This is a genomic window from Paraburkholderia sp. SIMBA_053 (assembly GCF_046534895.1).
GTDB classification, from domain to species: Bacteria; Pseudomonadota; Gammaproteobacteria; order Burkholderiales; family Burkholderiaceae; genus Paraburkholderia; species Paraburkholderia caledonica.
Genome location: NZ_JAWRXU010000001.1, coordinates 57672 through 113947, shown reverse-complemented (window position 1 = coordinate 113947; position 56276 = coordinate 57672). Strand labels below are relative to the sequence as shown.

The window sequence follows — 56276 nt, the reverse complement described above, 5'->3', positions numbered from 1 at the left end:
CGCTGTTCGTTGCCGGCTGCTGTGGCTTCGCGTTAGCCAAGCATGCGCCTGCGCGCTTGCAACCAGTAACCGGCGCCTGAGCGCTATCGACGGAGTTACAGCAAATGCGCTCTACGATGATGGACCAACCGCTCCTTATCTCTTCGATTATTCGTCATGCGGCAGCCTGTCATGGATCTACGGAAATTGTCTCGCGGGTAAGCGACGGGTCGCTGCATCGGACGAACTATACCGAGGTCTACGAACGCAGTAGCAAGCTTGCCGATGCACTCGCCTCCTGGAGATTGCAACGCGGAGACCGCGTTGGAACGCTCGGTTGGAATGACCATAGGCATCTGGAGATTTATTACGGAGTTTCGGGTGCGGGTTTCGTCTGCCACACCATCAATCCGCGCCTGTTCCCGGATCAGATCGTCTATATCGTCAACCACGCCAGCGACCGTTTGTTGTTCGTGGACCCCAGCTTCGTTGGACTGGTAGCGGGTGTGCGGCAGCGCCTTCAGTCCGTAGAGCGAGTCATCGTTATGTGTTCGGCGAGCGCCATGCCGCCGGAGGCCATCGCCGAGGGTTTCGAGTGTTACGAGGAAGTCATCGCGGCGCATAAGAGCGGGTTCGACTGGCCGCGGCTGGATGAGAACGACGCGGCCGGCCTCTGCTACACGTCCGGCACCACTGGCGATCCTAAGGGCGTGCTCTATAGCCACCGCTCGACTGCGCTTCATGCGTTGGCGGTCTGTGCACCAGATGTCTTCAACCTGGGCGAGCGCACGACTGTCATGCCGGTTGTGCCTATGTTTCACGTCAATGGCTGGGGGTTGCCGCATGCCGCTCCAATGGTCGGTGCGCGGCTCGTTCTCCCTGGGCAAAGACTCGATCCGGCTAGCTTATATCGGCTCATTACAACCGAGAAAGTGACGTTCACTGCAGGTGTGCCGACCGTCTGGGGCTCGTTGCTGGACTGGATTGACGACAACAAGGGTGAAATCGCCCCGTTGGAACGCGTCGCGATCGGAGGCGCTGCATGTCCTCAGATCATGGCCGAGCGTTTCCACAAACAGGGGGTTGACGTCGTCCATGCATGGGGGATGACGGAAACCAGCCCGGTAGGCCTGGCCAATCGGTGCCCGGTGCCCGCATCGCTGGCGCCGGAGGGAATCATGTCTTCCAATCGACGGCTGAAGCAAGGCAAGCCATTGTTTGGAATCGAGACGCGGCTCCTCAACGATGACGGCCGCGTATTGCCGCACGATGGCACTACCTCCGGGCGTCTGCAGGTCCGAGGCCCATGGGTTGCATCTTCCTATTTCAACCTCCCGCTCGAAAGCGCAAATAGAGCCAATGACGGATGGTTTGAAACCGGCGATATTGCGACGATCGAAGCAGCCGGAGCAGTTGAAATTGTCGATCGTGCCAAGGACGTCATCAAGTCGGGCGGTGAATGGATCAGTTCCGTTACGCTCGAAAATGCGGCGATGTCCCATCCCGACGTCTACGAAGCGGCCGCTGTCGCCCGCGATGACGAGCGATGGGGCGAACGTCCGGTGCTTTTCGTGGTACTTCGCCCCGGAACAGCACCTTCGAAAGAAGGTCTGCTGTCTCATCTCGGCACGCGTGTCGCTCGTTGGTGGGTCCCGGATGACATCCACTTTGTCGACGATTTGCCCCATACCGCCACAGGCAAGGTCGTCAAGGCCACGCTTCGAAGGCGCCTCAGACAGTGACGGGCTTCGACCCGGCCCTACGATCCATGCAGAGCGCGCAGCGGTCAGTCGGAAATGTCGGCGAAGCGATCTGGGACGGCCACACTTGCTAGGCGCCTGACTTCACAGATCCGCCATCGGGCGCGTCGTGCGGAAGGGACCAGCCGAAATAGACCTCTGCCTCGACGATCTTGCCACCGCGGACGGTTAGCCTCTCCGTATTGCGGAATCGTCGATTGCGAACACTCGTTCCTTCGTACACGACGAAGACCTGTTCGCCATGAACAACGACATCGACGAACTGAAAGTCGGTGATCGTCTCGCTGTTGGGCCAACAACGCGTGAAGTAGGTGTTGCGATCCAGCCGGTTATCCAGAGGGCTGGTGAAATGGAAATCTTCGCCGATCAGAGCCTCGATCGCGGCGCGGTCCTTACGTACATAGGCGAGATAACTCGCACGGGCGATGTCGGCAGGATCTTGCTGCATATACGTCGTCTCCATTGAATGTTTCAAGAAGCGCCTCAACAGCCTGTTCCTACAGGTGGTCCTGCAGGAAATTCAGGTGAATCGCAAGCTTCTGGCCATTGTCGACCGGCGCCACCTTCTTTGACTCCTCATGCGTCCACGATCACTTCAAACCCGCCGTAGATCAGCCGCTTGCCGTCGAAAGGCATCGGATTCGTGTCAGGCTGCAGCCGTGGGTCAGCCATCACCGCTTTCATTCCGTCGTCTCGTGCCTGTCGCGAGGGCCAAACAACCCAGGAGAACACCACCGCCTCGTCATGCTGCCGTTTGACCGCCATCGGAAAAGACGTCACCTTCCCTTCCGGGACATCGTCTCCCCAGCACTCGACCACCTTTAATGCGCCGTGCTCCTTGAAGACGGCCGCTGCCGATTCGGCATGCTTCCTGTACGTTTCGCGATTGGCCGTGGGCACCGCGGCGACAAATCCATCTACGTAAGTCATGAACGATCTCCGTTCGCGTTGATAACAAATAGGGGCGCAAAACCGGCGTGGGGACAGCATTGCCGCAATCTTGCCGCCTTATATGCACGACGAACGACGCTTGAGGAAATCGACAAAGCTCACGAGATATTTCGATGTCGTTTGAAACCTACGCTTGCGGGGGAGCGGCGTGCGGACTTCCCAATCTCTCAAAAGTGCGCAACGCAGTCAGAACAAATATATGTAGATCAACGTCAGCGAATGGTCAGGCTACAGAGTGCCCCCGCGCTGCTTCAAGAACGTAGAACCATTCCTCGCGCGTGAGCGCGATGCCGGCGCCACGCGTCGCGTCGCGGATCCCGTCGACGCGGCTCGTTCCAGTCAGCACAACGGGACGGCTCGGCAACCGGAAGACCCACGCGTAGGCGAGCGGTATCCAGTCCGGCAGCCCGCGGTCCCGCTGTATCTGTTGCAACGCTTCACGCACACGCGAGCCGGTCTCATTGGACTCGTCGAAAAGCCGCCCGCCACCGAGCGGTGACCAGATCATCGGCACGACATCCGTCGCATTCATCGCCGTCAACGTGCCGTCGTCGAGCGGCGCCGTGTGGAATGGCGAAAACTCGATCTGATTGCTCGCTAGCGGCACACGCGCTCCGAGCCAGTCGAACTCACACGCGGAAAAATTCGACACCCCGAATGCGCCGATCTTGCCTTGCGCGACCAGCTGATGGGCCAGCTCCGCCAGTTCGTCCCGGTTGAGAAGCGGATCGGGGCGATGCAGTAGAAACAGGTCGATCCGCTCACGGCCCAGCACCGACAACGCATCGTCCACGCTTCGTCGCAGGTGCGCCGCGCTGCTGTCGTAGTGCTTGACGCGCGCGCCGCCGCCGTTGGACGAAGGCAGCCGAATGCCGGCTTTGGTGATGATCTGGATGTCATCGTTGTTGCCGCCGCGCGCAGCCAGCGCTTCGCCAAAAAACGCTTGCGCGGCGCCCCCGCCATAAATATCGGCAAGGTCGAAACTCGTCACGCCCAGCGCCACGCATTCGTCGATAAAGCGCGCCAGCCCCTCGCGCGACAAGTCCCAGCGCATCACGCGCCACATGCCCGCGACGACCTTCGAGACCGCGACGTCTCGCGCAAGCGCGACAGCGGGCACGCGTTCGATCACGCGTGTGCGCCCCGCCCGGCATACCACTGCGCCACACGTTTCGAGCGATAGCGCCGCCCGCGCGCGGCGATTTCATCGCGAATACGAAGCGGTTGCGGATCGAAGAGACGCGCATCCATCGTTTTCAGATCCCCGGCGACGCGGGGGCGAAACGCCATCTGCCCGATCACGTCGCGCTCAAGATCGACGCCCGGCGCAATTTCGATCAATTCGAGGCCTTCGTCGCCGAGCCGGAACACGGCGCGCTCGGTCAGATACAACGCGGTCTGCCCACGCTCGCGCGCGAACGCTGCGCTATAGCAGACCTGCTCGATCGATTCGACAAATTTACGATGCCGCCCTTCGCTGCGGATCACGGTCTGGCCGCCTTCCCAGCCGACATCCAACCCGCCCGCCGTCAGCGTGCCGCTGAATATCACGCACTTCGCGTTCTGGCTGATGTTGATGAAACCGCCAACCCCGATGATCTTGTCGCCGAAACGGCTGATGTTGACGTTGCCTTGCGGATCGACTTCCGCGAACGACAGAAACGCGAGATCGAGGCCGCCGCCGTCGTAGAAATCGAATTGCGACGGCTGCTCGATCATCGCGGCGAAGTTCTGGCCGCCACCCGAATCGCGTCCGGTGAGCGGAGCGCCGCCGATGATGCCTTGCTCATTCGTGAGTACGACCGCGTCGAGCAGACCTTCTTCAGCAGCGATCGTCGACAGACCCGTCGAAACGCCCGCGCCAAGATTGCACACCGCGCCGGGATAGAGTTCGAGCGCCGCGCGCCGCACGATCACCTTGCGCGGTCCGAACGGCAACGGCTTGATCTCCGACAACGGTACGCGCAGTTCGCCCGCGTAGCTCGGATCGTATGATGTCGCGTACGTCTGCGGCTGATCCGGCACGACCACGACGAAGTCGACCAGAATGCCGGGCACCTTCACCTGTTTGGGCGGCAAGGTCTCGCGCCGCGCCACCCGTTTAACCTGCACTATCACGACACCGCCCGCGCGGCGCGTTGCCTGCGCCATCGCCAGCATCTCGCCAAGCACGGCTTCTTCTTCCATCGTCACGTTGCCGTCTTCGTCGGCGGTCGTGCCGCGAATGAAGGTCACGTTCAGCGGCAACGGCTTGAACCGCAAGTATTCCTCGCCGTCGAGTTCGATTACTTCAACGAAATCTGCGGGCGTGCGCAGACTTTGCCGCGCGCCCTGCTGCCGCGGATCGACAAAGGTATGCAGCCCTGTTCTGGTAATCAGGCCAGGGCGCCCCGCGGCCATCTCGCGCATCAGTTGCGACATCACGCCCTGCGGCAGCGTGTATGCCTCGATCTTGTCCTCCGCCGCGAGCGTGACGAGACCGGGCGAATCGACCAGTGCACTTGTGATTGCGCGACGTAGCAAGCCTTCTTGTGCGAGATGGCTCGCGCCCAGGGCCGCGCGATCGCCAACGCCGACGATGCTCATCGAGGTGATACCGCGCGGCGCACCTTCGCGTTTGAACCGTTCGCCGACCGCCGCCACCAGCGCGTCGGGCACCGCGTGCCCGCCGCCCGATCCGCTGATGAGCACCGTGTCGCCGTCTCTTACGAGCGAGGCCGCTTCTTCTGCTGTAATGATCTGCATGATGTTGTCCGATGATCCGCTGCAATACGCCGTTATGCGCCTTCTGCCTGCTCACTCGCCCTTCAGTTTCTTCGCCCAGCGCATGACGTGTTCGCCGACCGCGACAAGCTCGCCGCGCTGGTTGAACACTTCGTTCTTCGCAATGCTGCGGCCTTTTTCCTTGTCGATCCTGATCACCTCATACACCACGGTGATCGTATCGCCGAGCGCAACCGGTTTCAGGAAACGCAGCTTGTCGTAGCCCGACGAGACGGGGAAATCGCTGAGATTCTCTTTGTGAATCACGTGTTCGATCGACAGCGTCGAAGCGGTCGACATATAGCCCACCATCAGTGCGCCATGCGCGATGCGTCCGCCGAGATTCGACTTTTCGCGCGCGTACTGTTCGTTGACGTGCGTCGGGCTGAAATCGCCCGTTATGCCGGCGAACAGCATCACATCGGTTTCCGACACGGTCTTGCCGAAGGTATAGCGTTGACCGACTTCCACGAAATCGAGACCTGACTGCTCCATGCTTTAACTCCTTTACACCACAGTTCGGTAACGTGCGACACAGGTGTCCAGCACGTCGTCGCCGTCGCGCTTCCACCAGTTGTCGCTCGAGAAAATTTCCACTTCGATGAAACCGTCGAAGCCCGCCCGCTCGACCTGGCTGCGCAGCCGCGCGATGTCGATGACGCCGTCGCCCATCATGCCCCGATCGTTGAGCATGTCGCGGGTCGGCACGAGCCAGTCGCAAACATGAAAGCCAAGCAGCCGTTGCTTGCCGGCACGTGCGATCTGGGCATCGACTTTCGGGTCCCACCACACGTGATAACAATCCACCGCGACGCCGAGATCGCCTTGCATCGACGGGTCGAGTGCGTCGCACAGATCGAGCGCATGTTCGAGCGTATTCACACATGCGCGATCGGCGGCGTACATGGGATGCAACGGCTCGATCGCGAGCGGCATGCGAAGCGACTTCGCGTAGTCGAGGATGCGTGCAATGCCGTCCTTCACCTGCTCTCGCGCGCCGGCCAGATCGCGGCTTTGCGGTTCGCCCTCCATCGCCCCCGGCAAGCCGCCTACGACGAGGACCACGCAAGGCGCATCGAGTTCGCGCGCGGCGTCGAGTACACGCCGGTTACGCTCGAAAACCGCATCGCGTTCGCTGGCCTGCGCGACCGGGAACAGACCGCCGCGGCAATAACCGGCCAACCCGATCTGCGCCTCGCGCAGCAGGCGTTTTGTCTGTGCCACACCAGCGCGCTCGACGTCGGCATGCCACGGTGCTATCGCGCGAATACCGCGACGCGCGCAGCCCTCGATGATGCGCTCCAGCGGCCATTGCCTGAGCGTCGCGGTGTTGAGGGCGAAGTGCTGGAGATGCTGTGAAAGATCGCGCATGACGAGTGCTTCCCTCACGCGAGCGTAGTCGGCATCATCATCAGCGTTTCGCCTTCCTGCACGACTTCGCCGCGCTGATTCAGCACCTTCAGGCGCAACGTCGCGATCCCGCGATCGGGCCGCTTGGTCGGACGTTTGCCAATGACTTCGATATCGACATGAATGCGATCGCCGATCATCAATGGCGCGCGAAACGACCAGTTCCAGCCGAGTGTCGCGAGCCCTTTGAGCAGCACCGGGCAACGCGTCTTCAGTCCGTCGGCGAGCGACAAACCGAGCAGGCCGTGCGCGATGCGCCCAGGAAAGCCGGCCTCCTGCGCGGCCACGTCATCAACGTGGATGTCGTAGTAGTCGCCCGAGACGCCCGCGAAATTGACGACGTGTGTTTCGGTCACGGTGACGCCAGCGGTGAGGTAGTAGTCGCCGGCCTCGATGTCGTTCAATCCGTAAAGGCCTGGCTTCAGCAGACGCCGCGTGTCATTGGCGGCAGAGTCGCTCATTGCTGGATCTCCTTCCCGTTAGAGGGCATTGAGGGCATTGGGGGCATTGAGTGCGTTCACCCGTGCAGATGCGCCGGCGGCATGGCAAACGTGGGGGCATTGACTTCCGACAGTGCCGCCGTTGCGCGCATCAGCAGCGGCGCGAGTTCCTGCATGCGCTTCGCGGTCAAGCGGAACATCGGCCCCGCAATCGTCAGCACGCCAATCGGCTCGTCGTCCTTGCCGCGAATCAACGCGGCCATCGCCGAAGTGGCCGCCTCTACACTATTGGTCACCGTTGCGTAGCCGTTCGCGCGTGCACGGCGCAGTTGCTTGAGAAATTCCTCCGGGGTACGCGGTGCGTTCGGGCCGTAATCCTCGTCCCGGCCGAAACCGGTCTTCATCACCCGCGCGAGCGCTTCTTCGTCGCTCATCGTGGCGAGCCAGACCAGCCCGGACGCCGAGCAGAACAACGGGGCTTCCGCGCCGCTGTCCGGGTCGTAGCGCAGACCTACCCGCGTGCCTAGCGACTTGGACACCCACACCAGCCGCTCGCCGTCGATCAGGCCGAGCCGCGACAGCTCGCCCGAAACGCTCGCGAGTTCGTCCATCAGCGGCCGCGCGAGGTCGATCAGATTGTTCTTCGATACGAAACGGATGCCGAGCGACACGGACTTCAGCGACAGACAGTACTGCCCCATCTCCCGTGTCTGGTGCACGTAACCCATTTCGATCAGACTGGTCAGCAAGCGATGCATTGCGCTTACCGGAATATCGAGAGCCTCCGAAAGCCGGCTCAACTGCATGCCGTTGCGATCGGTCGACAGCAACTCGAGGATGGCCATGCCACGTTCCAAAGCGACGCTCATACGTTACCTACTCATTGCATGTGAATTGAATGGTTCGCACCGGACCGCGTTTATACACGATGCCCAAAAAATCCGGCCAGCGCGCGAGCCTGCCCTTCAATCATGCGCTTGCCGCCAATCGTCGTCACGCCTTGCGATTGCGCGGCGCGCATCAGCGCGGTCACGTCGGGTTTCGGCACGATGTCGAAAAGCACATGCTGCGCGTTCATACCCGCGATGTCGACGGGTAATGCGTCGTCAGGCTTCATTCCGAGCGGCGTCGCGTTGACAACGAGGTCGTGGCCGTCGAAGGTCGGTTCGGACGCTCGACATACGCACGACGGTGCGGCGTTTGCCACCGCCTCAACGACCTGCCGGACGCGTTCGCCGTCGATATCGCTCAACGCTATCTCGCGCACGCCGCTTTGCGCGAGTGCGATTGCGATCGCGCGTCCGGCACCGCCCGCACCGACCAGCAGCACGCGCTTGCCGGCTGGCGGATGACCGGCATCATCGAGCGCGCGCACAAGCCCGGCGCCGTCGAACATGTCGCCTTCCCATCGATTATCGGGCAGGCGGCGCATCGCGTTCAATGCGCCCGCCGCTTGCGCGCCAGGCAACACATGGCTGACGAGCGACATCGCATCGACCTTGAACGGCACGGTGATGACGATACCGCGCAGATTACCGATCGCCATCAGCGAGCGCATCGTCTCACCAAAGCGGTCGCGCGAAACGTGCATCGGTACCAGCAGTGCGTCGATCTGCGCCTGCGCGAACAGCGCATTGACTACCTGCGGCGAACGCACCTGCGAAACCGGATCGCCGACGATCGCGTACAGCGCCGTCGCGCCGGTCACCGGGATGAAGGAGGCCGTGTTCATACGACGCGCTGGGTCTGCGTGCCCAGCCCTTCGACGCTCAGGCGAACCGTGTCGCCACACTTCAGATAGCGCTCCGGTTTCATGCCGAGGCCAACGCCGGGCGGCGTGCCCGTCGTAATGAGATCGCCCGGCATCAACACGACGAACTGGCTCACGTACGACACGATGGTACGGATCGAAAAGATCATGTCGCTCGTGTCGCTGTTCTGCACGCGCTCACCGTTCACCTCGAGCCAGAGCGGCAGTTTCTGCGGATCGGGGATTTCTTCGGCAGTGACGAGATACGGACCGATCGGACCGAACGACGGTGCGCATTTTCCCTTCACCCACTGGCCGCCGCGTTCGAGCTGGAATGCGCGCTCCGAAACGTCGTTACACACGCAATAACCGAACACGTACGATAGCGCGTCGGCCTCGCTGACGTAATGCGCACGTTTGCCGATCACAAACGCGAGTTCGACTTCCCAATCGGTTTTTTCCGAGCCACGCGGCAAGACGATGTCGTCGTCCGGACCGACGATACAGCTTGGCGCCTTATTGAAGAGAATCGGTTCCTCCGGCAGCGGCGCATTGGTCTCTTTCGCATGCTCGACGTAGTTAAGACCGATCGCGAGAAAGTTGCCTGGCTGCGCAATGCACGGACCGAAACGTGTGCCCTTCGGTACTTCAGGCAGCGAGGTCAGATCGAGGTTGGCGAGCCTGCTTTCGAGGCCGGTCGCGATCGTTGCGGGATCGATGTCGGCGATCACGGCAGACAGATCACGATGCGTTCCGTTCCTGTCGACGACACCGGGTTTTTCCGCACCTACGGGACCAAAGCGAAACAGTTTCATGCGATTTCCTTGTGTTGAACATCAGCGCGAGGCGCTGAGGCTGTATTGCAGTTGATAGTTGCCGCGCGCAATCGCGCCGACGCCGGCTTGACGCAATGAATCGTCGGCCAGTTCACGTTCGGCGAGTGAATCGAGTGTCGCTTCGTCAGCGGCTTCGATCAGCAGTACACCGTCGATCTGTGCATCGGGTGTGCCGCGCAATTCGAGCTCGCGCGTCGGCTTCGTTTCGCGCTGCACGCCGTCGAGCAGATGCGCGCCGACCAGGGCGGTACGTGCCGGCAAGTCGTCGAGTATTCGAATCAGCGTGCTGATCGCCTTATCACGCGCGACAGACGGAAACGCAAAGCGGATTGTCTGCATCCACGCGCCCTCGCCGATACCTCGTGTGTGCGCGACGCGGCACATTGTTCGCGACGTGTCGACGAAAGTGGCGACTACCTTGGCGGTCCACGGCGTCGGATGATCGAGCCGGTCCCGATAGACCGGCGATTCGAGCACCCCGAGCGACTCGGTTTCGTAGAAGTTGAAATAACGAGGCGAGCCGCGACTCGCGACGTAGCGGCGGCCGCGCAGAAAACCCGGCAGACCGACACGCTCGGGGATATGTTCCGACACATGCCATGCGAGAAATTCCGCGTCGCCACCCGGTGCGATACCGTTCCAGAATGCGAGCGCTGCGTTACCAAGCATCACGACGAATGCCCTCCTGTTGTGATTGCGCGGACTCGTCGTCTTGCGCGCCCGCATGTTCGATCGGGATGCCGCGTGTTTCACGGGTTGCCAGATAGATAATCAGTACGCCGAGCACATCGCCGAGCAGCGTGTAGAAGAACATCCCTTTCGGCAACGCAACCTTGAAATAGTCGAGCGAGGCCAGCACGATGAACGGCGCAATGCCCCCGCCGATCACGCCGATGTTGTACATCAGCCCCACGCCGGTTGCGCGCACGTTCGACGGCAGATTCTCGGCGAGGATCGTCGGATAAATGCCGGATGCGCCGACAATCCAGAAGCCCGACAGGAACGCGAACGTGCAGCCGAGCGCTATCGAGACCGGCGCGAGATTCACGAGCGCGAACACGCAACAGCAGCCGATCGCGAGCATCATCGCAATTGCATTCTTGCGACCGACGCGTTCGGCGATAAAGCCCGAACAGAAGAACCCGCAGATCTGTCCGACCGCACCCGCGCTGGTGATCATGCTCACCGACGCCGGCGGCATATGCAGTTCGCGCAGATACGTCGCGAGCAGACCCTGCAGCGGCCACGAGCCGAATTGCAGCAGGAATTGCACGAGGCTCAGCACGAGCACGAGCTTGAGATGCTCGCGAAACAGCGTTGCAGCGGGCGATTTGCGCTTCGACACGAGACCTTTCTCGCGCGCCTTCAGCCACACCGGCGATTCCGGCACGAAACGCCAGATATACAATCCCACGAGCAGGCCGGAATAATTCCCGCAAAAAACAGCGGACGCCAGCCGAAGTGCGGATAGATCAAACCGTAAAGCGTCGCCGCGAGCACGCTGCCAAAACCCCAGCCGGTATCGAGAATGCCGATACCGATCGCGCGGTATTTCTCCGGCCAGACCTCGGCGATCATCGTCGAACCGAGCGTAAGGATCGGTGCCATGCCGAAACCGAGTAACAGCCGGAACGCGAACACCGCCGTGAAACTCCAGGCGAGGCCGGTGAACGCTGCGCCCGCCGTGAACCACACGAGCGCGATCAGCATGGGAATCTTGCGGCCGATACGATCGCTCAGATTTCCGAACAGCATACCGCCGAGCCAGCGCACGCCAAAGGTCGCGAGAATCAGCAGCGACGCAGTGTGCAACGTGACATCGAAGGTTTTCGCGATGTCGATCAGCACGAAAGTGATCAGCAGAAAGTCGACGGCGTCGAGCGCCCAAAGGCACCACGCGCCCGCGAGCGTCAGCCATTGCGCGCGATTGATTTCCTGATACCAGCGCCGCTTTGCGGGCGCCGTTGCCGGTTGGTTCACGTTTGTCTCCTTGATTTATCTATTAGTGGTTCAGCAACGCTTTGACTTTCGGGTGCATCGGCAACGGCTCGTTTTGGAGCCGCGCCTGCAAACCGAGCGAGCGATTGGAAAAGACTTCGGCGGGCATCGTTTTCAGATCGGGCGACACGTCGATCTCGAACGGAATGCGGTCGAGCACATCTTTTTGCAGGTCGATACCCGGTGCGATTTCAATCAGCGTCAAGCCATCGCTCGAGAGCGAAAAGACGGCCCGTTCGGTGACGTAGAGCACAGTCTGCCCACCCTCGCGCGCGTTCTTCGAACTGAACGATATCTGCGCGAGCGACTCGACGAACTTCGAATGACGCCCTTCCGCGACGATTCTCAATTCGCCGTTCTCGACCGCAACCTTCAGACCGCCCGCGGTAAACGAGCCGCCGAACACCATCTTCTTCGCGTTCTGGCTAATGTTGATGAAGCCGCCGACACCGACCAGGCGATCGGCGAAACGCGTGATATTGACGTTACCGGTATGGTCGATTTCGACGCAGGACAGGAATGCGATGTCGATGCCACCGCCGTCATAGAAGTCGAATTGATACGGTTGATCGACGATTGCCGCATAGTTGCGTGCCGCGCCCGCGTCGAGTCCGTTAGCAGGCGCACCACCCGTCAGGCCTTGTTCATTGGTCAGGGTGACGAGATCCAGAACGTCTTCGCGCGCGGCAACCAGACCGATCCCCGTACACACGCCCGAGCCGATATTGCAGACGGCGCCGCGCCGCAATTCCAGTGCGGCGCGCCGCGCAATTACGCCGCGTTCGTCAAGCGGTAGGTCAGGGAACGTTGTGAGCGGCGTCTTCAGTTCGCCGGCGAAAGAGGGGTCGTAAAAAGTCTGGTATGTCTGCATCTGGTTCGGTTCAACGACGACGAAATCCACCAGATTGCCGGGAATCTTCACGCTTTTCGCGGGCAGCATGCCGCGCTTCGCAAGCCGCTTGACCTGCACGATCACCACGCCGCCGCAGCGCCGCACCGCTTGCGCCATCGACAGCATTTCGCCAAAGATTGCCTCGTGTTCGTGCGAAATGTTGCCGTCCTCGTCGGCAGTCGTACCGCGCAGCAACGCTACATCCGGTCTGAACGACTTGTAGAACAGCCACTCGCGTCCATCGCGTTCGACCAGCTCGACCAGGTCTTCAGTTGCAATCGAACTTTGTTTGCCGCCCTGATGACGCGGATCGACGAATGTATTCAACCCGACATGGGTTGTCAGACCCGGCCGCCCACCCGCGATTTCGCGGATCAGTTGCGAGAGCACGCCCTGCGGCAACGTGTACGCCTCGATGCGATTGGCCATGGCCAGTTTCGCGATCGGCGGCGCGTCAACGATAGTCCCGCACACCACGCGCTTGAGCAGCCCCTCATGCGCGAAGTGACTCGCACCCAGCTCATCGCCGCGATTCCCGAGACCCACCGGGTGAATCGCCGTGATCTTGCGCGGTGCCCCCTCTTCCTTGAAGCGTCGCTCGATTGCTGCGAGCAGTGCCTCGGGAACCGCCATGCCCGAGCCGGAGCCCGTGATCAATACCGTGTCGCCATCGCCAATCAATCGTGCGGCCTGATCCGCCGTACCCAGCTGCATGCTCGTCTCCGCTCTAATGTTGGAAATGTTTTCCAGAAAGTTTTTTCAGGTTACGACAGGGAATGGGATTCGTCAACGTTTCGGCGCGTTTAGACCGGGGCAACACGATCCGGACAAACCCTGGCAAAAATCCGCTTGCTTTCCGGTCCGTAGACCGCCCTATAATTCCTGGAAATTTTTTCTGGAATAGTTTTCCATTTTTTTCCGACGCTAACCCACATCTGCGTTTTGAGCCGAACACCTCACCTCGCGACAACCACAGTCAGGAGTTGGAGAGACATGAAAAAGCACGCGATGACCGCTGCCTTGACGTTGTTGTGCGCGTCTTACGCACATGCGCAAAGCTCGGTGACGCTGTATGGGGTGATCGACGAAGGACTGCAGTTCGTCAACAACAACAAGAACGTGGTGAATGGCCACAACGTCGGTGGACGGCAATGGACGCTCGACTCGACGAATGGCATCAACGGCAGCCGCTGGGGCTTAAGAGGAGCGGAAGATCTCGGTGGGGGACTGGCCGCTATCTTTACGCTGGAGTCGGGTGTGAACCTGAACAATGGCGCGCTCGGACAAGGCGGTGCGGAGTTTGGCCGGCAAGCTTTCGTTGGGATTTCCAGTGCGACGCTCGGCGCTATAACGCTCGGCCGTCAATACGACTCGATCTTCTGGTACGTGCAGCCCGTGACAACGCTTGGCTACCTCGGCAGCGCCGCCTTCGCTCATCCCGGCGACCTCGACAATACCAACAACTCCCTGCGTCTGAACAATACGATCCGCTATGCGAGCGCCAACTATCGCGGCCTGACCTTCGGTGGCGAATTGAGCCTTGGGGGACAGGCGGGCAACATCACTGCGGGCAGCGGATACAACGCGGGTGTCGCGTACACGAACGGCCCGCTCGCGCTCGGCGCAGCCTACGAGTACTTCAAGAATCCGACCGGCGCAACAGGCAGTACCGGCTTCTTCACCGGAAATCCGAATGGCGCGACTCAGTTGAGCGGTGTGCTGAACAGCGGATATGTGAGCGCGACGTCGTACCAGGTCATCGCCGCAGGCGCGACATACAGGATCGGCAACGCGATCATGAATATCGGCTACTCGAATGTCGAGTACGGGAACATTACGGCACTCCGGGGCAACAGCGCGAAGTTCAACACTGCTGAAGCTGGCATCAAATATCAGTTCACCCCCGCTTTCTCCGCTGGACTTGGCTACACGTACACAAAGGGCAACGCGGTCGACAACGGTGCGGGCGGCACCGTCGGCAACCAGCACTTCAATCAGTTGGCGGCGCTTGCGGACTATTTCGTGTCCAGACGGACCGATTTCTACGCGGAAGCGTCTGTTCAGAAGGCGTCCGGCGTATCGTCGACCGGGGGCGCTGCGGTCGCGAACATCGGCAACCTGGGCGACTCATCGACGCCGCACCAGGTCGCGGTCAGGCTTGCGATGCGGCATCGATTCTGATCATCGTCGCATCAGTACGCCGTCGCGCCGTCGCTGGTCGCCGCCGCGGAAAACCGCGATGATGATTCGGCTCACATCAAAGCAAACGATGCAGTGGCTCAGCGAGTTCGAGGTGCTCCTGAGTTCCAGTCGTACATCGATTCCAACATGTTTATCTCCCATTGAATGATGATGCAAACAATCGACCATGCAGGACAACGCAATCAAAGAGTTGGTCTTCGGTGGGGCATACTCGGTGCAGCCACGATTGCGGATTCGGTGATCATGCCCTCGATCCAGCGGATTGGCAGTCGCATCACCATTGTCGCTAGCAGAGACATTGAAAAAGCCACGCTTCTTGCTCGTAAGCATGCGGTCAATCACGTGACCGCGAAGTATGAAGACGTCCTTTCGCATCCTGAGGTGGACGCAGTGTATGTCCCGGTTCCAAACGCGTTGCATTTCCCGTGGACCGTTGCAGCACTTCAGGCTGGAAAACATGTTCTTTGCGAAAAGCCGATCTGCATGAATGCCTCAGAGGTACGGCGGCTGATCGAAGAACGTGATCGCAGCGGCCTGGTCTGCGCGGAGGCAATCATGATCGTCCATCACCCGCAGTGGGAGAGCGTTCGTCAGGCGATCTGCTCTGGTGAGATCGGTGATATTCGGCAAGTTGGGGGTGCCTTCACATACTTTCGCGCGGACCCTGCGTCGATTCGCAATAACCTGTCTCTTGGCGGTGGAAGCCTCCGCGATGTCGGCATGTACCCAATCGTGGGGACAGCATTCGCAACCGATCGGGATCCAGTCGGAGCACAAGGCGATTTGAGCTTCAGTGCGACGTCAGGAACCGATATCGCTTCGGACTGTGTTATTGATTTCGGCGACTTCAAGCTTCGGTCGTTCTGTAGCACGCTAATGGGCCGGAGGCAGTCGATGCTCTTCCATGGAGAGAAAGGCTGGATCGAAATGACAGCACCATTCACCACAAATAACTACCACGACGCGAGCGTGATAAAGCATATCGATGGAGCCGATCAGCTACACATCGAACATTTCGGTAGAACGCAAGAACAGTATGAACGGATGTTGCTTGATTTTGAAAAGTCCGTTGAGACTGGCACACCGGTGGCGTATCCGCTGGAACGCTCGCTTATTGTTCAAGGTCAGCTTGACGCTTTATTACAGTAAAAAATCACACGAGCGCGAGCAGATCATGCTGGAGGCGAGGCACGCTGTCGAGGCATTGGAAGTGCCTTTCGCAAAGTACTGGCAACTTGAGATCGTCACGCGGACGGTAGGATAATCGTCGGAGAACCGGAGGGGATTTTCAGTTCCTGCGACATCGGTCACTTTGGATTTTGTTAAATTAACAACGGAATTTTCAACAATCTTGGGTCTTGTGTCGAATGCCCTGAACTAGCCGACTATCGTCGGATGGGACGGCAATCGTCGGACGTAGCAACCGACGCTCTGACGGTCAGATGCTTTGTCATTGGCACGCAAGCCAGTTCCAGTCCACGCGAGCTACGGTAGGTCGATATCGAATCTCCCGCCCAACCACAACGGCGATAGAACGCTGCCGCGTTCGGCGTTGCATCGAGACGCATTGCGGCAAGGCCATGAACGCCGGCCAACCCCTCGAGAAATTGCAGCATCTTGCGCCCGATGCCGAGTCCCATATGAGACGGCCTCACAAAGATTGCGTCGATTTGCCCGTTTCCGACCGTAAGCATTCCTGTGCCCACGACTAGTTCTTCATCGATGGCAACGTAAAAGTCGTTTTCGACAACGCTAGCCCATTTATCGGTGGGCGTGCCATCGACCCATTCAGAAAGGGTCGCCTCGGGGTAATACTCGGCGCACGCGGCATGCACCGAGGTTTTGCGGATATCCCAAGCGTCGCAGACGTCATGGCGATTCGCTTTTCGTATCGTCAGCATGCCACGCCCCTCGGCTCGAACAAACGAGTCGACATGCGGGCATAGCCCTGATAGACGGCACCACGTATTGTGTAATGCATGCAATCACTCCTATCTGCGCCAATGGCATTCGGAGCGAGGAAAAAGACTCGGCCCCGTCATGACTGGCGGGGCCGTTGAGGAAGTCTATATGTGATGTAAGAACGTCACGATTCCCACGACTCGCCGTCGGGCGTCATCGTGCACATCATCGTTTTGAGCGTGTCGGAGTTCATGCAGACATATTGCATCTGTAAAAGATCACAGTCAACGGGGATCGCCGATTCTCACCAATGTGAACGGCCGACGCCAATGCCTCAGAAACGGCCGCACCTACCCCACAGTCGTGCGCGGCGATCGCACTAGGTGTGCATCGTGGCTTTTTCTGTAGCGGACGCCGGTCGAATTGTTGACGAAAAATTTCTGATTAACCATACTTCTCCGCCCTTTCAATGGGAGGACAACGTGACGAGCGTTCACATCGATGCACTACCAAGTGCAATGTCAACGGCACGCCTGAAACTTGTGCCGGCATGTGAGCAGTTCACCCATGAGTTGCGGGCATACACCGTTGAAAATCGCGCTCACCTGCAGCCTTGGGAACCGCTCCGAGCCGAAAGCTTTTTCGAAACTGAATCAGTTCGGCGACGGCTGTCGATGATGGCGCACAACAACGACTCAGGGGTCGCGGTGCACCTACTTCTAATTGCGCCAGGAACCGGCGAAATGGTGGGCGATTGCAATTTCACCAACATTGTGCGCGGTCCCTTTCAGGCATGTCATCTTGGATTTTCGCTTGCAAAGCGGTTTGAAGGACAAGGGCTGATGCGCGAAGCATTGACCTCAGCGATTACCTATATCTTCGACGAAATCAGATTGCACAGAATAATGGCCAACTTCAGGCCTGAAAATGCTCGCAGCGAACGGCTATTGAAACGGCTAGGCTTTGAGCGCGAAGGCCTGGCGCGGTCCTATCTACGGATCAATGGGGTATGGGCCGACCACGTGCTCACGTCGCTAATCAATCAGACTCCAGAACGTTGAACTATTCTTACAGCCTTCATTCCGAACTTTCTATCTCCGCAGTCCGAACCCGCTTTCCCATTTCAAAGGCGCGAACCTCATAGCCAAGTTCCCGGTACAGGTTGACCGCCTGTTGGTTGAACTCCCAAACGGTTAGTCTGATGTCAGTGGCACCCTGCTTCCGCGCCCACTCTTCGGCGAGTTTGATAAGAGAACTGCCGACCCCGCGTCCTCTAATTTGTTCTGAAACTGCGACGGACTCGATACGCCCAACGACCATCGGCTGCAACAGCGGGCTCATCGGCTTCACCACCTGAATCGTAATGAAGCCGACAGTTTTGCTACCAAGCTCTGCAAGGAACGTCGCTCGACCTTCTCCCTGGAGGCTGGAAAGCCAGTGCGGCTCGTCGCGGCTGAATTCTGTGGTGGCATCTGCGTAGATGTCAGGGCGTGCTGAGTGATGGCTCGCATTCAGAATTTGACCCAATTCGCAGATTGTCAAAACGTCTTCGGTGGTTGCACGTCGATAGCTTATCGGGTTGGTCATCGTCAACTCTTGGGGGAGAAATACGATAAGGGCGTCAGACGCTCCACGCCGCGTTTTGCAAGACAAGCCGATAGCCGTCGGCATCCTCGAATGTCCGTCCCGACACGTCCCAATATGGATTGAACGACTTTACGCGAACAAATCCATTTTCGACAAGACGATTGCCCATTGCACTCCACTCCTGTCGATCCGGTACGTAAAACACGAGCAAGTCCTCAATCGTTGGTCGAGGCAGCACGGGGTGTTCGCCGCAATGGGTGAACTCAAAATGATAGCCCATGCCGGGACTTCCAAGCATCACTCCGTCGAAGCCCTGATGGTCCTGAAACCTCGCGAGCACCGCCAGGTTAAGCCCTACACAATACATGCGTTCGGTAAGGACTAGATCGCGAACGGGCCGAGCGACTCTGAGATGCATCTTCATCGAACAGGCCTTATGAATATGGCTGCAAAGGTATCAAACATTGGCTTGCGATACCAGGCGAGCGAGCGGCCGGAGTTAGCCCGAAGCCAGTCGGTTACCCTAGCTCTTAATTCGCAGGGTCATAGTAATGTCGTCGACTGAGCGCCCGGAAATACGAAATCTGTCATCGCGCTGTCCAATTTCAACAAATCCAAAGTATCGATAAAGGCTGATCGCAGCCTGGTTATCGCTGAACACAGACAGGTCGATCCATTCAATGTGGTTACGTGTCGCGAATTCTATGGCTTCCAGCATCAAGTTTCGCCCAAGGCCTCTGCGATAAAAGCCCTCCTCGACGCCGATACCAAGAGTGGCGCGATGTTTCTCTGACGGTATGCTGGATCCGTTCAGGTCAAGATGTGCGATGAAGCGTGCATCGGGGCCTTCAACCGCCCACACCCTCATCCATGTTGGCTGAGGCAAAGGTATTGAGAGGCGATCTTCGAAGCGAGCGCGACGCTCGGGTAATTCGAAATCGGCGGCTTCCAGAGGCGAAAAAAATGGCCGTCCGTCGCGCCCCGATTCAGCGATCTGCCGGGTTAGATGTTCTGCCCAACGCTTGAAGTCAACAGGCGTTAGGGCAACGGTCGTCAGCATTTTCACCTCCTTGAATGATTAACACAGGAGGATTGTCGCCGATGTTGGCAGTCACGCGGAATGACTGTTAATGGTCAAACTTTACCAGGTACCGTCGGGCCTAAAATTAATCGGGATCGACTCAACGCGCTGTTGCATTGCCCGGCTCCTGACACAAGCTGGCTAATCGCCCTTGTTGCCGAAAACCCATCGCCTTGTATATTGCTCCGGCATGGCTGCTTTCATCTGCGACCATGACGAGCCGGTCAGACCGTCCGGCGGCCCGCCTGATAACCTCAGTCACCAAGGTTTTGCAAACATTCCGGTTTCGATGCTGTGCCCCTGTAATAACGGACTGGAAACGCCCAATGCCGTCAAGAAAGAACAGACCCAGGCTTCCTACCTGCTCATTATCGATAAAGGCTCCCCACCAGTTTCCGCGACCACGTTCAATCAGGCTCCTGTAAGCCCTCTCTTGATGCGCCATGTAACGTTGTGAGCTAATGCTCGTTGGGTTTGGCGTGTGGGCGAGTTGCATTCGGGACCAATCGTCCCAGTCGCGCTGCATGGTAAAAGGGCGCACGTTGACCAACGGGTTGGTCGCAACCGGAATGATCTCATCCGGATGGGCCACCAGCACCCGGTAGACAGTCGCGTCGTAGCCTTGTTCCACGAATGCGTCGAAGGTCACTTCGCTGTCGGCGCTTTCCGGCCACATAAACGTCCGGTGTGCAATCAGCGGTGGTGTCCCGACGAGGTCGCCGAAGTCATGCTCCAGCAATTCCAGGTCACTTGCTGAGGGTCGCTGCCGCAGAACAAGCATGTTGCCGAAGAAGTATTCAGGCGCGTCCGGTGTGCGGACGACGACATAGTCATCCCTTGACTCGACCACCCCGATATCGGTGTGCAGCAATAGATCGGTAGCGAGACCAAGGTTACCGGGAAAGTGTCGCATTTCTAGCATCGTTGACAACGAACGGAAATCGTTCCTTCGATTTTATGCGGATTGATCGTTTAGCCAATTGGATCAGAACGTGTTGGCGGCCTCGTCGAAATCCAGCCGCATAAGATGCGATTGTCAGCGATCCAGCCGGTCGTGTCGACCGGCCGAAATTAGTCGATCTTTGCCGACTCACAAGACATCCCAGCGAGGCGCAGCATCACAATGCCGGGACTCATGCCATGGCTGACTCAGCGCACCGGTAACTGGCCCGCGTTCGCACGGCTCGCACATTGGACTTCGTGACTGCGCTGCCGGATCAGCCGATCCTGCCGCAGTCCCCAGAAGTACGTGACAGCGAGACAGGGCAACAGCGATACGATCGAATACCCGACGCCCGCAAGCGGGTTGCCCGTCAGATTGACGAGCGAGAGACTGATCAGCGGGAGAAAGCCGCCGAACAGCACATTGCCGAGCTGTTGCGACAATCCGAAGCCCGTGGTTCTGCTTTGCGGCGGAAAGCATTCGGCGATGAACGCCGGCAGCGGCGCCATGATCATCGCCGTCAGGACAGCCAGCAACGCGACGAGCAGCGTCACCATGGCCCAGCCGCCAGCGAGCGCATTCGTCCTGATGCCCGCGAAAGCCGGATACGCCGCAATTATCCACAGCACGATGCCGATCAGCATCACACGCGAGCGGCCGATCGCATCGGATAGACGGCCGAACACCGGATATAGCGGCGCGGCCACGACGATAGCAATCCCGAGACACAGGTTCGCGCGCGAAGGTTCGACCTTCAACACGTTCTGCAGGAAGTACAGCATGTACACGATCGACGTATAGAGCGACACCGACGTTCCGCCTTGCGCGCCGAACATCGCGACGAGAATCGCTTTCCACGATGTCGCGCTCGACAAGGTGTCCTGCAGCGGCGATTTCGACAGACGGCCCGCCTGCTTCATCTCGGCGAACACAGGCGTTTCCGTCATGCCGAGCCGGATCCATGTCGCCACCGCGACGATCGGCGCCGAGATCAGGAACGGGACGCGCCAGCCCCAGGATTCGAATGCCGATGCATCGAGCGCGAACTTCAGCGCCGACACGATCGCCAGCGCCAACAACAGTCCGAGGCTCGCGGTACTTTGAAGCACGCTCGTCGCCATGCCTTTTCGGCCCGCGGGCGCATGCTCCATCACGTAGACGACGGCAGAGCCGTATTCGCCGCCGAGCGCGATGCCCTGCACCACGCGTAGCGTGACCAGTCCTATCGGTGCGAGCAAGCCGGCCATTGCGTAGGTCGGCAGGCAGCCGATGCCCACTGTCGCGATGCCCATGATCGCGAGCGTGATGACGAACGTCTTCTTGCGGCCGATGCGGTCGGCCATCGGGCTGAAGATGATCGTGCCCAACGGCCGCGCTACATACGCGATGCCGAAGGTGGCAACGCCAGCCATTGTGGCGACGGTCCGGTCCGTCGATGGGAGAAACAAGTGCGTCAAAGTCGATGTCAGCGCGACATACACGAAGAAATCGTAGTACTCGAGCATGGTGCCGATGCTCGACGTCGCGATGATTCGCAGCATGCCGGGCTGCGGATCGCGGGCTCCGGAAGTGGTGGACATGGTCGTCTCCTGTGATTCAGTTTGTAAGGCCCCGCGCGATCGACGCGGTGGCCGTATCGCGCATCACATGTGTGTGCGCTTCTTCTCCGCCTGCCGCTCCAGAAACCGGCCGACAGCCTCTTTGTGCTCGCGGCCGCACAATAGAATGGCTTGCATGCTTGCCGCCATTTCGAGCGTCGTCGAAAGCGATACATCGGCCGCTTCGCGCACGAGCCGCTTGGCCATGCGCAGCGCCGTCGGCGGGTTCTGCGCGATGCGCTTCGCCAGCGACCGTGCGTCGATGTCGAGCTCGTCCTCCGGCACCACCTTCGAAACGATGCCAAGACCCAGCGCCGCTTCAGCATCGATGAACTCGCTGGTCAGCGTCAATTCCAGCGCCTTCGAATAGCCCACGCTCCGCACGAGGAACCACGATCCGCCGATGCCCGACACCAGTCCGAGCCGCAAGAAACTCTCGGCGAACACGGCTTTTGTGCTCGCCACGCGGATATCGCACATCAGCGCAAGATCGCATCCAGCTCCGACTGCGGCGCCATTCACCGCGCACACGGAAGGCACATCGAGACCGCTCAATGCGCGCGTGATTCTGTGGAGGCTGCGATGCAGGCGCTCGCGTACAGCCTCGACACTGCCGCTCATGAGATCGCTGCCGCTTTGCATGTCCTTCACATTGCCGCCCGTACAGAAGTGCGGCGACGACGAACGCAGCAGCAAGCAGTGCACGTCGGGCCGGTCATTGATCTGTTCGAGCACGTCCGACAGCGCCTCCGTCATCGCGACGTTCAGCGCGTTGCCATCGCTCGGGCTGTTGAGCGTGAGCGTGAGCACACCGTCATCGACGGACGATTCGACCAGTGAACCGGCATGATTTGGATGAGTTGACATGAAGAAGTCTCCTGATTGTTTTCCCGGCCACTACCGGTTCTGAAACGCGGCCTGACGGCGTTCCAGAAACGCCGCCATGCCTTCTTTCTGATCGGCGAGCGAAAAGCCCGCGTGAAATAGCCGTCGCTCGAACAACAGTCCTTCCGACAGCGACGACTCATACGCACGATCGACGGCCTCCTTGATCGCGACGATCACCGGCAGCGAATGACGCGCGATCTGTTCGCCGACGCGCATCGCTTCGTCGATCAACCGCTCGCGCGCGACGACCTTCGACACGAGTCCGTAAGCCAGTGCCTCCTGGGCGCCAAGCGGCTCGCCGGTCAGACACGCGAGCATCGCGGTCGATTTTCCGACCGCGCGCGGCAGACGCTGCGTGCCGCCCGCCCCCGGCACGATGCCGAGTTTGATCTCGGGCTGGCCGAAGAGCGCGTCGTCCGCGGCGATGACGATGTCGCACATCATCGCCAGTTCGCAACCGCCGCCGAGCGCATAGCCGCCTACCGCCGCGATGATGGGTTTGCGGACCGTGCGGATGCGGTCCCAGCTACGGCCGATGTAGTCATCCGAGAAGGCGTTTGCGTAATCGAGCTTCCACATCGCGACGATGTCCGCGCCGGCGGCGAAAGCTTTGTCGGACCCTGTCAAAACGGTCGCGTGAACCTGCGGGTCGGCTTCATTGCGCAGCAGGACGTCGATCAGCTGATCCATCAACGCGTCGGTCAGAGGATTCAGCGGGTTGTCCGACGCGAGACGCACGAGCGCGACCCGCCCGCGTCGTTCACTGCGGATCATCGCGGCGCTCATGCGCTCACCTTGCGGTCTTCATCGCAGGTGTCGCGAGTTGCGCGGCCCACGCGGATAACCCCGGCGTTCAGCAGGCCCGCGATCTCGCTTTCAGCGAAGCCGTATCGCTCCAACATCTGCAGCGTGTGCTGGCCCGTCAGCGGCGCGGGCGAGTCAGGCGCGCTCGGGCGATCCGATGGACCAAGGGCGAAACCGTGCGTGCGCATGGTGCCCACGACCGGATGATCGATCGTCTGTGCCAGTCCGCATTCAGCGTACTCCGCTGTTTCGATAACATCGCCGTAGGTTGCGACGGGCGCGCATAGAATGTCGCGCGCCGCGAGCCGTTCCATCCAGTCCGCAGTCGTGCGTTCGACGAAACGCGCGGCGAGTATGTGATGGAGGATCGCGCGATGGCGCACGCGATCATCGTTGGTAGCAAATCGCGGATCCGCTTCGAGCGACGACGAATCGAGCACCTCACATAGCGCGTGCCATCGTTCCGGATGGTAGGCGACCACCATCATCCAGCCGTCCTGCGTTGGGAACGCTTCGTTTGGGCACGCATAAGGCGCAGCACTGCCGGTCTTTTCCGGCTCTCTCCCGGACGCGAAGAACGCGGCGAAGCCGATTTGCTGCAGCATAAGCGTCGCGTTGTAGAGACTCACGTCGAGATGCTGCCCGCCGCCGCCCGCGCGAACCTGATGCAGCGCGCCGAGAATTGCGATCGACGCGAGATAGCCGCCCATCATGTCGGCGACGGGGATCGGGACTTTAAGCGGTTCGGCGTTCGTCGTGCCGAGCGTGCTCATCAGACCGCTGACGGCCTGAATCACGCCATCCACGCCAGGCCGCTTGCGATTCGCGCCCGTCTGGCCGAACGCGGAGATCGAGCAGTAGACGAGCCGGGGATTCAGTTGCCGCAATGCGTCGAAGTCGAGTGCCATCGACGCCATTACGCCCGGCCGGAAGTTTTCGACCAGCACATCCGCCTCGAGCACCATGCGGCGAACGGCATCGCGTCCTGCATCGGTTTTCAGATCGATCGCGACGCTGTACTTGTTGCGGTTGACGCTGATGAAGGCCGGGCTTTCACCGCTTATCCACGGCGGTCCGATACGCCGCCCGATCTCGCCGCCGGGCGGCTCAATCTTGACGACGTGCGCGCCGAGATCGGCGAGCGTCATCGAACAGACCGGTCCGGCGAGGACGTGCGAGAAATCGATCACCCGCACGCCGTTGAGGCTGTCTCTTGGCATTTGTGATTGTCCTGTCTCGTGACTCGCCACTGCGACGAATCATGCTGACGAGAATAGGTACTCACCGGCCTGCCGGACAATCTACAATTTGGAAACAAGCCGTTGACTTTTTGTTAAAAGGTCGGCGACTCGTCAAAGTTATTCGCTGAGCAACGTAAGCAGCCATCGGCGAAAAATCTTCAATGCATCCGATTGCGGACGCCCCGTGGGCCACGCGAAGTAGTAAGTGTGATGCCCGCGATCGAGCTCGAACGAAAACGGTGTGACGAGCACACCGCTTTCGAGTTCACCACGCACCAGCGCCTTCTGCGCGATCGCGACACCGTGCCCTTCTATCGCCGCCTGGTACGCGAGCAGCGACGTTTCGTAGCGCATCTCGCGGCGTCGCGCGTTCAAAGGAAGACCCGCCGCCTTCAGCCACAAGGTCCAGTCTTCCGGGCGCGCGAGCGTGTGCAGAAGCGTTTCGCCCTGCAACTGCGCGCGGGCCTTGACCTGTCTGGAAGGAGCTGCCACAGGCACCAGCTCGTTCGCGATCAGACGTTGCACACGCAGGCCGGGCCACTTGCCGTCACCTAACTGAATGCCGCCGTCAATGTCCTCACGCGCAAAATTCAGCGGAGCCGGGGATGTCGTGAGTTGCACGTCGATGTTTTCGTGCAACCGATGAAAGCTCGCGAGACGCGGAATCAGCCAGCGCACCGCGAAGGTCGCAGGCGAGCGGATCTTGAGCACACGCGCACGCCGCTCGGACGATCGCAGGCTGCCGGTGGCTTCGCGCAGCGATGCGAACAGCGGCATGAGTTCCGCCAGATACCGCGCGCCTGCCGACGTCAGTTCCAGCCGTCCTTTCACCCGTTCGAATAGATCGACGCCCAAGTAAGCTTCGAGCGTACGCACCTGCCGGCTGACGGCGGCGGGCGTTACGGCCAGCTCGTCAGCGGCCTTGGAAATGCTCAACAGGCGCCCGGTCGCCTCGAACGCCCGGGCGGGATTTAACGGGGGAAGCAGTGCTCGACGTTCCATGGTCTATCCGTCTAGAAGCATATGGGGATTGTGGCTCGAAATGCCCGAAGGAAGATTCGGCAGGTGGCAGCTCGCCGAAGCACCGACGAGCGACGACGGAGCAAGAGGCTATTCCGGCAACGTGCAAATCGCGCAGGTCTTGACCAACAGAATGCCAGGGCAGAGTCGCGAGGGCCATTTTTGGCGGCTGAACGGCAAACGGCAGCATACGCCACGGTGCTCGGCTTGACCATTGGGCCGCTTTGGCACTGAATGAGCCGTTCGAATGGCAGCTAGCTGCTGCCATTCCGATATGTTCGACTGTGATTTGGCGTTTGCTTCGGGCACGTCGTTGATCAGACCGGAGACCGCTCCCCCTCTCGCAACATACCGATCAAAGCGCGCAAGCCCGCCGGAATGTGTCGACTGCCAGGAAAGTAAAGGAACAGGCCGGGTATAGCCGGGCACCATTCGTCCAGCACCACCGATAACCGCCTGCGCGCCAGCGCCGCGCACGCATATGGCTCGGGAACATACGCAATGCCAAGTCCATCGATGGCTGCCTCGACCATCAGCGTGCTGTTATCGAGCGTGAGCGCGCCGGGTGGATCGATGACGCACTCCTGCCCATGCTGCGCAAACTCCCAGCGATAGCGTTTTCCGCTAGGAAGACGCTGCCGGATGCAGCGATGCGCGTGCAAATCCTCCGGTGATTCCGGCCGCCCGCATTTGCGCAGATAACGCGGCGACGCCACCGCAACGAAGCGCATGTCCCCGCTCACGCGTACGGCGATCATGTCCTTGGGCAAGGCCTCGCCCAGTCGTACGCCCGCATCGAACCCTTCCGCGACGATATCGGAAAGCCGCCCGTCCGCCACCAGATCCAGTTCCATAAGCGGATATTTCGCGAGAAACGGCGGCACTACCGTGCGCAGCAGATGACGGATCGCACCTTCGCTGCCGTTGATGCGCAGCGAGCCGCGCACTTCACCCTCGGAGCGCGAGACGTCGTCGAGCGCATCATCGAGCTCGCTCAATGCGGGACGCAGACGCGCCAGCAGGCGTTCGCCGGCATCGGTGAGCGACACGCTTCGCGTTGTCCGATGCAGCAAACGCACGCCGAGATCGGCTTCGAGACCGCGCATGGCATGACTCAGCGCCGAACGCGATACGCCGAGTTCGCCCGCCGCCTGAGCGAAACTGCGCCGCGCGGCAACCGCCATGAAAGATTGCAGATCCGCTAGAGTGGGTTTGGCCATTGTTGAATATATTTCACCTCGTCATGCCGATTGATAGTGATTCTCACACATATGTTAACGGCCTAGCATAGGATTTTGATCGTGGAACGGAGATTCGCAATGAGCAAAAACTGGCTGATTACAGGCGCGTCGAGCGGACTGGGGCGCGGACTCGCGGAACGTGCTCTCGCCCGGGGCGACAGCGTGGTCGCGACACTGCGTAAACCCGGCGCACTCGACGATCTGCTCGCATCGCATCCCAGGAGGCTCCGTATCGTCGAATGCGACGTGACGGATCTGGACGCCATACGCCGTGCCGTCGCCCAAGCCTTCGACGCATTCGGGCGAATCGATATCGTCGTGAGCAATGCGGGTTACGGCCTCTTCGGCGCGGCGGAAGAACTCAGTGATGCGCAGATCGACCGGCAGATCGCGACCAACCTGACTGGCTCGATGCAGCTGATTCGCGCTGTCGTCCCGCGTCTGCGCGAGCAAGGCGGCGGGCGCATCGTGCAGGTCTCGTCAGAAGGCGGGCAGATCGCGTATCCAGGCTTCGGCGCGTATCACGCAACCAAGTGGGGCATCGAAGGTTTCGTGGAGGCCGTGGCGCAGGAAGTCGCGCCCTTCGGCATCGACTTCGTGATCGTGGAGCCAGGTCCGACGCGCACGAATTTCGGCACGGGACTGGATGTCGCGGCGGCGCTGCCGTGTTATGCCGATACGCCTGTTGGTGAAATACGCCGCGCGCTCGACGGCGGCTACTTCGAATTTGCTGATGCTGCGAAGACCGTCGAGGCGATGCTTGCCACCATCGACGAGCCGAATCCGCCTCAGCGTCTCGTGCTCGGCAAGCTCGCCTACGAGCACATTCGTGACGCGTTGACCAGGCGCCTCGCAAGCGTCGAAGCGCAGAAGGCGATCGCGTTGTCTGTGATGGAAGACGCGTAACGAAGCAGCCCTGCAATACTGCGGCTCTTTTACTGAGGATCGCGAACAATCTAATTCATAAGGGGGCGCGGGCATTTGATCCACCTTTTCTAGCGGACGGCTCCGCGTCCGGTGCTTACGCGCGGCGGACCACCGCAGATTTCTTGCCTTTCCGTGAGACAGCGCGTTGGCCGGCCTCCTTCAAGGCGCGATGACAGCTGCCAAGGAGTTCCACCAGCCGTGTCTCGCATTCGGAAATCGAGTATCCGCGCCGCTGCGAGATCATGAAAGTAAGCGGGCGCATGTGCCATGCGCGCCGTTTAAGTTCGACAAGTGTTCCATTCGCGAGGTCGTCCTCAACCAGATGATGCGGCATGTGTCCCCAGCACAAACTTCCTCTCAACAGGTCGTGCTTCGCGCCCAGGTCGTTCACCAGCCACTGGCGTTCACTGGCGACACCCTGTTGCGTCTTTTCCGCATCCGGCTGATTGTCTGTTACGACGAGCTGGATGTGCCGGCCAAATTCCTCTCGCGGGATGGACCCCGTGATTGCGGCCAGCGGATGCGATGGCGCACAAACAGTGACCATTTGCGCTTCGCATAAATGCTGCCTTTCGATGGTCCCGGGGCTTAGCTCCGGCACGTCTGTGATCGTCACCGCCAATGCGCACGTACCATCGAAAACCAGCCGCTCGCCGCCCTGCATGGTCGTCATGCGCAGATTGATCGCAACCGTTGGGAAGTCCGCCTGCAAGGTGCGCAGGCATTCGATCAGGTGCGCACGCGGGAAATAGACATCGACGGCAAGCGACACTTGCGGCACCCCGGCTTCGGCAATCGAAACCGCACGCATCTTCATCTCTTCGGTGCGCGAGATCACCCCCCGAGCATCCGGCAGAAGGCTGCGGCCCGCGGCTGTCAGCGTCGCTCGGCGAGTGTTGCGCTCGAACAGCACCACATCGAACGCACCTTCGAGCGCGCTGATCGCGTGACTGATCGCCGACTGTGCACGTCTTAATTCCCGTGCGGCTCCTGAAAAACTCCCCTGATCGCAGACCGCGACGAAGGCCCGGAGCTGGTTGATGGTGACGTTGTCGAGCATGATTATCTAAAAAGTAGATGGTTTTAATGCATCTTTAGTCAATTGTCTTCATGGGTCAAGAGCTAGAGAATGGTCTTCTCCATTTTCGAAGGACGCACGACGTGAACAGACTGAATGGCAAGACCGCTGTGATTACTGGCGGTGCGACCGGCATTGGCCTCGCAGCGGCCAGGCGCTTTATTGACGAAGGCGCATTCGTCTTCATCTTCGGCCGCCGGCAGGAAGCGCTCGACGCTGCCGTGGCAGACCTCGGGCCTCGTGCCCGCGCGGTGAAGGGTTCGGTCTCCGACCAGGCCGATCTCGACAGGCTTTACGCAGCGGTGAAGGCCGAGCGCGGCAACCTCGACATCGTATTAGCCAATGCCGGGGCAGGAAGCGCGCTTCCGCTCGGCCAGATTACTGCCGAGCACATCGACGAAACCTTCGAAACCAATGTGAAGGGTGTGATCTTCACGGTTCAGAAAGCGCTGCCGCTGATGGGCGAAGGCGGGTCGATCATCCTGACTGGATCGAGTGCGGGCACCACGGGCGCTCCGGCAATGAGCGCTTATAGCGCGAGCAAAGCGGCCGTGCGCAATCTTGCGCGGACCTGGGCGGTGGATCTGAAGGGCACCGGCATCCGCATCAACGTGCTCTCGCCCGGGGCGACGGCGACCGAACTCGCGAAGGAGGCGCTCGGCGAGGAAGGCCAGAAGGTCTTCGCCTCGATGACTCCGCTGCAGCGCATGGCTGATCCCGCCGAGATCGGAGCGGCCGCTGCCTTTCTGGCGTCGTCGGACAGCAGCTTCATGACTGCCAGCGAGCTCGCCGTCGACGGTGGCCTCGCGCAAATCTGACGCGCGATCCAATCATCAACACATCCACGGAAGAAAATCAGATGGGACAAGCTCTTAAAGGAAAAACTGCCCTCGTTACCGGGGCATCGCGAGGCATCGGCCGCGCCATTGCTGAGCGTCTTGCAAAGGATGGCGCGACGGTCGCGCTGACCTACAACGCCAGCAAATCGGGCGCCGACGAGGTGGTCGCGGCGATCGAGAAAGCTGGGGGCACTGCGTTCGCGATCCACGCGGACCTCGTTGACGCGGCGGCCGTCCCGGCGCTGTTCGAGAAACTCGACGACGAGTTCACCAAGCGGAACGGAAGCAGAACCCTCGACATTCTGGTCAACAACGCTGGAAATTCCGGCTGGTTAGGCTTCAAAGATGCGACGCCAGAAAGTTGGGATACCTTAATGGCGGTCTATGCCCGCGCACCCTTCTTCATTGTTCAAGCCGCTCTGGACCGTCTCGCCGACGGCGGACGCATCATCAACATTTCTTCCGCTGCCTCGACCAAGCCCGTGACCGTTGCGCCGGTCTACTCGATGGCGAAGGCGGCCATCAACAACCTGACGCATGCGCTCGCGTCCGAACTTGGGCCGCGCGGAATTTCTGTGAACGCCGTCGCGCCGGGCTACACGCGAACGGACGCGAATGCCGCCTTGCGGGAGGACCCCGAAGTCGTGAAGGCGGCCGAGGCCAACATCGCGCTGGGACGCTTTGGCGAGCCTTCGGAAATCGCCGCCGTCGTGGCGTTCCTCGCTTCCGATGATGGTCACTGGGTGACCGGCCAGACAATTGAGGCGAGCGGCGGCTACAAGCTCTGATCGCGCCGAAAAATCGAAGGAGGAAAGATGAGTTACGCAATTATCGGCTTCGGCAAGATCGGTCGTGCTCTTGCCAGGGCATTTGCCCGAAGCGGCATCGAAGTATCCGTTGCAACCACGCGCGACCCGGAGAGCTTCGCCTCCGATGCGGCGTCGATCGGACCCACGATCGTCCCCCGGACACTGGCGGACGCCGTCATGGCGGACACGTTATTTCTGGCGGTCCGTTTCGAGTCGTACCCGGAGGTTGCCAGGGCGCTTCCCACCTGGGACGGAAAGACCATCGTCGATGTGACCAATGCCTACGGCGTGCCTCCTGAGGCTCTGGGGGGAATGCCTTCTTCCAGAGCCGTCGCACAAGCCTTCCCGGGCGGACGGCTGGTCAAGGGCTTCAATCATTTGCCTGCTGCCGTCCTTGAAAAGGATCCCGCCGTAAATGGTGGAAAGAGAGTCGTGTTCCTCGCGAGCGACGATAACGGCGCCGCAGCGGAGGTCGGCGCGCTTGCGGAAAAGCTCGGCTTCTCGCCGATTACCCTCGGCGGGCTTTCGGAAGGAGGACTGCTAGTTCAGGCGCGCGGAAACAGCTGGGGTCAACTGATCTTTAAGGACCTCGTCAGGTTCGGCTGATGAATCAGACCGTCGCCGGATTCTTGGCCCGCGTGCACATGTGATGAATTGGAACCGGAGAACTTCGATGAGCATTGAAGAGAATGTCCAGGTCGTCAAAGACCTCTTTGCAGCAATCAGCGGCGGCGATAAGCAACGTATGCTCGAGTTGTGTGCCGAAGATATCGAGTGGATCATTCCGGGCGACAACTGGCCGCTGGCCGGTACGCGCCGCGGGCATGCAGGATTGACGGATCTGCTTCAGACGCAATCCGAAACGGTGGAGACTTCGTTGACGCAGCCCAGTGAATTCGTCGCGCAGGGAGACCGGGTTCTGGTTATCGGCTTCGCCAAGGGAAGAATCATAGCCACCAATAAAACGTTCGAGGACGACTGGGTGTTCGCCATTACCGTTCACAACGGCAAAGTGTCGAAGATCCGCGAGTACATCGACACGCAAGCATTGGCACGGGCTTCGGCACCGGCATGAACGGCGCCGGTCATTGCTCGCGCAGATAGTCGTACCGGTGCGCGAGCCATCGCCTACCGGTTCATTCGCCAGAATGAAGTACTGGTCCTTGGTTTCGTGGTCGCGACCGCACAGCCACCGCTTTATGCCTGCCAGGAATGACTGTTATCGACGGCGCCTGCCTTCTTCGATAAGGCACTGACCTCCATCATTTGCTCACCGTCAACCAACAGGACAAAAACGATGAGCAACTTCCAAACCTACACGATCGATAACGCACCGGCCGCTTCGAAGGCCGGCCTCGAAGACACGAAGCGGGCCTTTGGCTTCGTGCCCAACCTTCAGGCGCACATGGCGGAGTCGCCCGCACTGCTGGCCGGTTACTCGGCGCTGTGGGACCTGTTCTCAAAGAGCACGCTGACGCCGCATGAACAGCAGGTCGTCTACCTGACCTCGAACTTCGAGAACAACTGCCACTACTGCATGGCCGGTCACAGCACGCTGGCAAAGATGATCAAGATGGACGCAGGCGTGATCGCCGCGCTGCGCGCCGGCACACCGCTGCCCGATGCAAAGCTCGAAGCGCTGCATCGCTTCACGACGCTCGTAGTGCGCGAACGTGGCTTCGTCCGGGACGCCGATGTCGACGCGTTTCTCGCCGCCGGATACACCCGTCAGAATGTGCTCGAAGTGATTCTGGGCGTAGCGACCAAGGTAATGAGCAACTACACCAATCACATCGTCCATACCGAGCTCGACAGCTTCATGGCCGGTAACGAGTGGACCAGGCCGGTCGCCGCCTAAGCCGTCTCGGGGAGCCGTTCGCGGCTCCCGCCAACCCGATACCGAAGCTCAAGTACACGCGCATCGCAGCCGCGCTGAACGCAGCCCGAATCTGCGGCCACGCTGTTCCTCAATTTCACTATTTCCCTCACGGAGAACACTCATGTCGCTGCAAGAGAAACTCGATGCATTCCGCGCCGACTTCAAGGCAGGCAAACCGCCGTTCAATGCACCGCCGGAGATTCATCCGGTGATGGAGCGCGCTACCGCAGAACTGATAGCAAGCGGACAGGCGAGCCGTGCGATCAAGGCGGGCGACCGCGCGCCGCATTTCAACCTGAAAGATCAGGACGGCAACGACGTGTCTTCCGCTGCGTTGCTGGTGAAGGGCCCGCTGGTGGTGACGTTCTATCGCGGCGTCTGGTGCCCGTACTGCAATATCGAATTGCAGGCGATCAACGAAGCGCTGCCGCAGATTCAGGCCTATGGCGCGAACGTCGTGGCGATCTCGCCGCAAACTGCGGTCAATAGCCGAAAATCGGTGCGCACCAACGAACTGGGTTTCCCCGTGCTGAGCGATGTGAATGGGCAGACAGGCGCCGACTTCGGATTGCGCTTCGCGTTGCCCGACTATCTGGTCGAGTTGTACAAGAATCTGAGGAACGATCTGCCTGCGTTCAATGACGACCCGGGCTGGACCTTGCCGATGCCGGCGCGCTACGTCATCGGGAAGGATGGGATCGTGCTGTATTCGGAGGTCAACCCGGACTACACGCGTCGTCCGGACCCGTCGGACATGTTCCCGGTTCTGGAAAAAGCGGCCTTCATGACGGGTCAAACGCTTTACGTCGACGGCGGAGCGTCAATCGGCAAGCTCGCTTTCTGAGGGTGCGCCGCCGGTGCCGCTGTCAGCGGCACCGAGTGTTTCTTCGACGAAGGCGACGAACGCTCGCGCCTTCGCACTCACCAGCCGTCCAGCCGGGAACACCGCCCACAGGTCGATCGAGGGCAATTCCCAGTCGGTCAATACCGCTTGAACCGAGCCGTCGGCGAGTTCCGGCGAGAACATCCATTCCGACGCAATCGCAAGGCCTAGTCCGCCCAGCACCGTGGTGCGCATGCCTTCGGCGGCGCTGACGCTGACGCGCCCGGACACGACTACCGCCACTTCCTTGCCGTGCTGGCTGAACGCCCACGACTCCCCGCCGCCTCGCAACGAGTAGACGATGACCTGATGCTGACTGAGATCCGCGGGCGTCTTCGGCACGCCCGCTTCGGCGAGATAGGCAGGCGTCCCGACAACCAGTCGACGGCTTTGCGCAATGCGGCGTGCCGTCATCGTCGAATCATCGAGCGATCCCATGCGCAGTGCAACGTCCACGCCTTTTTCGAGCAGGTCGATGGTGCGATCGTCCAGCACGATATCGATCTGCAGGTTCGGATGCCGGTCCAGAAACGTCTTGAGCGCAGGCAGGATGTGCAGGCGCGCGAAGGTCACGGCCGCACTGATGCGCAGCACACCGGATAGTCCGGTCGACGCGTCGCGCGCGACGTGTTCGGCGAGATCCACCTCTTCGATTGCGCGCCTTGCGTGCTCATAGAAGCGCTGTCCCGCATCGGTTGGCGTAAGACCGCGCGTCGAGCGCAACAGCAGCCGCACGCCGAGTCGCTCCTCGAGTTGCGCGATCGACTTCGACACGGCCGGTTGCCCCAGTTTGAGCCGCTTTGCGGCTGCCGAGAACGAGCCCGCCTCCACGACGCTGACGTACGTTTCCATTGCTGCCATCCGGTCCATTCGGCTGCTTCCCCTTGAAGGACGATGAAGTCCGTGTCGTGGCTGAGATGTGTTCAGCCGGAAGTCTAGCGCGTCAGGGCATGGGGTCGATCAAATTGCTGGGGACCCGTCTTTGTGATCTGTGGCCGATCACGCAGACAGTCCGCAAAACAGTCGGCCCCGCCGCAGGCAATGCTGCGGCGGGGCCGGTTGGCGATGCGTGCAGTGCGGTTCAGATACCCGGCGCTGCTTTATGCCTCAGTGCTTACACATTCGGCGTCGCGCTTTGCGGGTCCGCCGGCGTGGCGGGATCGGGACTCTGAAGCGCCGGTGCATAGAGAATCACGTTGGGCAGCCGCGGGTTGGCCGTGTCGGTGCTATCTCGCACGCGCGACTGGATGGTCGTGTTATCCGTTACGCCCCAGAAGTTGTTGGTGAAGTCCAGAGAACGAAGCGTGGACGCGTTATAAGTGCCGTGAGACTCGATCACGAGGCGATTCCCATTCGGTGAGTCCTTCTTGAAGAGGAACGAGTTCCGTTGCGCAACGCCGGTGGGCGCCTGTCCATTGGCAGGGAACGCGTCGATCAACACGAGCGGATCGACCATGTTGATGAACAGATTGTTTTGCACGAAGACCGACGGATCGAAAGCGAAGGCCGCGGAGTCCACGAACGTATTGCCTTTCACGGTCGCCGACCTGCTCAAGCGCGGGTAGCCGTTCGTGCCGGCTTCATAAGTCGTCACTCCGTTGCGAACAATTGGCGTCACGTTCATGTGCGTGGCCTGGCTGTATGTCATCGAGAAAGGCGCGGCGTCGTTGATCTGCACGAACGCGTCCTGCAACACTGTATGCGTGATGCTCACCGTGCCGTTACCCGCGTCCTGCGCCAACGACGTGTTAGCGGCCGTCACGCCCAGCAGTTGAACCGGACCCTGGCTTCCCACGTTGAGCGTGCCCGCCACGTTGATGATGCCTTTGGTCGGGATCGTACCCACACAATCGGCCTTGCATGGCACTGCGCGGTAAGTCTCCACGATCGTGTTATCGGGGATAGTCAACGTGACGCCCGGCGCCACCCGCACCGTGCCGGCGAGAAAATACGGAGAGCCGCTCGCCGGCCAGGTGGTGTCCGCGGTGATCACGGTTCCGTCGGGAATGACCGTCTTCGGCTGCACGTAGACATACGCGGTAACGAGATTGCCGCTCGCATCGATGCAGACTTTCGTGGGGTCGGTCGTATACGGACCGTCGGTACATGCCTTGGGACTCGTGGACGAAGGTGCCGAAGACGCCGTGGTGGCGCTGTTGCCGCCTCCCCCGCCGCCGCCACAGGCCGCGAGCAGAAGGGCAAAGAGTAAGCCTGGATATTTTTTCATTTGAAGGTCCCCGTATCGCGCTTATCGTTTTCGAATCTCACTGGTGTGTACACATCAGCGATTCGTGCGACGGATCTTCACATGCCCCGCCTGCGCCAACTGCGGTCTGGGACACAAAACATCGCGATTGGCGATGTCGCTGCTCGAATCGCCTCTCGCGACTTTCAGGCACTGCATATGCTCTGTTACGCCTGCGGCGCGGTGACGGTCGCTTCGCCCCAGCGACGGGGGTCAACTATCCAAGGAGCAAAACATGCGAGGCATTCAATCGATGCTTGTACTTCTGGCCGCATTGGCCGTTTCCGGCACGGCGAGCGCGCAAGCAGGCGGCAATGGCAACGGCGGATCGGGCGGCGGCAACGCCCACGGCGCAGCGACGGCGGGCCCGACTGCCGGCGGAGACAACACGTCCGCGCCGACAAGTACCCACTCGACCCATCATCGTTCGCACAAGCACGCCAAGCATCAGAAGCAGCCAGACACGCAGTAATGCGAGGCACAGCGGGCGTGACCACGAAGGCACGGCGACGCCCGCACAGCCGATTCCGACGAAGCATCCGTTCGCCACGGCCTCCAGGGAGGTTTGTTTTCAACCCTCCCTGTCGGCTCGTTTCCGCTAGTTTCGCCGCTTGGTTTAGTTGAGCCGCTTCAGTTCGCCATCGTCCGCGTACCAGTCCACCGTCTTGCCGGATGTGTTGATCGTCACCGCGCGAGGCTCGCTGAACTGATCGAACGACTCGATGCCCGTTTCGCGGCCCACGCCGCTGTTCTTGAATCCACCCCACGGCGACGCCGGGTCGAGCCGATGGTGGTCGTTCACCCACACCATGCCGAACTCCAGCCTGCCGGCGACGCGATGCGCCCGCGCGACGTCCTGCGTCCAGATTGAAGCGGCGAGGCCGAACGACGTATCGTTGGCGATACGGATCGCGTCGGCTTCGTCTTCGAACGGCATGACGACCGTTACGGGCCCGAACACCTCGTCCTGGCCGATCTCCGAATGCGGGTCCGCATCGTAGACGACGGTCGGCTCAAGAAAGTACCCCGACGTCAATTCTTGAGGCACGCGTCCGCCCGTAAGTAACTTTGCGCCCGCCTTCTGCGCGCGTTCGAGCATCGCGAGAATGCGTTGACGCGAACGCTCGGAAATGACGGGACCAAGCTGTGTCTTCGCATCCGTCGGATCTCCCACACGGATACGTTCGACCTTCGCGCGGAAACGTTCGAGGAAGGCCGCATACATCGATTTCTGCACGAGGATGCGCGCACCGCAGACACAGGTCTGCCCAGCGCCGATGAAAGCGGCGAACGCCGCGCCGTTCACTGCGCGCTCGATATCGAAGTCATCGAACAGGATCACCGCGCCCTTGCCGCCCAGTTCCAGCGTCGTGAGCGCGAAATTACGCGCGGCAGCCTCGCCGATCGAGCGACCCACTTCCGTGCCTCCCGTGAATACCACCTTCCGGATCAGCGGATGTTGCGCGAGCGCCGCGCCCGCTACGCGCCCTTCGCCGTTCACAACGTTGACGACGCCTTTGGGAACGCCCGCGTCCTGCAACAGCTTCACGAGCCGGACAGTCGTCAGCGGCGTCTGTTCCGACGCCTTGATGACGACGCTGTTGCCTGTAGCGAGTGCGGGGGCAAGGCTCTTCGAGAGAATCATCAACGGATGATTGAACGATGTCATCAGCGCGACGACACCCAGCGGTACGCGCTGCGTGTAACACAGGTACGGTCCTTCGATCGGAATCACGTCGCTGCGGCGCGTGAGCGCGAGCGCCGCGAAGTAGCGATAGAACTGCGGCAGGCGTGAAATCTGCGCGCGCGTTTCCGCAATGGGACGGCCGTTATTCAACGTTTCGAGCTTGTAGAACTGTTCGAGATCCGCTTCGAACAGATCGGCAAAACGGTTCAGAATGCGCGCGCGTTGCTGGATCGACATGTCGCGCCACGCACCGCCTTCGAATGCTCGATGACCGGCTTGCACGGCCCGATCCACATCGCGAGCGGAAGCCGACGCGAGCGCCCCGATCACTTCGCCCGTCGCGGGATTCACAATATCTAGCGTGCGGCCGTCTTCAGCATCCGTCCATTCACCGCCAATCAACAATTGCGCGTCATAGCGCTGTGAGTTGCCTGTATTCATTACATGGTTCCTGTCGATTCATTTATTAGGCGAAGCGTGCGCGTCGGCATGAAGCGCGTCGCGCGCGAGAGTGTCTTCCGGCTGAAGGTCTTCGAGGCGCTGCCCGGTCGGCTCGACCCCCAGCCATGCAACGACGACAATCTGCACGGCGAGCAGACCGATCATCATTGCCAGCACGCCGACGATGCCGTACTGCCCGAAAAGCGATACCACGATGAAAGGCGTCACGATGGTCGCGCCGCGGCCCAGCGTATTGCAGACGCCTGACGCGCGCAGCCGCACTTCAGTCGGGAAGAGTTCCGGCACATAGACTGCGAATAGCAGCGCGACCAGCACGTAGATGGGAATGGTCAACAACAGTCCGACGATGGGCAATATCACGGGGCTCGTGATGAACGGATACATCGCGCCAAAGACGATCGCGGCGAGCGACGAGCCGATGATCGTCGGCTTGCGGCCCCACGCGTCTGCGGTGAGCGCGCCGATTGCGGAGCCGATAGGCGCGCCGAGCGACATCACGAGCGCGAACCCGAACGACTTCGCGATGCTGAAGCCCTGATGAACGAAGAATGTCGGAAGCCAGGTGACGAAGCCATACAGCAGCGTGTTGATGACAATGAGCGTCACGCAGCCGACGATCATCCGTTGCAGCATTGCGCCGCTGAACAACGAAGCGAACGACAGCGCCGGTTGCGCCGTCGCGCCGGGTCTCGTGAACGCTGGCGCAGGCAGCGGCTTGCCGCCTCGTTCAGCGGTCACTTCTGCTTCGACGCGACGCAGGATCACGTCAGCCTCGTCGTGGCGTCCAACGGAATCGAGCCAGCGGGGCGACTCCGGCAAGGACTTGCGTGCATACCAGACGCCGAGTGCGCCAACACCGCCGAGCACGAACATCGCGCGCCAGCCGAACGACGGAATCAGCAGCAACCCGATCAGCCCCGCGACGGGCAGTCCGGACACGACGAAAACCGCCATCAAACCCTGCAGCCTGCCGCGCTTCTGCGGCGGCACGAATTCGGTTAGCGTCGAGTAACCGACCACGTTTTCCGCGCCCAGTCCAAGTCCCATCACGAAGCGGCACGCAATCAGCACACTCATGTTCGGCGACAGTGCCGCGCCGAGCGACGCCAGCCCGAACACGGCGAGATTCGCCTGATACGTGAAGCGCCGCCCGAACCGGTCGCCGAGAAAACCGGTGGCAAGCGAGCCGAGCATCATGCCGAGAAAAGTGAGCGACACGAACAACGCGTTCTGCCCGAGCGTGGAGAATCCGGACTTCAGCGTTGCGCCAAGCACCGTCGACGCAACGTAAATATCGAAACCATCGAAGAACATGCCAATGCCAATCAACCACATGATGCGCCGGTGAAATCCCGACATCGGCAAACGATCGAGCCTGGGCCCTGCGTTGACGTTCATGTCTGTCTCCAGTCGACGTTACGGTGCCAGCGGATTAGCGCTTTCATCGACATCCGCACGTCGTGTTGTATCGAGCGGGTGAAGCACGGCCACGCTCAGCGGGTCTGCATCAACCGCAATGCGTTGACGGTCAGCATGTCGGTCGCGGCGCGGAAGTTCTGTTCGACGCTGCCTTCCTGCGCGGCGAGGAAGAACGCCTTGCACTGTTTCGCGCCGGCTTGGTCGAGCGAGAGAATGCGAGCGGCAAGCGCGTCAGCGTCGGCGTGCAGGTTCGCGCGATCGCATACTCGCGTGACGAGCCCTGCCTGCAAGGCCGCTTCAGGTGTAATGGGATCGCCGAACAGGACCATTGGAAACAAGGCCTTGGGCAGCGCATAGCCGCCGAGGTAAGCCATGATCGCGGCGGGCGGCAGACCGCTGCGCATCTCCGGGAACCCGAGCCGCGCCGACGATGCGACGAGCGTGAAGTCGCACAGGATCGCAAGCCCGAAGCCGAAGCCCAACGCATCGCCCTGCACCTGCGCAATCGAAATCAACGACGTGTTGCGTACGAGCCGCTTGAGTTCGATCAGACGCGCGACTTCGGTGCGGATCGACACGGCGTCCCGCCCCGCTCGCTCGCGCCCCGTGCAGAACACATCGCCGTTCGCGCGGATGCGCAGTACACGCGCCTTCGGTTGCACGGCCTCACTGCGCAACGCGTCCGACATCGCGTCGAACATTGCAACCGACACTTCGTTGCCGACGTCCCGGCGGTTCAGCGTGAAGGTGAGCACGTCGCCGGTATGCTCTATGACAACGGGGGCTTCCAATGCACTGCGATCCATGTCGTCTCCTGTTGTATAATCTGTATACAGAGTATTCACAGAAATCCGAGGTGTCAATGCCCGCTGCTAAAACCGCTTCTTCAAAATCCACGACAGCGCACACGCGCCACGCGCCGAGTCTCGAATCCATTGCCACGCGGTATCACGCGCGGCTTCGCACGCTGGACTCAACCGGCGATTCGTTGAGCGATGGCGTGGTCGTCCCCGCGTTGCGCGAGGCGATCGTGGAAGGCGTGCTCGCTCCGGGTAGCCGTCTGTCCGAAGTGCAGGTCGCAAAACAGCTGAACGTTAGTCGCACCCCGATGCGTGAGGCGTTCGCGCAGCTCGAGCGCGAAGGGCTCGTGACGGTTCTTCCGCGAGTGGGCGCATATGTGCGGTCGGTCACGCTTCGCGATGTGGAAGAGATTTATACGGTGCGGGCCGCGCTCGAATGTCTCGCGGTGCAGCTTGCATCCGAGCGCATTACATCGCTCGGTGCCGCTCACCTAGATGATGTGATCGACATGATGCGAACGAGCGTCGATGCCGGAGACGCTGCCGCCTATGTCGATGCATTGGACCGCTTTTACGCGATCGTCATGACGATTGCCGACAACCGCACGTTGCAGCAGAGTCATGCATCGTTGATCGGGCCGGTGCGGCGACTGCGCCGCATCGCAATGGCGCAAGGCGGGCGGATGCGCGCATCGTTCGAACAGGCAGTGCGAATTCGCGATGCTGTCGTCAACGGCACCGGGGATGCGCAGGATCTGATGAGGGAACAACTGCAGCGGGCGTGCGAGGCCGCGCTGGATGTGCTCAAGAATGCAGGGAAATAGACGGCCGTCGCTACGCTACGCCGCGCAACGGCCCACGAACAAGTGCTCCGTTGCTCCTGCCGGCCGTTCAGCACCCGGCCGGCCCGAAGAATTTTCTCCGGATACAACGATCGTTCGCCCCGTGAGCTAATTGCCCGGGCAACGATCGTTGCGCCCTCTTTAAACGCGGACCGTCGGCTTATCCTGGTCGAATGCAGGCTCAAGGAACCGCTCGATCCAGACTGCAAGGCGGTCGGCCGCAAAACTGGCCCGCGCACCGGCACGGCAGACGATAGCGTCACCTTCCCGGAAGAACTGCAGCGCGCCGCCCGCTTCTTCCAGCCACAACAGGCAGGCCAGCCACGCAGCGTGCTCGGCGGATACCGCGTGACCCACTGGCCGGGTGAGGAACTCGCTCAGCGTTGCGGGCGAAGTCCAGAACAGCGCCTCACCATTGCCCCGCACCGTGGCGCCGAGGACATCCATCAAGACCGGCAACGCGTCAGCAACGCCGCGCCCGGCAGTCTGCGCACGCAGTTGCGCGAGACGCGTACCGACCGCGTGACCGAAGCTGCCGCTGCATTCGCTCTCGGCATGCACCAGATCGGCGTAGTCCATACGCCGCCAGTCCGGCTCGGCATTGCGCGTACCGGCCAGTTCGGTGCCGGTCAGGTAAGTTTCCACCGGCTGGAACCGGCCAGGGCCAATCAGGCTCGCGCACAGCGTGTGCACTACGCCAATGCGGGTGGCCACCGTCTGCGTCTGCAATACGCCAAGCTTCTCGCGCACGAGTTCGTCGCGTTCTTTGCGCAGCCCCGACAGCTCCAGCGCCTGCTTCATCTCCATGCGCAGCGCGGAGATATCCCACGGCTTCTTGATGTAGCGATGTATCTGGCCCTGGTTGACGGCCTCGACGGTCTGATCCAGCTCGGAATAGGCCGTTGTCAGTATCCGGACGATGTGGGGATAGCGCTCTCGCGCATAGCGCAAAAGTTCGTTGCCATGTTCGCCCGGCATGCGCTGGTCGGACACGAGCACCGCCAGACTGGAGGCGTGGGCGTCCAGCATCGCCTTGCCGTCGTCCACCGAGGCGCCCGTCACCACCGGCGCAATGGAGCCGATGGCGCGTTCGAAGTATTTGACCGCGGTGGCTTCGTCGTCGACGAACAGAATCGCCGGAGGCGGCGTCTGGTTGGCAATCGTATGGCTCATTGGTAACTCCTGTGCATTCGATCCTTCAAATTTGGAGATTCCAGCGTCGCGGCCGTACCGCCGCCGACTGCGGATCTGATCCCGATGTTCCCGACAAGCTGCGCGACGCGGTTGCTGAAGATCGTGCCGAAGCGGCTTGCGCCGGTCTTCGCGATAACCGGGTCGACCGGCAAGCGCTGCGTCACGTCAGTCGCGACACTTGGGCTGTCGTCGCCGATGTCAACACCTCGCGGACCGTGCTCACGCCCAGGGGCTTCTCCAGGATTCGGTACACCCCATCGGAACTGACTGCGGCCGGCAACGCGTTGTTGTCCGCGTAGGCCGTCACCAGGATCCGGACGATATGCGGATACTCCTGAGCGACCTGGCGCAGCAGATCGTCGCCGTGACGGCCCGGCATGCGGAAGTCGGTCACAAGCACGGCCACGCGCGCTCCTTCGCGGCGAAGGATCGACATAGCCTCCTCTGCGCCGCTCGCGAGAAGCACTTCGTAGTCACTGCCCGCCGCACGCGCAAAGTACTTGCGGGCTAAATCCTCATCATCGACATAGACAACAGTGTGCGTGCTCTGCTGCGTATTGCTCATTTCGATATCACTCGGCACGCGGCAGGTCGAAGTTGAACGCGGTCCACTCGCCCAACTTGCTTTCCGCGAATAGTGTGCCGCCGTGCCGCTCCACCACCGCATAGCTAATGGACAGGCCAAGGCCGAGGCCCTGGCCGACTTCGCGCGTAGTGAAAAACGGTTCAAACACTCGCGCGAGATTCTCTGCGGCGATTCCCGGTCCGTTGTCGCGCACATTCACATGCAGGCGGTCGTCGCGCCATTCCGCCGCGACGTGGATGCGCGGCGACGCGGTGCCGGCCTTCTGCATGGCCAGAGCAGCATTTGAAAACAGGTTGATGAGCACGCCGATAATGGCGGCTTCGTCGCCCAGCACGAGGGTGTCGTCGGACAGCTCACGCGTGACGCTCACGCCGCGCAGTTCATGCGCGCTCAAGCGGATCGACGAGTCAAGCGCCTTCTCGAACAGGAACGGCACGTCGTCTGCCGCCGCGCCGGGTCGACGGTAGGCAAAGGTCTTCAGGTCCGACACGATATGCTGGATGCGTTGCATCCCCTGCTTGACATCCGTCAGGCACTCCATCAGCGAAGGGCTGCTTTTGGCCTGCGGTTCCTCCATGCCGATTTCGATCGCCATCAGGCAGAAGTTCACCGGATTGTTGACCTCGTGAAGCAACCCCGCCGACAACGTACCGATTGCAGCCATCTTCTCCTGCTGCAACAACTGACCTTTGATCTGCGCGAGGCTTTCGTTGGTACGGGCGAGCTGGTCGTTCTTGTGCGCCAGCTCCTCCTTCAGCCGGAAAAGCTGGAAACGGCCCTTCTCGTTGAAGTAGGTGTACACCGAACTGGCCAACGCACAGAAGAAGATCAGGATGAGCTGAAATAGAAACTTGCTCGGGTCGTGTATGCCGCCCGCATGAGCCACGCAGGCTATGTAATAGAGCGCGACCGTGGCCAGCCCGAAAGCCAGCGTCTGCCAATAGCCGGAAGGGAACAGGATGCCGACCGCAAAGATCGTCAGCATGAGCCCGGCATAGAACAATGACTGCTCGCCCTGCGTGACATAAATCATCCAGGAGATCATTGCCTGCGGCAACAGCAGCCAGAGGAAGGTGATGATCTGCACGTGGCGTTTGCCCGCTGTCGTGTAAAACGACAGCAATGCCAGGCCAATGGCTGCGCTGGTCAGCACCCGAATGATCGCAAAGCGCTTTTGCTCATCCGGATACACGACGTAGTCGAGCGCAACGCCCATCAGCACCAGCACCATCACCGTCAGGCCGCCGGCCTTGCTGCACAACAACCGGTAGTCGCGCAGCTCTTCACGATAGTTCGACTGTAGCCCACCAAGGGAGGTTGTCATCTCAGGCTACTTGTTGCTGGCCGATCACCACCTCGGCGAACACATTAACCCCGGTCGAGTCCGTGTACAGGCGCGGCTCTCCGCAGTTCTCCGGCATGATGTCGGCCATCTGTGCCTCGTTGCGATAGATCAGATACCACTCGAGCACGTGCTCCATGCTCAGGCGCTCCGGGTTGTCGGCGTGGACATTGGTTACCAGCACGCGGCCGCCCTGTCGGGTCCGGCTGGCGAAATGCTGGTTCAGCCGCGCACACACCTTGTCCGACAGGTAGTCGAAGAGGCCGGCGCAATACACGGCGTCGAACTCCCGGACGTCCGATGCGTGCGCATCGATCCGGCGCTTGAGCAGGTGGTGGACAGAATCGTGCGTGTAGCTAATGGTCATGCGCCTGCCCATTTTTTGTGAAATGGACGCGAGGCGTTCGCGTGTCCAGTCCAGTGTCTCCTGGCTGAAGTCGAGCAGTTCGAACGTCAGCCACTGCGGTTCGTCGTATTCGTGGATGAAACGCTGGATCTCCTGAGCGGGGCCGCAACCTACGTTCAGCACACGGAACGGCCGCTGCGCGGCGCGCGCTTCGTTGGCGAGCCGGGTCAGGTAGTCCACCAGCAGGTCGACGCGATTGCGGTGCGCACGCGCGACGGCCGTCTGCAGAAAAGCGGCGTTGACGATCTGGAAATACGTGCTCGGCCCCTGGCGCGGATCGTCGAGCATCTGGTTGACCATCTGGTAGTCGCCGGCATAGCCCAGCGGCTTCGTGAACGTGCGAAAGACAAACGGCGAGCGCAGCAGCAGCGGATGTAGCGCAGCCTGGGCAAAGGCACGGTGTGCCGGCGCCAGTTCTTCGTCGACCAGACGTGCCTCGCCTTCGAACTCGTCGAAGTAAAGCTTGGTCTTCTCCATGAGCGGCGATGCCAGTTCGAAGAAGAAGTCCTCGCGCAGGCTATTGCCTTCCTTCGGCATGGTTTCGCCGAGGTCTGCCTGCTCGACCCATCGCGACATGTCCGAGAGAAAAGCGCGGATCTGGTTGACTGCGATCTGGTAATCACGGCGGATCTGGAAACGGCCGGTCCAGTCCTGCACGAACCGGCGCGCTTCTTCGCCGACCGTACGCGCTTCCAGCGCGCCGCCACTCAGTTCGCGCCACTCGGCGATCAGCGTTACCGAAACGATTGCTGTGAGGCCGGTATTGACCATGCTGATGACGACTGCCTTGCCCGAATAGGCGTGTTCCACGCCCATCTTGACGGACAGGTCGCTCAGCACCTCGCTGACCTGCACAATCGAGTACGGGTTATAGATCTCCATCACCAGCGAGTTTCGCTGGAGATTGATGATCGTGCCTCGTACCTGCTCGCCCTGCGAGTTCCGGAAGCTGACTACCGGATCGATTTGCGTTTTGGAATACACAATATTGCGGCCAGGTAAGTATCACGACTAGTTGGTTTGGGATCCGACGCCCTATCCGGCCAGCAGGTCGGCCAGGTGAGCGCCGATGGCGTCGTTGGTCCATGTGACACGTGTCGCCAACGGTTTCAGTTGTGGCGACGGCGATCCATTGTTCGTGGCGGCGTGCGATTCACTCCCGTTCGCAGCGGCCACACAAGTTTTGCATTCGACATGACTGCGTCGCCTCGCGACGACACGCGTGCTGATAGCCTCACGGTCCTGATGAGATCGTCAAACTGATGAGCCCGAGCGTCGGTTGCGGCAACATTGAATCGTTGCGGTTGCAGCATTCTACTGATAAAAAAGAATGCTGTCGTCCACTGTCATCTGGTCAGTGAAGCGGGATGGAGGCATGCGGCGAACGGCGCAGAAAGCGCGTAGGTCCACGGCCGTGCGGCATGCATGATAAGGCTCTTGATGCACACCTGACATTGAACAAATGCGTTACGCATGACCTGGTTGCCAGGCGCGAACGGCGTGCGGTGCGTTCCTCGATCGAGGTTATTCGAATAGCCGCGCCGCCGAATCAGGCCGCCAGCTGTTCCCTGATATACGCAGCGGTGCGGCTCTCCTTTTTGCGCGCGACTTCAGCGGGTCTTCCGCTCACCACGATCGTTCCGCCAGCGTCTCCCGCCCCTGGGCCCACGTCGATGACCCAGTCGCTTTGTGCGGCCACTCGCATATCGTGCTCGACCGCGACGACCGTGTTGCCCGCATCGACAAGTCCTTGCAATTGCACCATTAGCCGATCGACGTCGGCGGGATGAAGGCCAGTCGTAGGCTCGTCCAGGATGTATAGCGTGTCGCCGCGTTGGGCCCGTTGCAGCTCGGTCGCTAGCTTGATGCGCTGTGCTTCGCCGCCGGATAACTCCGTGGCGGGCTGGCCGAGTCGCAGATAGCCGAGGCCGATGTCGCGCAGCGCGGTGAGGGAACGCATCACGCCAGGCTGGTCGGCGAAGAAACTGCAAGCGGCGTCGACCGTCAAGCCCAGCACCTGCGCAATGTTCTTGTCCCGCCACGTGATTTCCAGCGTCGATTCGTTATACCGGGTGCCGTGGCACGTCGTGCAAGGCGCATAGACGCTCGGCAGAAAAAGCAGTTCGACGCTGACGAAGCCTTCGCCTTCGCAGGTCGGGCAGCGGCCCTGCGCAACATTGAACGAAAAGCGACCCGCGCTATAGCGCCGCTTGCGGGCGGCGGGCGTGTCCGCGAAAAGCTTGCGCACCTGATCGAAAAGGCCTGTGTAGGTGGCCAGATTGGAACGCGGCGTGCGTCCAATCGGCTTCTGGTCGACCCGTACGAGCCGTCTGATCGATTCCATCCCGTCGACGATGTGGCCGCTCGCCGGCATGCCGCCATCGGCGAGCAGCGGGTCCTGTTCGTCATCGTCCGGGTTTTCGATTGCTTTCCCTAGCCGGCTCGCAACCAGTTCCGGCAGCGCCTGGCTCACAAGGCTCGATTTGCCCGAGCCGGATATGCCGGTCACCGTCGTCAGGCAGCCGAGTGCAAACGCGGCGTTCAGCCCATGCAGGTTATTACGCGTGATACCGGCAAGCCGCAGCCAGCCCTTCGCCTCGCGCTGCGTGCGCTCAACGCTTGCCGGCGGCGCGAACAGATGCCGGCGGGTCTGGGACGCTTCGACCGCCGCGAGTCCGTCGGGCGGTCCGCTATACACAATGTGACCACCCTCCTCGCCTGCGGCGGGACCTACGTCGACCAGCCAGTCGGCGCGCCGCATCATCTGCAGATCGTGCTCGACGACGAACAGCGAATTGCCCGCGGCTTTCAGCGCCTGGAGTGCGCTGAAAAGCGCTTCGCCATCCGCGGGATGCAGGCCGGCCGATGGCTCATCGAGCACATACACGACCCCGAAGAGCTGCGACGACAATTGAGTGGCGAGCCGCAAGCGCTGCAGTTCACCCGAGGACAGCGTCGGCGTACTGCGATCAAGCGAAAGATAACCGAGGCCCAGGTCGATGAGCGTGGTCAACCGTTCCTGAAGTTCAGCCGCAATGCGCTGCGCGGCGAGGCGCTTCTCGCCCGACAGGTTCGGTGTACGTCGCACATCGGGAGAGGCCTTGTGCGCCGATCCGCCAGCCGCCACGCGCCGCTCGACGGCGTCGCGCATAGCGCTCCTGCTGAGCACGTCGCCCTTGCCCCGTGTTACCTCGACCGGCTCCTGCCATTCTCCGCGCGCGACCGGTTCAAGAAGCGCGGCGAGTCCCGACAGAGGCAATTGCGAAAGCTCGGCGATATCGAGTCCGGCGAATTTCACCGATAGCGCTTCTTTCGTGAGCCGCTTGCCGCCGCACTCTGGACAGTCGCTCGACACCATGTACTTCGACACGCGCTTTTTCATCAGCGCGCTTTGAGTGTTGGCGAAAGTATGCAAGACGTATCTGCGGGCGCCGGTAAACGTCCCCTGGTAGCTCGGCTCGTCTTTCCGTTTGAGCGCTGCGCGCGTCTCTTTGGGGGTGAGACCGGCGTAGACGGGCACGGTCGGCTGCTCATCGGTGAAGAGAATCCAGTCGCGATCTTTCTTCGGCAGGTCCCGCCACGGCGTGTCCACGTCATAACCAAGCGTCACGAGGATGTCGCGCAGATTCTGTCCATGCCATGCGGGCGGCCACGCAGCGATCGCGCGCTCGCGGATGGTCAGCGAGTCGTCGGGCACCATCGAACTTTCGGTGACTTCATACACGCGCCCTAGCCCATGGCATGTCGGGCAGGCGCCTTGCACCGTGTTCGGCGAAAAGTGCTCGGCAAACAACATGGGCTGTTTGGGCGGGTATGTTCCAGTCCGCGAATACAGCATGCGCACGAGGGTGGACAGCGTAGTCACGCTTCCCACCGACGAGCGCGCCGACGGCGTGCCGCGTTGCTGTTGCAATGCGACAGCGGGCGGCAATCCTTCGATTGCGTCGACTTCGGGCACGCCGACCTGCTCGATCAGACGCCGCGCGTAAGGCGCGACCGATTCGAAGTAGCGTCGCTGGGCCTCCGCGTACAGCGTGCCGAATGCGAGCGACGACTTGCCCGAACCGGACACGCCGGTAAATACGACCAGCGCATCGCGTGGAATCTGCACGTCGACGTTTTTCAGATTATGTTCCCGCGCGCCGCGCACGCTGACGAACCCCGTGTCTGTGCGGGAAGACGCCGAGGACGAGCGGGGTTTGCGGCTGCTTGCATCCATGTCGGTCGGTAGCTATGGGCCAGGAACCCTACAAAGACGCACAACCCATGCCACACCGGGCAGCCGGCCCGGCGTCCGCGATCACATCTTCCGCTGCGCCACCGCCGCGGGCCACCCTGTGCGCGCTTCGACCCACTCGGCGAGCTTCAGCAAATCGGCGTCACCGTGAGCAGCGCCTACCAGCTGCGCGCCGAGAGGCAAGCCCTGCGGCCCGAATCCCACGGGCACGGTCACGGCCGGCACGCCGAGGAACGTCCAGGGCGCACAGAATGACGCGTCGCCCGTATAGTCGAGCCCGCGCGGCGGTTCGCCGGTGGCCGGCGCGACCAGCAGCGCATCGAGCGCCAGCGCGCCGGTGAGCCAGTCGTGAAAGCGGTGCGCCATCGGCATCTGCGCCGCCTTGATACTCGCGTAGACGGTCGCGGGCAGCTTGCGGCCCTCTTCGACGAGGCCGCGCATTGCCTCGCTCACCAGCTCGGGTGTGCGATCGACCAGTTCGCCGTGCGTGATCGCGGCTTCAACCGACATCAGTTTCAACGCATGTGCAGGCGTTTCGAAGATCTCGGCAGGCAGATCGACTGTGACGATCTCGGCGCCGTCTCGTGCCAGTTGAGCAGCGAGCCTGTCGAGCGCGGCCTGCTGCGCCGGCTCGATCGCCCCGCCGGCCTGTTTGGACAGCACGCCGATGCGCCGCGTCCCCGTGCCGCGCGCCGCAACATGGGCAGCGGACCGAACATGCGAGACGTGCGGATCGACGGCGTCCACGCCAGTGACGAGCGCCAGTGCATAAGCCACGTCCGCGACGCGTGTTGCAAACATGCCGACGTGGTCCAGCGACCACGCCAGCGGCAACACGCCCGTGCGCGCAATCGCACCGTAAGTCGGCTTGAAGCCGACGATGCCGCAGTACGCCGCCGGCCGTATCACCGATCCCTGCGTCTGGGTGCCGAGCGCGAGCGGCACGATCCCCGCCGCGACGGCCGCCGCCGAGCCGCTCGACGAACCGCCCGGCGTGAACGCGTCATTCCACGGGTTGACGGTCGCGCCCGGCTTACGCCACGCGAATTCGGTCGTCACCGTCTTGCCGATAATCGACGCGCCCGCCGCACGCAAACGCGCGACCACCCACGCATCCCGCTCGGGCCGCCGTCCTTTGTAGGCGAGCGAGTTGAATTCGGTCGGCATGTCGGCGGTATCGATCACGTCCTTTACCGCGACTGGTACGCCCGCCAGCGGCGAGGCGACATCCGCGGCATTGACGCGCGCGGCGTCTGGTAAATAACAGAACGCATGCAACGACGCCTGCGATTTGCACGCCGCCTCGTAAGCCTGCGTGACGTACTGCTCGAGTCTCGCCTCGCCCGAGGCAACTTCAGCGCGAATCTGCGAGATGGACGGAATCGGCGCAGCTTTTGAAGAAGAAGAGAACATGGTCATGTAAGCGTCGCGAACGGTGTCAACGGTGTGAGCGGTGTTATTTCGCGGCAAGCGCCGGCTGGATGTAATTCTGCACGATGAACCTGTCGTAGTTCGGCTGCTGCTTCAGATTGCCGAGGGCGATCTGCGTATCCATTGCGACAGTCAGCGCTTTCGGCGTGATGCTGACGTTCTTCGGGTACACGCCTTCGTCGAGCATGCGCTTCACCGCTGCGTCGACCACTGCGGCGTCGAGTGTCGGGAATTCCTTGCGCGCGATGGCCGCCGTTTCCGCAGGATGGCTTTGCATGTAGAGCAGCGCGTTTTGCAGCCCCTTCACGAACCGTGCGGCTGCATCCGGATCGACGCTGCGCTTCGCGGAGATTGACGAAAACGCGTATTCGCCATAGAGCTTCGGAAAGCCGAGCACGACTTTCATGCCCTTAGCGACAGCCTGATCGAGACCAGGCTCATACATCACCGCGATCTTCGCCTGGCCGGCAACGAGCGGTCCGATCTCCGAGCCGAGCGGCACCTGAACCAGCTTCACGTCGCTTTGCGACATGCCGTTCTCTTTCAGCAGCTTGAAGAACAGCGACGTACTGGTGGTCGGCATCTGTCCCGACACGACCACCTGATCTTTCACGTCCTTGATGCCGCTGAACTTTACATCCGGCGCAACGGCGATCCACACCGCCGCACCGTTCACGACATTCGCGATCACATCGACATCGGCGCCCTTCTCCGCGGCCACGGCCGTCCACTCCGGACCGTGTAGCGAGAAGTCCGCGCTGCCGGACAGCACAGCCGAAAGCGCCGCGCTCGGACTGCCCGCCGTCTGCTTGGTGACGTCGAGTCCCGCCTTTTCGAAAAATCCGCCGTCTATTGCCACATAGAGCGGCAGATAGAGCATCGACTGGAACGCCTGCGAAATAGTCACTTTCTTTCCGTCGGCCAGTGCCGGTGTTGAAACGCCTGCAATGCTCAATGCCAAAGCGGTCGTAAGCGCGACGAGCGCCTTTCTTGCGGTGAATGCCATCGTCTGTCCCGTCATGAAGTGGTTGGACTGCCGGAATGCGTTAAACCTTGAGCGTGGTGGTATTCGACGCCTGCCGCCAGGGCAGCAGTTTGCGTTCGAGCATGTCGATCAGAAAGTACAGGACGAAGCCGATCGCCATGAGCACGAACAGCCCCTCCCACACGGTGTTGAGGTCATACAAACTGGACGCGGTGAAGATCATGTGTCCGAGGCCCTTCTCCGATGAGATGAATTCCCCCACCACTGCGCCCACCAGACCGAAGCCGACGTTGATGCGAAACGTGGAGATCACGTAAGGCAGCGTGAACGGCACCACGACTTTCATGAACACGTCGTTCTTGTTCGCGCCGAGCGTGACGAGCAACGCCTGCAGGTCGGGATCGGCGTCCTTGGCCGCTTCATATGCGGCAATCAGCGCAACGATCGCGGTCAGCGAAATGGCCAGCGCAACCTTCGAGATGAGTCCGGTGCCGAACCACAGAATCACGATGGGTGCAAAAGCGATCTTCGGCACACTATTGATCGCGACGATAAACGGCTCGATGAGCCGCGCGACGAACGGCGAATACCACAGCGCGAGTCCGCACACCGACCCGACTGCGGTGCCGAACACGAAGCCGAGAATTGCTTCAAAAAGCGTATAACCGGTGTCGATGAAAAGCTGATGCGATTGCACGTCGCGCACGAGCGCCGCGAGTATTTTCGAAGGCGAGCCCACAAGAAAATTAGACACCCAGCCCACGCGCGCCGCGCCTTCCCATATCGCAAAGAACGCCACTACCGCCGCGAGTTGCAACAGCGAACGCCCCCAGCCGCTGTCGAGCACGAAGCGCGCGCGAGGCTTTGCTGTGCGTTGTGCAGGCGCCGGTTTATTGATGGAAGCGGATTGCGTCATGCTGCTTTCACCTCCGTCTGAATGTCGAGCTCGCCGCATAACGCGTGAAAGTACCCGGCGAAGTTCGGGTCGCTGCGTGCACCGATTGGCGAGCGAGCGGCTATGTCGATGTCATAGATCTTCTTCACCTGCGAAGGCCGGCCGCCCAGTACAACGACGCGCTTCGACAAGGCCACCGCCTCGTCGATGTCGTGCGTGACGAGTACGACTGTCTTGTGAAACGTCTCGACGGCCTCCATCAGCACGCCTTCCAGATACAGGCGCGTCTGGTAGTCGAGCGCCGAGAAAGGCTCGTCCAGCAGAATGATGTCGGGATCGTTAATCAGCGTGCGGATCAGCGCCACGCGCTGACGCATGCCGCCTGACAGCATGCGCGGATATGCATTCTCGAAGCCGGCGAGCCCATAGGTATTGAGGTATTCCATCGCCATGTCGCGTGCTTGCGCAGCGGGCATCTTCGAGAGCTCCGGCCCGATCAGCACGTTTTGCAGCACGGTGCGCCACGGCAGCAGCAGATCGCGCTGCATCATATAGCCGACCTTGCCGCGCAAGCCATCGACGCTTTGCCCGCGATAGACGATGTCGCCGCTATCCGCTTCGAGCAGGCCGGCGATCACGTTGAACACCGTGGTTTTGCCGCAGCCCGAAGGCCCGATGATGCTGACGAAATCGCGCTCGTGAATATCGAAGGTCAGACCGCCGAGCACGTCGACGGAACCCAGTTTGTTCGAAAACGATTTACGGATATTGCGTAACGCAAGCTGAACGGACATGTCTGTTCCTCGACGACGTTTCTGAGTGCATTTCGACAAAGCGATTGAAATCACGCGCTCTGCTGTGCCGCCAGAAAGCGCCGGCGCATCGGCTTGAGCACCGCAATGGCAAGCAGCGCGGTCGCGATGTCGAGCGTGATCGCGGTCGAAAACACCGGCACCCAGCTTCCCGCGTGCTGATGCATCAACGCCGCGAGCGGGCCGCCGAAAATAGAACCGATCCCTTGCGAGATATAGAGCCAGCCGTAATTCTCGGTGGCGTGCCGCGTGCCGAATGTGTCGGTGAGCGTCGACGGAAACAGCGAGAAGATCTCGCCCCAGCCGAAGAACACCACGCCCGACAGCAGCACGAACAGCACGGCGTTGTCGCGCGTGAGCAGCCACAGCGCCATGGCCACACCTTCGAGCGCGAAGGCAAAAAACATCGTGTTCTCGCGCCCCATTCTGTCCGACACCCAGCCGAACAGCGGTCGCGTGAGCCCGTTCGTGAAGCGGTCGATCGTTAACGCCAGCGGCAACGCCGCCATGCCGAACACGAGAACCTTGGTCACGCCGAAGTCGGCGGCGAAGGTGGCCATTTGCGAGGTGACCATGAGGCCCGACGTGGACATCATGGTCATCATCGCGAACATCAGCCAGAAGATCGGCGTCTTCAAGGTCTGCGAAGGGCGGAAATTGTTAACGGCAGGTGCCGAAGCGGAGCCCGGGGAAGCAGCGGCATCGTGCGTAGGCGGCACGCGCAAACCCTGTGAAGCAAGCAGGCCCACCACTGCGAACGCAATGCCGAAAATCCAGAGTGTCGCGTCGATGCCGCGCACTTGCAGCGACGTGGCGATTGGGAACGTCGTGACGATTGCGCCCATCCCATAGCCCGCCGCGACGGCGCCCGCCGCAAAGCCGCGATTGGTCGGGAACCAGCGCACCATCAACCCCACCACGCCGACATACACAATGCCGGTGCCGAGACCGCCGACCAGTCCATAAGTGAGGTAGAGCATCGGCGCGCTATGCACCTGTGAGGCCAGCACCCAGCTCAGGCCCGACATGACAGTGCCGATTGAAATCAGCATGCGTGGTCCGAAGCGGTCGATCAGCTTGCCTTGGAACGGCGAGAAGAACGTCTGCAATATGATCAGCAGCGAAAACGTGACCTGTAGTTCAGGCAGTGCAACGCCGAGTTTTGCGGCGAGCGGCTTGGTCATCAGCGTCCATACATACTGCGGACTCGAAATCGCCATCATGCAGACGAGACCGAGCCCGAGTTGCAGCCAACGATTGTGGGTCGCGCCCGACGAAACGGCGCCGGCTTCCGTCGACGCGATGGGTGGCAACGAAGATTGCAAACGTGTGGTCATGGTGACTCCATTACTAGGCGAATGTCTGCCGGCGCCCGGCAGACGTGCAGCGTCCTCCGGGCCTCGAAGGCCGGACCTGCAATCCGATTGAAAAATAGCGCGCGTGTGCGTCTACCAGCCCGCGGCTGCCCCGTCACTGCGCGGGTCGTAGCCCGCTTCGATCAATCCATCGGGATACCGAACGATTGCGCCGGCATGTCCCATTGCTTCGTCATACGCTTGCATCGTCTCGACTTCGTGGCCGAGCGCTGCGAGTCGCGCGATCGTGTCCGGCGCGAAACGCGCTTCGAGTTTCAGCGTGTCGGTCGATTGACCCCATGTGCGGCCGAGCAGCCAACGCGGCGCGTCGATCGCGGCCTGCGGGTTCCAGTCGAACATCGCAATGCGCGAGAACACCGCACTTTGCGACTGCGGCTGCCCGTCGCCGCCCATGTTGCCGTAGACCATCGTGCGGCCATCCGCAAAACGTGCGAGCGCCGGGTTCAGCGTGTGAAAAGGCCGGCGCAGCGGCATTAGCGGATTGCGGGAGCGCTCGTCGAGCGAGAAGCTGCATCCGCGGTTCTGCCAGTTGATGCCCGTCCCGGCCAGCACCACGCCGCTGCCGAACTCGTGATAAATGCTCTGGATGAAGCTCACCGCCACGCCGTCGCTGTCGGTCACGCCAAGCCACACCGTGTCGCCCGGCCCGCGACCGGCGCCCCACGGCGCGGCTCGAGTCGACGACACTTGCGCAGCCATTGCGTCGAGCGCGGCAGGCTTTAGCAGTTCGCGTGGATCGACGCGCATGTGATCCGGATCGGTGATCTCTGCATCGCGCACCGCGAACGCGAGCTTGGTTGCTTCGACGCAGGCGTGCACGAACTCGGGACCCAGCGGGTCCATCTCTTTCGTCAACACGCGATCGAGAATGCCCAGAATCAGCAACGACACGAGCCCTTGTGTCGGCGGCGGCATGTTGTAGATCGTGCCCAGCGAATGATCGAGAGCGAGCGGCGTTCGCATGCGCGCCTCGTGTCGTTGCAGATCTGCGAGAGTCAGTAGCGAGCCAGCCGACTGAAGATCACTCGCGATGCTGCGTGCAAGGTCGCCGCGATAGAAGTCGTCGAAGCCTGCATGGGCCAGACGTTCGAGAGTGGCGGCAAGACGAGGTGCGACGAAGCGCTCGCCCGTGGCAGGCACGCGACCGTCGCAGAGGAATGTCTCTGTGAAACCCGGGATCGAGCGCAGTTCGGCGAGGCGGCTTTCGACACATTGCGACTGGCTGCGCGTGACCGGCACGCCGTGCTTCGCGTAATGGATTGCGTCTTCGAGCAGGCGTTCGACCGGCAGCCTGCCGCCCAGCGTTTCAGCCGACCAGCGATGCGCGCGCTGCCAGCCGGACACCGTGCCGGCCACCGTGTTGGCTGCGAGCGGGCCGCGCGTCGGTATGACCGAGAGTCCACGCGAGCGGTACTCGTCGACACTCGCCGCCAATGCCGCCGCACCGCAGGCTTCAATACCGACAGGCTCGGCGCCGGGACGCGAGATAAGCCAGAACCCGTCGCCGCCAATGCTGTTCATATGCGGATAGACGACGGCGATCGTCGCCGCGGCCGAGATCATCGCTTCGACGGCGTTGCCGCCTTCGCGCAAGATGGCGAGCGCGCTCTGCGCGGCAAGCGCATGAGGCGCGACCGCCATGCCGCGGGTTCCGCGGGCCGGGTTCAGGAATTCGGAAGGCATCGGGTGCACGGGGCTTTTGCTTGTATACATACCCGGTGCATATGCGAATACCATGCCAACGTCCGCATTCCGCGCAAAGGCCGATTGCAGAAGGCGCTTAACAAATTGCCGCGCCGGAAAGCGTGTTGCTAGATGGTGCCTCGCAACCTCGGTGGTGCATAAGGCGCGCTGTG

58 protein-coding genes (2 of these 58 cut by a window edge) are annotated in these 56276 nt (G+C 61.2%); 14 read left to right on the top strand and 44 right to left on the bottom strand.

Translation table 11 applies throughout. From position 1 onward, the window contains the following. Both SB753_RS00515 and SB753_RS00510 read left to right on the top strand, forming a co-directional pair. On the top strand, nt 1-80 hold the end of the coding sequence (locus SB753_RS00515; RefSeq protein WP_410798464.1) for an MFS transporter. It extends 1126 nt beyond the left edge of the window; only the last 80 of its 1206 coding nucleotides appear in the window; its start codon lies beyond the left edge, outside the window; its stop codon occupies nt 78-80. A 24-nt stretch (nt 81-104) separates the two neighbouring features. Further along, nucleotides 105-1721, top strand: a complete 1617-nt coding sequence (locus SB753_RS00510) for a long-chain fatty acid--CoA ligase (RefSeq protein ID WP_410798463.1) — start codon at nt 105-107, stop codon at nt 1719-1721. 88 nt (nt 1722-1809) lie between these two features. Here the strand turns inward: SB753_RS00510 and SB753_RS00505 are convergent, their stop codons facing one another. The 14 genes from SB753_RS00505 to SB753_RS00440 all read right to left on the bottom strand — a co-directional run bounded on the left by SB753_RS00505 (nt 1810) and on the right by SB753_RS00440 (nt 13493). Beyond that, nucleotides 1810-2187: a nuclear transport factor 2 family protein gene (locus SB753_RS00505; protein WP_020067569.1), complete on the bottom strand. Its 378-nt coding sequence runs from the start codon at nt 2185-2187 to the stop codon at nt 1810-1812. A 128-nt stretch (nt 2188-2315) separates the two neighbouring features. Further along, nucleotides 2316-2669, bottom strand: a complete 354-nt coding sequence (locus SB753_RS00500) for a DUF1428 domain-containing protein (RefSeq protein WP_020067568.1) — start codon at nt 2667-2669, stop codon at nt 2316-2318. A 244-nt stretch (nt 2670-2913) separates the two neighbouring features. After that, nucleotides 2914-3822 (bottom strand): aldo/keto reductase family oxidoreductase, encoded by a 909-nt coding sequence (locus SB753_RS00495; protein WP_410798462.1) that lies wholly within the window; start codon nt 3820-3822, stop codon nt 2914-2916. Next, on the bottom strand, nt 3819-5435 hold the full coding sequence (locus SB753_RS00490) for an acyl CoA:acetate/3-ketoacid CoA transferase (RefSeq protein ID WP_020067566.1): 1617 nt from the start codon (nt 5433-5435) through the stop codon (nt 3819-3821). Before SB753_RS00490 ends, SB753_RS00495 begins: the two co-directional genes overlap by 4 nt. Before the next feature lie 51 nt (nt 5436-5486). Next, complete coding sequence (locus SB753_RS00485) at nt 5487-5948, bottom strand: MaoC family dehydratase (RefSeq protein ID WP_020067565.1); 462 nt, start codon at nt 5946-5948, stop codon at nt 5487-5489. 12 nt (nt 5949-5960) lie between these two features. Continuing rightward, a complete protein-coding gene (locus SB753_RS00480) occupies nt 5961-6824 on the bottom strand; it encodes a sugar phosphate isomerase/epimerase family protein (RefSeq protein ID WP_410798461.1) in 864 nt (287 codons plus the stop codon). A gap of 14 nt (nt 6825-6838) precedes the next feature. Beyond that, on the bottom strand, nt 6839-7324 hold the full coding sequence (locus SB753_RS00475; RefSeq protein WP_410798460.1) for a MaoC/PaaZ C-terminal domain-containing protein: 486 nt from the start codon (nt 7322-7324) through the stop codon (nt 6839-6841). A gap of 56 nt (nt 7325-7380) precedes the next feature. Then, the gene (locus SB753_RS00470) at nt 7381-8172 is read right to left on the bottom strand and encodes an IclR family transcriptional regulator (protein ID WP_027776233.1); all 792 of its coding nucleotides are present in this window, start codon (nt 8170-8172) and stop codon (nt 7381-7383) included. Nucleotides 8173-8222: 50 nt separating this feature from the next. Beyond that, the gene (locus SB753_RS00465) at nt 8223-9035 is read right to left on the bottom strand and encodes a shikimate dehydrogenase family protein (RefSeq protein WP_410798458.1); all 813 of its coding nucleotides are present in this window, start codon (nt 9033-9035) and stop codon (nt 8223-8225) included. Beyond that, nucleotides 9032-9868, bottom strand: a complete 837-nt coding sequence (locus SB753_RS00460; protein WP_410798456.1) for a fumarylacetoacetate hydrolase family protein — start codon at nt 9866-9868, stop codon at nt 9032-9034. Before SB753_RS00460 ends, SB753_RS00465 begins: the two co-directional genes overlap by 4 nt. A gap of 21 nt (nt 9869-9889) precedes the next feature. After that, the gene (locus tag SB753_RS00455; protein WP_410798455.1) at nt 9890-10561 is read right to left on the bottom strand and encodes a hypothetical protein; all 672 of its coding nucleotides are present in this window, start codon (nt 10559-10561) and stop codon (nt 9890-9892) included. Beyond that, a complete protein-coding gene (locus SB753_RS00450) occupies nt 10548-11303 on the bottom strand; it encodes an MFS transporter (protein WP_410798454.1) in 756 nt (251 codons plus the stop codon). The genes SB753_RS00455 and SB753_RS00450 overlap by 14 nt, the downstream gene beginning before the upstream one ends. Then, nucleotides 11255-11869 (bottom strand): MFS transporter, encoded by a 615-nt coding sequence (locus SB753_RS00445; protein WP_410798453.1) that lies wholly within the window; start codon nt 11867-11869, stop codon nt 11255-11257. Before SB753_RS00445 ends, SB753_RS00450 begins: the two co-directional genes overlap by 49 nt. Before the next feature lie 22 nt (nt 11870-11891). Continuing rightward, nucleotides 11892-13493: an acyl CoA:acetate/3-ketoacid CoA transferase gene (locus SB753_RS00440; protein WP_410798452.1), complete on the bottom strand. Its 1602-nt coding sequence runs from the start codon at nt 13491-13493 to the stop codon at nt 11892-11894. Nucleotides 13494-13772: 279 nt separating this feature from the next. Between SB753_RS00440 and SB753_RS00435 the strand changes: the two genes are divergently transcribed. Continuing rightward, nucleotides 13773-14960 (top strand): porin, encoded by a 1188-nt coding sequence (locus tag SB753_RS00435; RefSeq protein WP_410798451.1) that lies wholly within the window; start codon nt 13773-13775, stop codon nt 14958-14960. A gap of 171 nt (nt 14961-15131) precedes the next feature. After that, nucleotides 15132-16130 carry a Gfo/Idh/MocA family protein gene (locus SB753_RS00430; protein ID WP_410798449.1) on the top strand — a complete coding sequence of 333 codons (999 nt, stop codon included), beginning with the start codon at nt 15132-15134 and terminating at the stop codon, nt 16128-16130. A gap of 236 nt (nt 16131-16366) precedes the next feature. On the opposite strand, the gene SB753_RS00425 is transcribed toward SB753_RS00430, so the two are convergent. Next, a complete protein-coding gene (locus tag SB753_RS00425; protein WP_410798448.1) occupies nt 16367-16882 on the bottom strand; it encodes a GNAT family N-acetyltransferase in 516 nt (171 codons plus the stop codon). A 483-nt stretch (nt 16883-17365) separates the two neighbouring features. Here SB753_RS00425 and SB753_RS00420 point away from each other — a divergent pair, with 483 nt between their 5' ends. Continuing rightward, on the top strand, nt 17366-17944 hold the full coding sequence (locus SB753_RS00420) for a GNAT family N-acetyltransferase (RefSeq protein ID WP_027804553.1): 579 nt from the start codon (nt 17366-17368) through the stop codon (nt 17942-17944). 16 nt (nt 17945-17960) lie between these two features. On the opposite strand, the gene SB753_RS00415 is transcribed toward SB753_RS00420, so the two are convergent. From SB753_RS00415 to SB753_RS00370, 10 genes are all read right to left on the bottom strand, one after another. Beyond that, entirely contained in the window at nt 17961-18470 is a 510-nt protein-coding gene (locus tag SB753_RS00415; RefSeq protein WP_410798446.1) for a GNAT family N-acetyltransferase, read from the bottom strand. Between the two features lie 34 nt (nt 18471-18504). After that, nucleotides 18505-18894, bottom strand: a complete 390-nt coding sequence (locus SB753_RS00410) for a glyoxalase (protein ID WP_410798445.1) — start codon at nt 18892-18894, stop codon at nt 18505-18507. Between the two features lie 99 nt (nt 18895-18993). Beyond that, entirely contained in the window at nt 18994-19530 is a 537-nt protein-coding gene (locus SB753_RS00405; protein ID WP_410798444.1) for a GNAT family N-acetyltransferase, read from the bottom strand. Between the two features lie 121 nt (nt 19531-19651). Next, complete coding sequence (locus tag SB753_RS00400) at nt 19652-20464, bottom strand: GNAT family N-acetyltransferase (RefSeq protein ID WP_410798443.1); 813 nt, start codon at nt 20462-20464, stop codon at nt 19652-19654. 236 nt (nt 20465-20700) lie between these two features. After that, nucleotides 20701-22074, bottom strand: a complete 1374-nt coding sequence (locus SB753_RS00395; RefSeq protein WP_408472846.1) for an MFS transporter — start codon at nt 22072-22074, stop codon at nt 20701-20703. Between the two features lie 63 nt (nt 22075-22137). Next, on the bottom strand, nt 22138-22959 hold the full coding sequence (locus tag SB753_RS00390) for an enoyl-CoA hydratase-related protein (RefSeq protein ID WP_410798441.1): 822 nt from the start codon (nt 22957-22959) through the stop codon (nt 22138-22140). A 30-nt stretch (nt 22960-22989) separates the two neighbouring features. Next, complete coding sequence (locus SB753_RS00385) at nt 22990-23766, bottom strand: enoyl-CoA hydratase-related protein (protein ID WP_410798440.1); 777 nt, start codon at nt 23764-23766, stop codon at nt 22990-22992. Then, complete coding sequence (locus SB753_RS00380; RefSeq protein ID WP_410798439.1) at nt 23763-25004, bottom strand: CaiB/BaiF CoA transferase family protein; 1242 nt, start codon at nt 25002-25004, stop codon at nt 23763-23765. The genes SB753_RS00385 and SB753_RS00380 overlap by 4 nt, the downstream gene beginning before the upstream one ends. 138 nt (nt 25005-25142) lie before the next feature. Then, a complete protein-coding gene (locus SB753_RS00375; protein ID WP_088176268.1) occupies nt 25143-26027 on the bottom strand; it encodes a LysR substrate-binding domain-containing protein in 885 nt (294 codons plus the stop codon). A 335-nt stretch (nt 26028-26362) separates the two neighbouring features. Further along, on the bottom strand, nt 26363-27265 hold the full coding sequence (locus SB753_RS00370) for a LysR family transcriptional regulator (protein ID WP_204521290.1): 903 nt from the start codon (nt 27263-27265) through the stop codon (nt 26363-26365). Nucleotides 27266-27364: 99 nt separating this feature from the next. Here SB753_RS00370 and SB753_RS00365 point away from each other — a divergent pair, with 99 nt between their 5' ends. Then, nucleotides 27365-28192 (top strand): SDR family oxidoreductase, encoded by an 828-nt coding sequence (locus tag SB753_RS00365; protein WP_410798438.1) that lies wholly within the window; start codon nt 27365-27367, stop codon nt 28190-28192. A 115-nt stretch (nt 28193-28307) separates the two neighbouring features. Here the strand turns inward: SB753_RS00365 and SB753_RS00360 are convergent, their stop codons facing one another. After that, nucleotides 28308-29273 (bottom strand): LysR family transcriptional regulator, encoded by a 966-nt coding sequence (locus SB753_RS00360; RefSeq protein ID WP_410798436.1) that lies wholly within the window; start codon nt 29271-29273, stop codon nt 28308-28310. Nucleotides 29274-29374: 101 nt separating this feature from the next. Between SB753_RS00360 and SB753_RS00355 the strand changes: the two genes are divergently transcribed. The 6 genes from SB753_RS00355 to SB753_RS00330 all read left to right on the top strand — a co-directional run bounded on the left by SB753_RS00355 (nt 29375) and on the right by SB753_RS00330 (nt 33662). Further along, complete coding sequence (locus tag SB753_RS00355; RefSeq protein WP_410798434.1) at nt 29375-30109, top strand: SDR family NAD(P)-dependent oxidoreductase; 735 nt, start codon at nt 29375-29377, stop codon at nt 30107-30109. Between the two features lie 41 nt (nt 30110-30150). Then, on the top strand, nt 30151-30918 hold the full coding sequence (locus tag SB753_RS00350) for an SDR family NAD(P)-dependent oxidoreductase (protein WP_408164913.1): 768 nt from the start codon (nt 30151-30153) through the stop codon (nt 30916-30918). Nucleotides 30919-30945: 27 nt separating this feature from the next. Continuing rightward, complete coding sequence (locus tag SB753_RS00345) at nt 30946-31545, top strand: NADPH-dependent F420 reductase (RefSeq protein WP_410798432.1); 600 nt, start codon at nt 30946-30948, stop codon at nt 31543-31545. 67 nt (nt 31546-31612) lie between these two features. Then, nucleotides 31613-32014 carry a nuclear transport factor 2 family protein gene (locus SB753_RS00340; protein ID WP_410798431.1) on the top strand — a complete coding sequence of 134 codons (402 nt, stop codon included), beginning with the start codon at nt 31613-31615 and terminating at the stop codon, nt 32012-32014. Between the two features lie 222 nt (nt 32015-32236). Continuing rightward, nucleotides 32237-32797: a carboxymuconolactone decarboxylase family protein gene (locus SB753_RS00335; RefSeq protein ID WP_204521284.1), complete on the top strand. Its 561-nt coding sequence runs from the start codon at nt 32237-32239 to the stop codon at nt 32795-32797. 142 nt (nt 32798-32939) lie between these two features. Continuing rightward, nucleotides 32940-33662 (top strand): redoxin domain-containing protein, encoded by a 723-nt coding sequence (locus tag SB753_RS00330; RefSeq protein WP_410798429.1) that lies wholly within the window; start codon nt 32940-32942, stop codon nt 33660-33662. Here the strand turns inward: SB753_RS00330 and SB753_RS00325 are convergent. Continuing rightward, nucleotides 33639-34571 (bottom strand): LysR family transcriptional regulator, encoded by a 933-nt coding sequence (locus tag SB753_RS00325; protein WP_410798427.1) that lies wholly within the window; start codon nt 34569-34571, stop codon nt 33639-33641. The two genes, SB753_RS00330 and SB753_RS00325, sit on opposite strands and share 24 nt — an antisense overlap. A 244-nt stretch (nt 34572-34815) precedes the next feature. Continuing rightward, entirely contained in the window at nt 34816-35928 is a 1113-nt protein-coding gene (locus tag SB753_RS00320) for a hypothetical protein (protein ID WP_410798425.1), read from the bottom strand. A 253-nt stretch (nt 35929-36181) separates the two neighbouring features. Here SB753_RS00320 and SB753_RS00315 point away from each other — a divergent pair, with 253 nt between their 5' ends. Continuing rightward, nucleotides 36182-36418: a hypothetical protein gene (locus tag SB753_RS00315; protein ID WP_020067532.1), complete on the top strand. Its 237-nt coding sequence runs from the start codon at nt 36182-36184 to the stop codon at nt 36416-36418. Between the two features lie 144 nt (nt 36419-36562). Here SB753_RS00315 and SB753_RS00310 read toward each other — a convergent pair whose 3' ends face one another. The 3 genes from SB753_RS00310 to SB753_RS00300 all read right to left on the bottom strand — a co-directional run bounded on the left by SB753_RS00310 (nt 36563) and on the right by SB753_RS00300 (nt 40320). Then, nucleotides 36563-38074 carry an aldehyde dehydrogenase gene (locus SB753_RS00310; RefSeq protein WP_410798424.1) on the bottom strand — a complete coding sequence of 504 codons (1512 nt, stop codon included), beginning with the start codon at nt 38072-38074 and terminating at the stop codon, nt 36563-36565. A gap of 18 nt (nt 38075-38092) precedes the next feature. After that, nucleotides 38093-39493: an MFS transporter gene (locus tag SB753_RS00305; RefSeq protein ID WP_410798423.1), complete on the bottom strand. Its 1401-nt coding sequence runs from the start codon at nt 39491-39493 to the stop codon at nt 38093-38095. A gap of 95 nt (nt 39494-39588) precedes the next feature. Beyond that, nucleotides 39589-40320: an enoyl-CoA hydratase/isomerase family protein gene (locus SB753_RS00300; RefSeq protein ID WP_410798421.1), complete on the bottom strand. Its 732-nt coding sequence runs from the start codon at nt 40318-40320 to the stop codon at nt 39589-39591. A gap of 56 nt (nt 40321-40376) precedes the next feature. Between SB753_RS00300 and SB753_RS00295 the strand changes: the two genes are divergently transcribed. Continuing rightward, a complete protein-coding gene (locus SB753_RS00295; RefSeq protein WP_410798419.1) occupies nt 40377-41138 on the top strand; it encodes a GntR family transcriptional regulator in 762 nt (253 codons plus the stop codon). Nucleotides 41139-41297: 159 nt separating this feature from the next. On the opposite strand, the gene SB753_RS00290 is transcribed toward SB753_RS00295, so the two are convergent. The 13 genes from SB753_RS00290 to SB753_RS00230 all read right to left on the bottom strand — a co-directional run. Then, entirely contained in the window at nt 41298-42329 is a 1032-nt protein-coding gene (locus SB753_RS00290) for a response regulator (RefSeq protein ID WP_288830704.1), read from the bottom strand. Further along, the gene (locus SB753_RS00285) at nt 42326-42514 is read right to left on the bottom strand and encodes a hypothetical protein (protein WP_020067526.1); all 189 of its coding nucleotides are present in this window, start codon (nt 42512-42514) and stop codon (nt 42326-42328) included. The genes SB753_RS00290 and SB753_RS00285 overlap by 4 nt, the downstream gene beginning before the upstream one ends. Next, nucleotides 42511-42915 carry a response regulator gene (locus SB753_RS00280; RefSeq protein WP_410798417.1) on the bottom strand — a complete coding sequence of 135 codons (405 nt, stop codon included), beginning with the start codon at nt 42913-42915 and terminating at the stop codon, nt 42511-42513. Before SB753_RS00280 ends, SB753_RS00285 begins: the two co-directional genes overlap by 4 nt. Before the next feature lie 7 nt (nt 42916-42922). Beyond that, on the bottom strand, nt 42923-44260 hold the full coding sequence (locus SB753_RS00275; protein ID WP_410798416.1) for a sensor histidine kinase: 1338 nt from the start codon (nt 44258-44260) through the stop codon (nt 42923-42925). A 1-nt stretch (nt 44261) separates the two neighbouring features. Continuing rightward, nucleotides 44262-45668, bottom strand: a complete 1407-nt coding sequence (locus SB753_RS00270) for an SAM-dependent methyltransferase (RefSeq protein WP_410798414.1) — start codon at nt 45666-45668, stop codon at nt 44262-44264. 565 nt (nt 45669-46233) lie between these two features. Further along, entirely contained in the window at nt 46234-48903 is a 2670-nt protein-coding gene (locus SB753_RS00265) for an excinuclease ABC subunit A (protein ID WP_410798413.1), read from the bottom strand. 81 nt (nt 48904-48984) lie between these two features. Next, on the bottom strand, nt 48985-50340 hold the full coding sequence (locus tag SB753_RS00260; RefSeq protein ID WP_410798411.1) for an amidase: 1356 nt from the start codon (nt 50338-50340) through the stop codon (nt 48985-48987). Between the two features lie 37 nt (nt 50341-50377). Further along, a complete protein-coding gene (locus SB753_RS00255; protein WP_392395156.1) occupies nt 50378-51358 on the bottom strand; it encodes an ABC transporter substrate-binding protein in 981 nt (326 codons plus the stop codon). 40 nt (nt 51359-51398) lie between these two features. After that, nucleotides 51399-52253 carry an ABC transporter permease gene (locus SB753_RS00250; RefSeq protein WP_408414545.1) on the bottom strand — a complete coding sequence of 285 codons (855 nt, stop codon included), beginning with the start codon at nt 52251-52253 and terminating at the stop codon, nt 51399-51401. Then, the gene (locus tag SB753_RS00245) at nt 52250-53026 is read right to left on the bottom strand and encodes an ABC transporter ATP-binding protein (RefSeq protein ID WP_027779838.1); all 777 of its coding nucleotides are present in this window, start codon (nt 53024-53026) and stop codon (nt 52250-52252) included. The genes SB753_RS00250 and SB753_RS00245 overlap by 4 nt, the downstream gene beginning before the upstream one ends. A 50-nt stretch (nt 53027-53076) precedes the next feature. Then, nucleotides 53077-54381 carry an oxalate/formate MFS antiporter gene (gene oxlT, locus SB753_RS00240; protein ID WP_087750773.1) on the bottom strand — a complete coding sequence of 435 codons (1305 nt, stop codon included), beginning with the start codon at nt 54379-54381 and terminating at the stop codon, nt 53077-53079. A gap of 111 nt (nt 54382-54492) precedes the next feature. Beyond that, nucleotides 54493-56103, bottom strand: a complete 1611-nt coding sequence (locus SB753_RS00235; RefSeq protein WP_410798409.1) for a gamma-glutamyltransferase family protein — start codon at nt 56101-56103, stop codon at nt 54493-54495. A 128-nt stretch (nt 56104-56231) separates the two neighbouring features. Continuing rightward, on the bottom strand, nt 56232-56276 hold the 3' portion of the coding sequence (locus tag SB753_RS00230; protein WP_230985838.1) for a GntR family transcriptional regulator. It continues 627 nt past the right edge of the window; the window shows 45 of its 672 coding nt (coding positions 628-672); its start codon lies beyond the right edge, outside the window; its stop codon occupies nt 56232-56234.

What these genes read in the sequence shown, in the direction of transcription:
- SB753_RS00440 (WP_410798452.1), bottom strand. Translation starts at nt 13,493, where the DNA reads ATGCAGCTGGGTACGGCGGATCAGGCCGCACGATTGATTGGCGATGGC.
- SB753_RS00235 (WP_410798409.1), bottom strand. Translation starts at nt 56,103, where the DNA reads ATGCCTTCCGAATTCCTGAACCCGGCCCGCGGAACCCGCGGCATGGCG.
- SB753_RS00390 (WP_410798441.1), bottom strand. Translation starts at nt 22,959, where the DNA reads ATGTCAACTCATCCAAATCATGCCGGTTCACTGGTCGAATCGTCCGTC.
- SB753_RS00245 (WP_027779838.1), bottom strand. Translation starts at nt 53,026, where the DNA reads ATGTCCGTTCAGCTTGCGTTACGCAATATCCGTAAATCGTTTTCGAAC.
- SB753_RS00315 (WP_020067532.1), top strand. Translation starts at nt 36,182, where the DNA reads ATGCGAGGCATTCAATCGATGCTTGTACTTCTGGCCGCATTGGCCGTT.
- SB753_RS00465 (WP_410798458.1), bottom strand. Translation starts at nt 9,035, where the DNA reads ATGAACACGGCCTCCTTCATCCCGGTGACCGGCGCGACGGCGCTGTAC.
- SB753_RS00360 (WP_410798436.1), bottom strand. Translation starts at nt 29,273, where the DNA reads ATGCTCGACAACGTCACCATCAACCAGCTCCGGGCCTTCGTCGCGGTC.
- SB753_RS00350 (WP_408164913.1), top strand. Translation starts at nt 30,151, where the DNA reads ATGGGACAAGCTCTTAAAGGAAAAACTGCCCTCGTTACCGGGGCATCG.
- SB753_RS00260 (WP_410798411.1), bottom strand. Translation starts at nt 50,340, where the DNA reads ATGACCATGTTCTCTTCTTCTTCAAAAGCTGCGCCGATTCCGTCCATC.
- SB753_RS00265 (WP_410798413.1), bottom strand. Translation starts at nt 48,903, where the DNA reads ATGGATGCAAGCAGCCGCAAACCCCGCTCGTCCTCGGCGTCTTCCCGC.
- SB753_RS00340 (WP_410798431.1), top strand. Translation starts at nt 31,613, where the DNA reads ATGAGCATTGAAGAGAATGTCCAGGTCGTCAAAGACCTCTTTGCAGCA.
- SB753_RS00505 (WP_020067569.1), bottom strand. Translation starts at nt 2,187, where the DNA reads ATGCAGCAAGATCCTGCCGACATCGCCCGTGCGAGTTATCTCGCCTAT.
- SB753_RS00365 (WP_410798438.1), top strand. Translation starts at nt 27,365, where the DNA reads ATGAGCAAAAACTGGCTGATTACAGGCGCGTCGAGCGGACTGGGGCGC.
- SB753_RS00375 (WP_088176268.1), bottom strand. Translation starts at nt 26,027, where the DNA reads ATGGAACGTCGAGCACTGCTTCCCCCGTTAAATCCCGCCCGGGCGTTC.
- SB753_RS00400 (WP_410798443.1), bottom strand. Translation starts at nt 20,464, where the DNA reads ATGCGACACTTTCCCGGTAACCTTGGTCTCGCTACCGATCTATTGCTG.
- SB753_RS00290 (WP_288830704.1), bottom strand. Translation starts at nt 42,329, where the DNA reads ATGAGCCATACGATTGCCAACCAGACGCCGCCTCCGGCGATTCTGTTC.
- SB753_RS00430 (WP_410798449.1), top strand. Translation starts at nt 15,132, where the DNA reads ATGCAAACAATCGACCATGCAGGACAACGCAATCAAAGAGTTGGTCTT.
- SB753_RS00330 (WP_410798429.1), top strand. Translation starts at nt 32,940, where the DNA reads ATGTCGCTGCAAGAGAAACTCGATGCATTCCGCGCCGACTTCAAGGCA.
- SB753_RS00415 (WP_410798446.1), bottom strand. Translation starts at nt 18,470, where the DNA reads ATGACCAACCCGATAAGCTATCGACGTGCAACCACCGAAGACGTTTTG.
- SB753_RS00410 (WP_410798445.1), bottom strand. Translation starts at nt 18,894, where the DNA reads ATGAAGATGCATCTCAGAGTCGCTCGGCCCGTTCGCGATCTAGTCCTT.
- SB753_RS00255 (WP_392395156.1), bottom strand. Translation starts at nt 51,358, where the DNA reads ATGGCATTCACCGCAAGAAAGGCGCTCGTCGCGCTTACGACCGCTTTG.
- SB753_RS00335 (WP_204521284.1), top strand. Translation starts at nt 32,237, where the DNA reads ATGAGCAACTTCCAAACCTACACGATCGATAACGCACCGGCCGCTTCG.
- SB753_RS00510 (WP_410798463.1), top strand. Translation starts at nt 105, where the DNA reads ATGCGCTCTACGATGATGGACCAACCGCTCCTTATCTCTTCGATTATT.
- SB753_RS00345 (WP_410798432.1), top strand. Translation starts at nt 30,946, where the DNA reads ATGAGTTACGCAATTATCGGCTTCGGCAAGATCGGTCGTGCTCTTGCC.
- SB753_RS00395 (WP_408472846.1), bottom strand. Translation starts at nt 22,074, where the DNA reads ATGTCCACCACTTCCGGAGCCCGCGATCCGCAGCCCGGCATGCTGCGA.
- SB753_RS00480 (WP_410798461.1), bottom strand. Translation starts at nt 6,824, where the DNA reads ATGCGCGATCTTTCACAGCATCTCCAGCACTTCGCCCTCAACACCGCG.
- SB753_RS00485 (WP_020067565.1), bottom strand. Translation starts at nt 5,948, where the DNA reads ATGGAGCAGTCAGGTCTCGATTTCGTGGAAGTCGGTCAACGCTATACC.
- SB753_RS00320 (WP_410798425.1), bottom strand. Translation starts at nt 35,928, where the DNA reads ATGAAAAAATATCCAGGCTTACTCTTTGCCCTTCTGCTCGCGGCCTGT.
- SB753_RS00405 (WP_410798444.1), bottom strand. Translation starts at nt 19,530, where the DNA reads ATGCTGACGACCGTTGCCCTAACGCCTGTTGACTTCAAGCGTTGGGCA.
- SB753_RS00435 (WP_410798451.1), top strand. Translation starts at nt 13,773, where the DNA reads ATGAAAAAGCACGCGATGACCGCTGCCTTGACGTTGTTGTGCGCGTCT.
- SB753_RS00425 (WP_410798448.1), bottom strand. Translation starts at nt 16,882, where the DNA reads ATGCTGACGATACGAAAAGCGAATCGCCATGACGTCTGCGACGCTTGG.
- SB753_RS00295 (WP_410798419.1), top strand. Translation starts at nt 40,377, where the DNA reads ATGCCCGCTGCTAAAACCGCTTCTTCAAAATCCACGACAGCGCACACG.
- SB753_RS00305 (WP_410798423.1), bottom strand. Translation starts at nt 39,493, where the DNA reads ATGAACGTCAACGCAGGGCCCAGGCTCGATCGTTTGCCGATGTCGGGA.
- SB753_RS00500 (WP_020067568.1), bottom strand. Translation starts at nt 2,669, where the DNA reads ATGACTTACGTAGATGGATTTGTCGCCGCGGTGCCCACGGCCAATCGC.
- SB753_RS00380 (WP_410798439.1), bottom strand. Translation starts at nt 25,004, where the DNA reads ATGCCAAGAGACAGCCTCAACGGCGTGCGGGTGATCGATTTCTCGCAC.
- SB753_RS00460 (WP_410798456.1), bottom strand. Translation starts at nt 9,868, where the DNA reads ATGAAACTGTTTCGCTTTGGTCCCGTAGGTGCGGAAAAACCCGGTGTC.
- SB753_RS00490 (WP_020067566.1), bottom strand. Translation starts at nt 5,435, where the DNA reads ATGCAGATCATTACAGCAGAAGAAGCGGCCTCGCTCGTAAGAGACGGC.
- SB753_RS00250 (WP_408414545.1), bottom strand. Translation starts at nt 52,253, where the DNA reads ATGACGCAATCCGCTTCCATCAATAAACCGGCGCCTGCACAACGCACA.
- SB753_RS00310 (WP_410798424.1), bottom strand. Translation starts at nt 38,074, where the DNA reads ATGAATACAGGCAACTCACAGCGCTATGACGCGCAATTGTTGATTGGC.
- SB753_RS00280 (WP_410798417.1), bottom strand. Translation starts at nt 42,915, where the DNA reads ATGAGCAATACGCAGCAGAGCACGCACACTGTTGTCTATGTCGATGAT.
- SB753_RS00275 (WP_410798416.1), bottom strand. Translation starts at nt 44,260, where the DNA reads ATGACAACCTCCCTTGGTGGGCTACAGTCGAACTATCGTGAAGAGCTG.
- SB753_RS00300 (WP_410798421.1), bottom strand. Translation starts at nt 40,320, where the DNA reads ATGGATCGCAGTGCATTGGAAGCCCCCGTTGTCATAGAGCATACCGGC.
- SB753_RS00475 (WP_410798460.1), bottom strand. Translation starts at nt 7,324, where the DNA reads ATGAGCGACTCTGCCGCCAATGACACGCGGCGTCTGCTGAAGCCAGGC.
- SB753_RS00325 (WP_410798427.1), bottom strand. Translation starts at nt 34,571, where the DNA reads ATGGACCGGATGGCAGCAATGGAAACGTACGTCAGCGTCGTGGAGGCG.
- SB753_RS00470 (WP_027776233.1), bottom strand. Translation starts at nt 8,172, where the DNA reads ATGAGCGTCGCTTTGGAACGTGGCATGGCCATCCTCGAGTTGCTGTCG.
- SB753_RS00370 (WP_204521290.1), bottom strand. Translation starts at nt 27,265, where the DNA reads ATGGCCAAACCCACTCTAGCGGATCTGCAATCTTTCATGGCGGTTGCC.
- SB753_RS00385 (WP_410798440.1), bottom strand. Translation starts at nt 23,766, where the DNA reads ATGAGCGCCGCGATGATCCGCAGTGAACGACGCGGGCGGGTCGCGCTC.
- oxlT (WP_087750773.1), bottom strand. Translation starts at nt 54,381, where the DNA reads ATGACCACACGTTTGCAATCTTCGTTGCCACCCATCGCGTCGACGGAA.